Origin of the sequence: Brevundimonas sp., assembly GCF_051858995.1 — a bacterium.
In the GTDB taxonomy this organism is placed as follows: domain Bacteria; phylum Pseudomonadota; class Alphaproteobacteria; order Caulobacterales; family Caulobacteraceae; genus Brevundimonas.
This window is the reverse complement of sequence record NZ_JBHYGN010000014.1, coordinates 54,706-108,492: the sequence shown is the minus strand read 5'-3', so window position 1 is coordinate 108,492 and position 53,787 is coordinate 54,706. Positions and strand designations below refer to the sequence as shown.

Annotated in this window: 58 protein-coding genes and 1 tRNA gene (2 of these 59 cut by a window edge); 28 read left to right on the top strand and 31 right to left on the bottom strand. The window is 68.8% G+C overall.

All coding sequences use genetic code 11. From position 1 onward, the window contains the following. A protein-coding gene (locus ACTIEF_RS16540) for a S24 family peptidase (RefSeq protein ID WP_439473231.1) crosses the window boundary here: on the top strand, positions 1 to 55 show its final stretch. It extends 578 nt beyond the left edge of the window; 55 of the gene's 633 nt are visible here — the last part of the coding sequence; its start codon lies beyond the left edge, outside the window; its stop codon occupies positions 53 to 55. A 135-nt stretch (positions 56 to 190) separates the two neighbouring features. On the opposite strand, the gene ACTIEF_RS16535 is transcribed toward ACTIEF_RS16540, so the two are convergent. From ACTIEF_RS16535 to ACTIEF_RS16510, 6 genes are all read right to left on the bottom strand, one after another. Beyond that, positions 191 to 673, bottom strand: a complete 483-nt coding sequence (locus tag ACTIEF_RS16535) for an SH3 domain-containing protein (RefSeq protein ID WP_439473230.1) — start codon at positions 671 to 673, stop codon at positions 191 to 193. Positions 674 to 751: 78 nt separating this feature from the next. Next, on the bottom strand, positions 752 to 1,135 hold the full coding sequence (locus tag ACTIEF_RS16530) for a hypothetical protein (RefSeq protein WP_439473229.1): 384 nt from the start codon (positions 1,133 to 1,135) through the stop codon (positions 752 to 754). 62 nt (positions 1,136 to 1,197) lie between these two features. After that, the gene (locus ACTIEF_RS16525; protein ID WP_439473228.1) at positions 1,198 to 2,874 is read right to left on the bottom strand and encodes a lysine--tRNA ligase; all 1,677 of its coding nucleotides are present in this window, start codon (positions 2,872 to 2,874) and stop codon (positions 1,198 to 1,200) included. 32 nt (positions 2,875 to 2,906) lie between these two features. Then, positions 2,907 to 3,392, bottom strand: a complete 486-nt coding sequence (locus tag ACTIEF_RS16520) for a hypothetical protein (protein ID WP_439473227.1) — start codon at positions 3,390 to 3,392, stop codon at positions 2,907 to 2,909. A 30-nt stretch (positions 3,393 to 3,422) separates the two neighbouring features. After that, positions 3,423 to 4,379 carry a hypothetical protein gene (locus ACTIEF_RS16515; RefSeq protein WP_439473226.1) on the bottom strand — a complete coding sequence of 319 codons (957 nt, stop codon included), beginning with the start codon at positions 4,377 to 4,379 and terminating at the stop codon, positions 3,423 to 3,425. A gap of 85 nt (positions 4,380 to 4,464) precedes the next feature. Next, on the bottom strand, positions 4,465 to 4,878 hold the full coding sequence (locus ACTIEF_RS16510) for a hypothetical protein (RefSeq protein ID WP_439473225.1): 414 nt from the start codon (positions 4,876 to 4,878) through the stop codon (positions 4,465 to 4,467). Positions 4,879 to 4,993: 115 nt separating this feature from the next. Between ACTIEF_RS16510 and queA the strand changes: the two genes are divergently transcribed. From queA to ACTIEF_RS16490, 4 genes are read left to right on the top strand one after another with little or no spacing between them, the layout of a single operon-like run. Further along, positions 4,994 to 6,103, top strand: coding sequence for a tRNA preQ1(34) S-adenosylmethionine ribosyltransferase-isomerase QueA (gene queA / locus ACTIEF_RS16505; protein ID WP_439473224.1), 1,110 nt, complete (start codon positions 4,994 to 4,996; stop codon positions 6,101 to 6,103). After that, positions 6,100 to 6,573 carry a hypothetical protein gene (locus ACTIEF_RS16500; RefSeq protein ID WP_439473223.1) on the top strand — a complete coding sequence of 158 codons (474 nt, stop codon included), beginning with the start codon at positions 6,100 to 6,102 and terminating at the stop codon, positions 6,571 to 6,573. Before queA ends, ACTIEF_RS16500 begins: the two co-directional genes overlap by 4 nt. Next, on the top strand, positions 6,570 to 7,685 hold the full coding sequence (gene tgt / locus ACTIEF_RS16495; RefSeq protein WP_439473284.1) for a tRNA guanosine(34) transglycosylase Tgt: 1,116 nt from the start codon (positions 6,570 to 6,572) through the stop codon (positions 7,683 to 7,685). Before ACTIEF_RS16500 ends, tgt begins: the two co-directional genes overlap by 4 nt. 4 nt (positions 7,686 to 7,689) lie before the next feature. Beyond that, complete coding sequence (locus tag ACTIEF_RS16490; RefSeq protein WP_439473222.1) at positions 7,690 to 7,986, top strand: hypothetical protein; 297 nt, start codon at positions 7,690 to 7,692, stop codon at positions 7,984 to 7,986. Positions 7,987 to 7,989: 3 nt separating this feature from the next. Here ACTIEF_RS16490 and ACTIEF_RS16485 read toward each other — a convergent pair whose 3' ends face one another. Together ACTIEF_RS16485 and ACTIEF_RS16480 are read right to left on the bottom strand one after the other, a co-directional pair. Continuing rightward, complete coding sequence (locus ACTIEF_RS16485) at positions 7,990 to 8,529, bottom strand: hypothetical protein (protein ID WP_439473221.1); 540 nt, start codon at positions 8,527 to 8,529, stop codon at positions 7,990 to 7,992. Positions 8,530 to 8,586: 57 nt separating this feature from the next. Beyond that, positions 8,587 to 8,663 (bottom strand) — tRNA-Lys (locus ACTIEF_RS16480). Between the two features lie 114 nt (positions 8,664 to 8,777). Here ACTIEF_RS16480 and ACTIEF_RS16475 point away from each other — a divergent pair. Next, positions 8,778 to 9,872, top strand: coding sequence for a CaiB/BaiF CoA transferase family protein (locus tag ACTIEF_RS16475; RefSeq protein ID WP_439473220.1), 1,095 nt, complete (start codon positions 8,778 to 8,780; stop codon positions 9,870 to 9,872). A gap of 4 nt (positions 9,873 to 9,876) precedes the next feature. On the opposite strand, the gene ACTIEF_RS16470 is transcribed toward ACTIEF_RS16475, so the two are convergent. Beyond that, entirely contained in the window at positions 9,877 to 11,613 is a 1,737-nt protein-coding gene (locus tag ACTIEF_RS16470; RefSeq protein WP_439473219.1) for an ATP-binding protein, read from the bottom strand. A 199-nt stretch (positions 11,614 to 11,812) separates the two neighbouring features. Between ACTIEF_RS16470 and ACTIEF_RS16465 the strand changes: the two genes are divergently transcribed. From ACTIEF_RS16465 to ACTIEF_RS16455, 3 genes are all read left to right on the top strand, one after another. Next, a complete protein-coding gene (locus ACTIEF_RS16465) occupies positions 11,813 to 12,070 on the top strand; it encodes a hypothetical protein (protein ID WP_439473218.1) in 258 nt (85 codons plus the stop codon). Positions 12,071 to 12,168: 98 nt separating this feature from the next. After that, a complete protein-coding gene (locus ACTIEF_RS16460; protein WP_439473217.1) occupies positions 12,169 to 13,956 on the top strand; it encodes an autotransporter assembly complex protein TamA in 1,788 nt (595 codons plus the stop codon). Beyond that, positions 13,953 to 18,203 carry a translocation/assembly module TamB domain-containing protein gene (locus ACTIEF_RS16455; RefSeq protein WP_439473216.1) on the top strand — a complete coding sequence of 1,417 codons (4,251 nt, stop codon included), beginning with the start codon at positions 13,953 to 13,955 and terminating at the stop codon, positions 18,201 to 18,203. The genes ACTIEF_RS16460 and ACTIEF_RS16455 overlap by 4 nt, the downstream gene beginning before the upstream one ends. 3 nt (positions 18,204 to 18,206) lie before the next feature. Here the strand turns inward: ACTIEF_RS16455 and ACTIEF_RS16450 are convergent, their stop codons facing one another. Further along, positions 18,207 to 18,737 (bottom strand): hypothetical protein, encoded by a 531-nt coding sequence (locus ACTIEF_RS16450; RefSeq protein WP_439473215.1) that lies wholly within the window; start codon positions 18,735 to 18,737, stop codon positions 18,207 to 18,209. A gap of 103 nt (positions 18,738 to 18,840) precedes the next feature. Here ACTIEF_RS16450 and ACTIEF_RS16445 point away from each other — a divergent pair, with 103 nt between their 5' ends. From ACTIEF_RS16445 to ACTIEF_RS16425, 5 genes are all read left to right on the top strand, one after another. Further along, entirely contained in the window at positions 18,841 to 20,091 is a 1,251-nt protein-coding gene (locus ACTIEF_RS16445; protein WP_439473214.1) for a hydrolase, read from the top strand. 4 nt (positions 20,092 to 20,095) lie between these two features. Then, entirely contained in the window at positions 20,096 to 21,103 is a 1,008-nt protein-coding gene (locus ACTIEF_RS16440; RefSeq protein ID WP_439473213.1) for an arginine N-succinyltransferase, read from the top strand. An 8-nt stretch (positions 21,104 to 21,111) separates the two neighbouring features. Further along, on the top strand, positions 21,112 to 22,527 hold the full coding sequence (gene astD / locus ACTIEF_RS16435) for a succinylglutamate-semialdehyde dehydrogenase (RefSeq protein WP_439473212.1): 1,416 nt from the start codon (positions 21,112 to 21,114) through the stop codon (positions 22,525 to 22,527). A 370-nt stretch (positions 22,528 to 22,897) separates the two neighbouring features. After that, complete coding sequence (gene astB, locus ACTIEF_RS16430; protein ID WP_439473283.1) at positions 22,898 to 24,232, top strand: N-succinylarginine dihydrolase; 1,335 nt, start codon at positions 22,898 to 22,900, stop codon at positions 24,230 to 24,232. After that, on the top strand, positions 24,232 to 24,849 hold the full coding sequence (locus ACTIEF_RS16425; protein ID WP_439473211.1) for a DUF998 domain-containing protein: 618 nt from the start codon (positions 24,232 to 24,234) through the stop codon (positions 24,847 to 24,849). Before astB ends, ACTIEF_RS16425 begins: the two co-directional genes overlap by 1 nt. On the opposite strand, the gene ACTIEF_RS16420 is transcribed toward ACTIEF_RS16425, so the two are convergent. Beyond that, a complete protein-coding gene (locus tag ACTIEF_RS16420; RefSeq protein ID WP_439473210.1) occupies positions 24,850 to 25,794 on the bottom strand; it encodes a LytTR family DNA-binding domain-containing protein in 945 nt (314 codons plus the stop codon). A gap of 10 nt (positions 25,795 to 25,804) precedes the next feature. Between ACTIEF_RS16420 and ACTIEF_RS16415 the strand changes: the two genes are divergently transcribed. Then, positions 25,805 to 27,043: an acyltransferase family protein gene (locus ACTIEF_RS16415; protein ID WP_439473209.1), complete on the top strand. Its 1,239-nt coding sequence runs from the start codon at positions 25,805 to 25,807 to the stop codon at positions 27,041 to 27,043. Here ACTIEF_RS16415 and phhA read toward each other — a convergent pair. Then, entirely contained in the window at positions 26,991 to 27,866 is an 876-nt protein-coding gene (phhA, locus tag ACTIEF_RS16410; RefSeq protein ID WP_439473208.1) for a phenylalanine 4-monooxygenase, read from the bottom strand. The genes ACTIEF_RS16415 and phhA overlap by 53 nt on opposite strands. 79 nt (positions 27,867 to 27,945) lie before the next feature. After that, the gene (hspQ, locus tag ACTIEF_RS16405; protein WP_439473207.1) at positions 27,946 to 28,260 is read right to left on the bottom strand and encodes a heat shock protein HspQ; all 315 of its coding nucleotides are present in this window, start codon (positions 28,258 to 28,260) and stop codon (positions 27,946 to 27,948) included. A gap of 149 nt (positions 28,261 to 28,409) precedes the next feature. Here hspQ and ACTIEF_RS16400 point away from each other — a divergent pair, with 149 nt between their 5' ends. Next, positions 28,410 to 29,564, top strand: a complete 1,155-nt coding sequence (locus ACTIEF_RS16400) for a Ppx/GppA phosphatase family protein (RefSeq protein WP_439473206.1) — start codon at positions 28,410 to 28,412, stop codon at positions 29,562 to 29,564. Positions 29,565 to 29,600: 36 nt separating this feature from the next. Here ACTIEF_RS16400 and ACTIEF_RS16395 read toward each other — a convergent pair whose 3' ends face one another. The 7 genes from ACTIEF_RS16395 to gyrA form a co-directional block, all read right to left on the bottom strand. Beyond that, a complete protein-coding gene (locus ACTIEF_RS16395) occupies positions 29,601 to 30,107 on the bottom strand; it encodes a hypothetical protein (RefSeq protein ID WP_439473205.1) in 507 nt (168 codons plus the stop codon). A gap of 86 nt (positions 30,108 to 30,193) precedes the next feature. Continuing rightward, entirely contained in the window at positions 30,194 to 31,087 is an 894-nt protein-coding gene (locus ACTIEF_RS16390) for a peptidylprolyl isomerase (RefSeq protein ID WP_439473204.1), read from the bottom strand. Positions 31,088 to 31,107: 20 nt separating this feature from the next. Then, complete coding sequence (locus tag ACTIEF_RS16385) at positions 31,108 to 31,980, bottom strand: peptidylprolyl isomerase (RefSeq protein ID WP_439473203.1); 873 nt, start codon at positions 31,978 to 31,980, stop codon at positions 31,108 to 31,110. A gap of 1 nt (position 31,981) precedes the next feature. Continuing rightward, complete coding sequence (coaD, locus tag ACTIEF_RS16380) at positions 31,982 to 32,464, bottom strand: pantetheine-phosphate adenylyltransferase (RefSeq protein WP_439473202.1); 483 nt, start codon at positions 32,462 to 32,464, stop codon at positions 31,982 to 31,984. 51 nt (positions 32,465 to 32,515) lie between these two features. Next, positions 32,516 to 33,316 carry an aminotransferase class IV gene (locus tag ACTIEF_RS16375; RefSeq protein WP_439473201.1) on the bottom strand — a complete coding sequence of 267 codons (801 nt, stop codon included), beginning with the start codon at positions 33,314 to 33,316 and terminating at the stop codon, positions 32,516 to 32,518. After that, positions 33,316 to 34,128 (bottom strand): hypothetical protein, encoded by an 813-nt coding sequence (locus ACTIEF_RS16370; protein WP_439473200.1) that lies wholly within the window; start codon positions 34,126 to 34,128, stop codon positions 33,316 to 33,318. The genes ACTIEF_RS16375 and ACTIEF_RS16370 overlap by 1 nt, the downstream gene beginning before the upstream one ends. Positions 34,129 to 34,185: 57 nt before the next feature. Then, positions 34,186 to 36,957 (bottom strand): DNA gyrase subunit A, encoded by a 2,772-nt coding sequence (gene gyrA / locus ACTIEF_RS16365; RefSeq protein ID WP_439473199.1) that lies wholly within the window; start codon positions 36,955 to 36,957, stop codon positions 34,186 to 34,188. 124 nt (positions 36,958 to 37,081) lie between these two features. Between gyrA and ACTIEF_RS16360 the strand changes: the two genes are divergently transcribed. Further along, the gene (locus tag ACTIEF_RS16360) at positions 37,082 to 37,648 is read left to right on the top strand and encodes a superoxide dismutase family protein (protein ID WP_439473198.1); all 567 of its coding nucleotides are present in this window, start codon (positions 37,082 to 37,084) and stop codon (positions 37,646 to 37,648) included. Between the two features lie 45 nt (positions 37,649 to 37,693). Beyond that, positions 37,694 to 38,737, top strand: a complete 1,044-nt coding sequence (locus ACTIEF_RS16355; protein WP_439473197.1) for a 2OG-Fe(II) oxygenase — start codon at positions 37,694 to 37,696, stop codon at positions 38,735 to 38,737. 361 nt (positions 38,738 to 39,098) lie between these two features. Here the strand turns inward: ACTIEF_RS16355 and ACTIEF_RS16350 are convergent, their stop codons facing one another. After that, on the bottom strand, positions 39,099 to 40,949 hold the full coding sequence (locus tag ACTIEF_RS16350; RefSeq protein WP_439473196.1) for an ABC transporter transmembrane domain-containing protein: 1,851 nt from the start codon (positions 40,947 to 40,949) through the stop codon (positions 39,099 to 39,101). A 134-nt stretch (positions 40,950 to 41,083) separates the two neighbouring features. Here ACTIEF_RS16350 and rpmE point away from each other — a divergent pair, with 134 nt between their 5' ends. Both rpmE and ACTIEF_RS16340 read left to right on the top strand, forming a co-directional pair. Then, positions 41,084 to 41,308, top strand: a complete 225-nt coding sequence (gene rpmE, locus ACTIEF_RS16345; RefSeq protein WP_439473195.1) for a 50S ribosomal protein L31 — start codon at positions 41,084 to 41,086, stop codon at positions 41,306 to 41,308. A 172-nt stretch (positions 41,309 to 41,480) separates the two neighbouring features. Continuing rightward, the gene (locus ACTIEF_RS16340; RefSeq protein ID WP_439473194.1) at positions 41,481 to 43,043 is read left to right on the top strand and encodes a L,D-transpeptidase family protein; all 1,563 of its coding nucleotides are present in this window, start codon (positions 41,481 to 41,483) and stop codon (positions 43,041 to 43,043) included. 3 nt (positions 43,044 to 43,046) lie between these two features. Here ACTIEF_RS16340 and ACTIEF_RS16335 read toward each other — a convergent pair whose 3' ends face one another. The 3 genes from ACTIEF_RS16335 to ACTIEF_RS16325 form a co-directional block, all read right to left on the bottom strand. Then, complete coding sequence (locus ACTIEF_RS16335; RefSeq protein ID WP_439473193.1) at positions 43,047 to 43,418, bottom strand: hypothetical protein; 372 nt, start codon at positions 43,416 to 43,418, stop codon at positions 43,047 to 43,049. Further along, positions 43,415 to 43,933, bottom strand: a complete 519-nt coding sequence (gene rcdA, locus ACTIEF_RS16330) for a protease adaptor protein RcdA (protein ID WP_439473192.1) — start codon at positions 43,931 to 43,933, stop codon at positions 43,415 to 43,417. The genes ACTIEF_RS16335 and rcdA overlap by 4 nt, the downstream gene beginning before the upstream one ends. 112 nt (positions 43,934 to 44,045) lie before the next feature. Then, positions 44,046 to 44,270, bottom strand: coding sequence for a DUF1192 domain-containing protein (locus ACTIEF_RS16325; RefSeq protein ID WP_439473191.1), 225 nt, complete (start codon positions 44,268 to 44,270; stop codon positions 44,046 to 44,048). Positions 44,271 to 44,331: 61 nt separating this feature from the next. Here ACTIEF_RS16325 and ACTIEF_RS16320 point away from each other — a divergent pair, with 61 nt between their 5' ends. Beyond that, the gene (locus ACTIEF_RS16320) at positions 44,332 to 45,303 is read left to right on the top strand and encodes an NAD(P)H-quinone oxidoreductase (protein ID WP_439473190.1); all 972 of its coding nucleotides are present in this window, start codon (positions 44,332 to 44,334) and stop codon (positions 45,301 to 45,303) included. A 7-nt stretch (positions 45,304 to 45,310) separates the two neighbouring features. On the opposite strand, the gene ACTIEF_RS16315 is transcribed toward ACTIEF_RS16320, so the two are convergent. Both ACTIEF_RS16315 and ACTIEF_RS16310 read right to left on the bottom strand, forming a co-directional pair. Continuing rightward, positions 45,311 to 45,667 carry a DUF1428 domain-containing protein gene (locus tag ACTIEF_RS16315; RefSeq protein ID WP_439473189.1) on the bottom strand — a complete coding sequence of 119 codons (357 nt, stop codon included), beginning with the start codon at positions 45,665 to 45,667 and terminating at the stop codon, positions 45,311 to 45,313. 56 nt (positions 45,668 to 45,723) lie between these two features. Continuing rightward, the gene (locus ACTIEF_RS16310) at positions 45,724 to 46,347 is read right to left on the bottom strand and encodes a beta/gamma crystallin-related protein (RefSeq protein ID WP_439473188.1); all 624 of its coding nucleotides are present in this window, start codon (positions 46,345 to 46,347) and stop codon (positions 45,724 to 45,726) included. A gap of 225 nt (positions 46,348 to 46,572) precedes the next feature. Here ACTIEF_RS16310 and ACTIEF_RS16305 point away from each other — a divergent pair, with 225 nt between their 5' ends. Then, positions 46,573 to 47,244: a DUF1013 domain-containing protein gene (locus ACTIEF_RS16305; protein ID WP_439473187.1), complete on the top strand. Its 672-nt coding sequence runs from the start codon at positions 46,573 to 46,575 to the stop codon at positions 47,242 to 47,244. A gap of 84 nt (positions 47,245 to 47,328) precedes the next feature. Here the strand turns inward: ACTIEF_RS16305 and ACTIEF_RS16300 are convergent, their stop codons facing one another. Further along, entirely contained in the window at positions 47,329 to 47,502 is a 174-nt protein-coding gene (locus ACTIEF_RS16300) for a YdcH family protein (RefSeq protein ID WP_439473186.1), read from the bottom strand. A gap of 128 nt (positions 47,503 to 47,630) precedes the next feature. On the opposite strand from ACTIEF_RS16300, the gene ACTIEF_RS16295 reads away from it, so the two are divergent. The 3 genes from ACTIEF_RS16295 to ACTIEF_RS16285 are packed head-to-tail and all read left to right on the top strand — an operon-like array spanning position 47,631 to position 48,961. Beyond that, positions 47,631 to 48,233, top strand: coding sequence for a UbiX family flavin prenyltransferase (locus tag ACTIEF_RS16295; protein ID WP_439473282.1), 603 nt, complete (start codon positions 47,631 to 47,633; stop codon positions 48,231 to 48,233). Beyond that, entirely contained in the window at positions 48,230 to 48,697 is a 468-nt protein-coding gene (locus ACTIEF_RS16290) for a TIGR02444 family protein (RefSeq protein ID WP_439473185.1), read from the top strand. The genes ACTIEF_RS16295 and ACTIEF_RS16290 overlap by 4 nt, the downstream gene beginning before the upstream one ends. 39 nt (positions 48,698 to 48,736) lie before the next feature. Beyond that, positions 48,737 to 48,961 (top strand): YdcH family protein, encoded by a 225-nt coding sequence (locus ACTIEF_RS16285; protein WP_439473184.1) that lies wholly within the window; start codon positions 48,737 to 48,739, stop codon positions 48,959 to 48,961. Between the two features lie 19 nt (positions 48,962 to 48,980). Here ACTIEF_RS16285 and ACTIEF_RS16280 read toward each other — a convergent pair whose 3' ends face one another. Next, a complete protein-coding gene (locus ACTIEF_RS16280; RefSeq protein WP_439473183.1) occupies positions 48,981 to 49,688 on the bottom strand; it encodes a hypothetical protein in 708 nt (235 codons plus the stop codon). A 51-nt stretch (positions 49,689 to 49,739) separates the two neighbouring features. Beyond that, on the bottom strand, positions 49,740 to 50,303 hold the full coding sequence (locus ACTIEF_RS16275) for a GGDEF domain-containing protein (protein WP_439473182.1): 564 nt from the start codon (positions 50,301 to 50,303) through the stop codon (positions 49,740 to 49,742). Positions 50,304 to 50,425: 122 nt separating this feature from the next. On the opposite strand from ACTIEF_RS16275, the gene purE reads away from it, so the two are divergent. Both purE and ACTIEF_RS16265 read left to right on the top strand, forming a co-directional pair. Beyond that, positions 50,426 to 50,917 carry a 5-(carboxyamino)imidazole ribonucleotide mutase gene (gene purE / locus ACTIEF_RS16270; protein WP_439473181.1) on the top strand — a complete coding sequence of 164 codons (492 nt, stop codon included), beginning with the start codon at positions 50,426 to 50,428 and terminating at the stop codon, positions 50,915 to 50,917. Next, complete coding sequence (locus ACTIEF_RS16265; RefSeq protein ID WP_439473180.1) at positions 50,918 to 51,997, top strand: 5-(carboxyamino)imidazole ribonucleotide synthase; 1,080 nt, start codon at positions 50,918 to 50,920, stop codon at positions 51,995 to 51,997. A 34-nt stretch (positions 51,998 to 52,031) separates the two neighbouring features. Here ACTIEF_RS16265 and ACTIEF_RS16260 read toward each other — a convergent pair whose 3' ends face one another. After that, on the bottom strand, positions 52,032 to 52,721 hold the full coding sequence (locus ACTIEF_RS16260) for a COQ9 family protein (RefSeq protein WP_439473179.1): 690 nt from the start codon (positions 52,719 to 52,721) through the stop codon (positions 52,032 to 52,034). Between the two features lie 189 nt (positions 52,722 to 52,910). Here ACTIEF_RS16260 and rpsU point away from each other — a divergent pair, with 189 nt between their 5' ends. Then, positions 52,911 to 53,153 carry a 30S ribosomal protein S21 gene (rpsU, locus tag ACTIEF_RS16255; RefSeq protein WP_439473281.1) on the top strand — a complete coding sequence of 81 codons (243 nt, stop codon included), beginning with the start codon at positions 52,911 to 52,913 and terminating at the stop codon, positions 53,151 to 53,153. A 274-nt stretch (positions 53,154 to 53,427) separates the two neighbouring features. Here the strand turns inward: rpsU and ACTIEF_RS16250 are convergent, their stop codons facing one another. Further along, positions 53,428 to 53,787: the final stretch of an ABC transporter permease gene (locus ACTIEF_RS16250; protein ID WP_439473178.1), read on the bottom strand. Its footprint extends 1,035 nt past the window's final position; 360 of the gene's 1,395 nt are visible here — the last part of the coding sequence; its start codon lies off the right edge, out of view; its stop codon occupies positions 53,428 to 53,430.

The window sequence follows — 53,787 nt, the reverse complement described above, 5'->3', positions numbered from 1 at the left end:
CGTGCCTCGCGGCGACATCGTCTGGATGGGCCGCATCCTCTGGGTCAGCCAGTAGCGCCTTCGCTCAAGCAGCCCCGCGGCGACGGTTGGCGCTAAAAGAGAAAGGAGCCGCCCCTCTCGGGACGACTCCTTCAACCTTCAGGCGCTTAAGCAGCGAGCGACCGCGTCGAGAGCGTTCGCGCCCCCGAGATCAGTAGGCGCTGACGTAGTGGGCGTTCACCCAGCCGCCGCCGGCGATCTGGACCCATTCACCCTGCGAGCCGATGGCCGAGAAGGGCTGGCCCGCCGACAGGCTGCCGACCTGGCGATAGCCGGTGCCGGGGCCCGAACGGATGCGCAGGTTCGACGAGGCGCGATACTGTGCGCCGCTCTGGGCATTGGCGTCAGCACGGGCGCGCTGCTGGTTACAGCCGATGTACGAGCCCGCGGCCGCACCGGCGGCGGCGCCGCCGACGGCGCCGAGGGTGCGCTCATTGCTGGAAATCTGGCTGCCCGCCAGACCACCCACCACCGCGCCGATCAGGGCGCCGGCGCGCTGACGACCACCGGGGGCGTCGCAGTTGGTGATGCCGTTGGCCTGCTGGGCCGCGGCGGCGGTCGGAAGGGCCATCGGGGCCAGGCCGCCCAGCATGGCGGCGGCGGCGATAGCGACGGTGATTTTCTTGTTCGACATGGCTCTGCTCCTGTCATCGAGTTGGTCGATGAAATGCAGAATGCAATTGCGAACCTGAAGGCTCCCGTAGAGCTGTCGTTATATTCGGTTCATCTTCATTAAGGCGCGCGTCTGGCCGATCAGGCGAAAGGCCTCGACCGCGTTCGACACCACCCGGTGCTTGCGGCCCGGAAACTGGAAATCCATCACCCGCGCCCACAGGTGCAGGAAGCGGTCATGCGAGGCCAGAACGGTCACCGCCGACCGCTCCGGGCGGTGGAAGAGGCCCATCAGGCGCTCTATCTGGCCCACCGAGGCGTCTATCGGCACGATCCGGGCCTCGACGATCCAGTCCCAGCTCCACAGGTCCGGCATGGCCCTGAGCAGCGCCATCGCCTGATCCAGCGCCCGCTCGGCGCTGATGCCGTTGTTCAGATCCAGATGCAGGATCCGCTGGGCGTGGTCGACATGGTGGCGCAGCAAGGAACGCTCCCGTTGAACGGGACGCGTAACGCCTTCCCGTTCAGGGAGTTGCCGGCGAGCCGTCAGGCCAGTTCGCCGTTGGCGCCCTTTTCGATCAGCTCGATCGTCCGCGGCAGGCCGTAGATGGCGGCGAACGAGCCGAAGCGCGGCCCCTGAGACGCGCCCAGCAGCACCTCGTACAGCGCCCCGAACCAGGCCCGCAGCGGCTCGAAGGCGTGCGCCTTGCCCACCGCATAGACCTCGTTCTGGATCGTCTCGCCGTCGGTCGTATCGGCCGGAAGCGCCTTCAGCCGTTCGGCCAGGTCCAGCAGCGCCGCCTTCTCCTGCTCGGTCGGCAGGCGGAAGGACTTCGTCGGGCGAACGAAGTCTTCGTAGTAGTTCAGCGCATGACCCATCAGCCGGTCGAGCGTCGGCTCATTTTCCGGCGTCGCGTCCGGCAGATACTTGGCGAAATAGGCCCACAGCTGCTCCTTCGACGAGGCGTTGGCCACGCCGACGAGGTTCAGCAGCAGACTGAACGAGACCGGGCTGGCGACCTTCGGCGGATTGCCCGCGTGGATCGACCACACGGCGTTGTCGATCTGCTTGGCCGGCTCCTGCGTCTGGAACTGGTCGATGAACGACAGATAGTCGTCGATCGCGCGCGGAATGACGTTGAAGTGCAGCGACTTGGCCGACTTCGGCGACTGGAACATGTACCAGCTCAGGCTCTCCGGCGTGCCGTAGCGCAGCCACTCGTCCATCGTCAGGCCATTGCCCTTGGACTTGGAGATCTTCTTGCCTTCGATGTCGAGGAAGAGCTCATAGTTGAAGCCCTCCGGCGGCACGCCGCCCAAGGCGCGACACAGCTTGGAGCTCTCGCGCACGCTCTCGATCAGGTCCTTGCCCGACATCTCGTAATCGACGTCCAGCGCGACCCAGCGCATGGCCCAGTCGGGCTTCCACTGCAGCTTCACATTCCCGCCGGTGACCGGCAGCTCGGTGCGGTTGCCCGGCTCGCCCGCCGGATCCTCGAAGGTGATGGTCCCGGCCTCGACGTTGCGCTCCAGCGTCGGCACCTGCAGCACATGGCCGGTGATCGGGCTGACCGGGAGGAAGGGCGAATAGGTCGCGCGCCGCTCCTCGCCCAGCGTCGGCAGCATGATCGCCATGACGGCGTCAAACCGCTCCAGCAGGCGCAGCAGCACCTCGTCGAACCGGCCCGAGCGATAGGTCTCCGTCGAGCTCATGAACTCGTAATCGAAGCCGAAGCTGTCGAGGAAGGCCTGCAGACGGGCGTTGTTATGCGCGCCGAAGCTGTCGTGCGTCCCGAACGGATCGCGCACGCGGGTCAGCGACAGGTGCAGGTCCTCGCGCAGCATCTCCGGGTTCGGAATGCCCTCGGGCACCTTGCGCAGGCCGTCCATGTCGTCACTGAAGGCGATCAGGCGCGTCGGCCAGTGGTCGCCGGTCAGGGCGCGGAAAGCGTTGCGCACCATGGTCGTGCGCGCCACCTCGCCGAAGGTGCCCATGTGCGGCAGGCCCGACGGACCATAGCCCGTCTCCAGAATCACCGGCCGCTGCAGCGCCGGGAAGGTCGCCAGCGCCTCATCCGCCTTGCCCGCGTCGATCAGCAGTTTCGCCGCATCCCGCTCGGCGTCGCTCAGCCGCTTCTTCAGAACGTGGTTCAGAAGATTGCGGGCCTGTTCAAACGGCCACGACCTGGCGTCGCGCGCGAGGAGTTCGATGTTCTGCAGCATGGGACGGGCTTTGCCGCCTCAGGACGCGTGGGTCAACGCCTGCGTGACGTTCCGCCCTTCCGCACCGTCCCCGCCACCACCGCAGCCCCTGAAGCCACGATCAGCAGGTCCTCGATCAGACCGCTCTTCGTCTGACCGATCCGGCGCATGGCCCGCTTGCGGCCCGCCAGAGTGAGATAGGCCAACGGCACGGCGGTCAGCACGGCGACCAACCCGCCCGCCCGCTCCCGCCCCTTCGGCGCCAGGGCCGAGCCGGCGATGCCCGCGCTCATCACCCGCGCCAGCAGGCCAAGGAAGACCGTCCGGTCCGGCGCCGACTTCATCTTGTCGCCGTAGAGTTCCCCCACCCCCATCGCCAGCGCCCCGGCCGTGAACAGGGGATGGGTCAGCAGGCGCAGCCTTCCCGGTGTCTTGCGTTTCGCCAGATGGGCGGCGGCCAGGGCGGCCATGGGCGTCATCGACCGGGCGCTGGCTACGGCGCCGATCAGAGCGGAGGGAAGTAGGTCGGGGGCTTTCATGCCGAAGCAACCGCCGTGCGGCGCTTCGGTTCACAGCGGCGCTAAATCAGCAGTGGAACGCACATCAGGACCGCGGATCTGGCTGTGCCGGTTGCTGAACCGCGCATCCTTGCCTCGCTCTAGAACGAAGTCGCCGGTCGTCAGGTCGAGCACCTGCGTCCGCAACTCGTAGATCGCGCCGGACGGTGTCTCCAGCCGCGTGGAGCCCATGCCCAGTTCGACACACTCGTCTTCGATGCAAACCGCCGGACGCCATGACACCGGCGCTTCGTGCGTCTCTCCCATTCCACCGATCCGATACAGCCGCCGTAGCAACCCCGGTTCGGCCTCGGACTGGAGCGTGAAGGGCGCCTTCGGGCTCTCCCGCACGAGGATCACCTCCTCGTCTTCCCGGCGGGAGGGATCTCCAGTCAGCCGCTGCGCCCGGACACCGCCAAAGCGGGTGCGCCCACCCCTGCCTTCACGATCCCGACGACCAAACTGCGCCACCGCCGGAAAATGGGCTTCGATATCCGAGGTCAGGCGGCCGCCCACGGCCCGCTTGGTGACGTTGATCGCACTGAACGCCCGGCCCTCGCCCACCAGCGCCCCGGCCTCATAGACATCCAGTTCGGTAGGCGAGCGGGCGTCGTTGAACACATAGATCGTCGCCTTGTGCGGCAGGCCCAGATCGACTTCCGCCCCGCGCCGCGGCTTGTGCCCCGGCGCCCAGCATCGCGGCTGGAGGCCCAGTATGCCCATCCGCCCGCCGGACAGCGGGAACCAGAGAGGCTCGCCGTATTCCTCGATCCAGTCCATCAGCCCGATCACCGAACTTTCGAACCGGTCGGGAATGTCGTGAGTCTCGCAGCGCGTCACGACCGTGCGCCGCAGCGCCCCCCCGTCCCCCTCAAACCGGACTTCAGTCTCGACGTTATAGCGGTGCTCAATGCAGCCGCCGAGCATCGCCGCCGAAAGCAGCAGGGCGGTCGCTGAACGCCAGGACATGACAGGCACCGCCGAACTCCCCACCATCGGTCCGATGGGGCCACTTGTTCACGACCGACCTGAAGCAAGGCTTAAGCGCCCGGGATCACCCCTGCTGTTCGGTCCCTTCGCCCGATCCCGGTCCCGGAATGGCGATGCAGCGCTGGCGCGTGCCGCCGTCGGCGGTCTGTTCGACGCGCGGAGCGATGCTGGCGACGGTCGTGCCGTCGGCCTGATAGGTGGCCAGGAACTGGCAGCCGGTCTGGACGTCGGTCACCACATAGATGCCGGGCTGGTCGGTCGGCATCCGGGTCAGATTGGCGGTCACCACGCCGCGCAGGGCGCCGACGGGATCATTGGCCGCCTGCTGGATCTGGTCGGCGCGGGTGTTGATCTCGGTCGCCGTGGCCGAGGCCTTGGCGGCGGTATCCTCGATTTCCTGCAGGGTGGACACCGCCTCATCACAGGCGGCGACAAGTCCGAACAGGGCGGAGACGGCGAGAACGGGGATCAGTTTCATGCCGCCATTCTGCCCGAGCGCCAGCCCACGGTCAGGCTGACACAAGGTCTCACCGGCTCGCCCCTCTGTTCCCCGCCTTGACCCCGCCGCAGACGCATGGCCTTTGCGCCGCCTGATGAAGACCGCTGATTTCGACTTCCACCTGCCCGACGACCACATCGCGCTGCGCCCCGCCGAGCCGCGCGATTCCGCGCGTCTGCTGGTCGTGCGTCAGGAGGGGCTGGAGGACCGGATCATCCGTGATCTGCCCGACTTCCTGCGTCCCGGCGACGCCCTGGTGTTCAACGACACCCGCGTAATCCCGGCCCGGCTGTCCGGTCTGCGCGAGCGGCCCAATCCCGGGATCGGCGGGGGCGAAGGCGAGACTCTGACCGTCGAGGTCGAGGCCACCCTGCACCACCGCGACGCCCCGGACGTCTGGTCCGCCTTCATGAAGCCGGGCAAGCGCATCAAGGACGGCGACCGGGTCCGGTTCGGCCTGATGACTGACGGCGCCTGCGATCTGGGCCGTCTGGACGCCACCGTCACCGGCAAGGGCGACGACGGCCTAGTCACCCTGAAATTCGACCTGTCCGGCCCGGCGCTGGACGACGCCATCCGCGACGTCGGGGTCATGCCCCTGCCGCCCTATATCGCCGCCAAACGTCCCGAAGACGACCGCGACCGGTCCGACTACCAGACCGTCTTCGCCGAGCATGACGGCTCGGTCGCCGCCCCCACGGCGGGCCTGCACTTCACCCCCGCCCTGCTGGAGGCGATCCGGACGAAGGGCGTCTCGACCCACGCCGTCACCCTGCACGTCGGCGCGGGCACCTTCCTGCCGGTCAAGGCGGACGACACCGCCGACCACAAGATGCACAGCGAGTGGGGCGAGGTCTCGCAGGAGACCGCCGACGCCCTGAACGCCGTCCATGCCGACGGCGGTCGCATCGTCTGCGTCGGCACCACATCGCTGCGGCTGCTGGAAAGCGCGACCGGCGAGGACGGCGTGGTGAAGCCGTTCCACGGCGACACCGCCATCTTCATCACCCCCGGCTACCGCTTCCGCGCCGTGGACGTGCTGATGACCAACTTCCACCTGCCGAAGTCGACCCTGTTCATGTTGGTCAGCGCCTTCGCGGGAATGGATGTGATGAAGGCCGCCTATGCCCACGCGGTCGCGGACGGCTATCGCTTCTATTCCTACGGCGACGGCAGCCTGCTGTTCCGGCGCCCCGCGGCATGAGCACCCTCCCCCGCCCCCTGATCCAGAGTCTCGAGATGCTGGCCGCCACGGCAGAGGCGCTGGAGCTCCGCAATGACTGGATCGTCTTCGGCGGCGCCGCCATGGCCCTGTCCGGCCTGCCCGACTGGCCCGTGCCCGACATCGACGTGCTGGCCTCCGAACACACCGCCAATGAGCTGATCGACGCCTTCGGCGGCCACATCATCACCCCGAAGACGCAGGATCGCTTCCGCTCGCGCCTGCTGGCCCGAATCGACACCACGCCCTTGCCGATCGAGATCATGGTCGGGCTGGAGGTGAAGACTGAAGATGGCTGGGCCCCGGTCAACTTCCGCACCCGCGTTGACCGCCCGGTTCAGGATCGCCACATCCCGACCGCCCGCACCGCCGAACAGGCCGCCATGGCCCGCCGCTTCGGACGCCCCAAGGACCTGCAGCGCGCCGAGGCGCTGGACAAGCTGACCGACTGATGACCTTCCCGTTCGACATCTCCGCCACCGATGGCCGCGCCCGCACCGGGGTGCTGAAGACCAGCCGCGGCGACATCCGCACCCCCGCCTTCATGCCCGTCGGCACCGCCGCCACGGTCAAGGCCCTGACCGTGGATCAGGTGAAGCAGACCGGCGCCGATATCCTGCTGGGCAACACCTATCACCTGATGCTGCGCCCCGGGCCGGAGCGGATGGAGCGCCTCGGCGGCCTCCACAACTTCATGCGCTGGGACAAACCTATCCTGACGGACTCGGGCGGCTTTCAGGTCATGTCCCTGTCGGGCATCTCCAAGCTGACCGAGGAGGCGGTGACCTTCTCCAGCCATATCGACGGCTCCAAGCACGTCCTGACGCCGGAACGCTCCATCGAGATCCAGGCCGACCGTCTGGGCTCCGACATCGTCATGCAGTTGGACGAATGCGTCGCCTGGCCCGCCGAGGAGAAGCGCGCCCGTCAGGGGATGGAGCTCTCCGCCCGCTGGGCCCTCCGCTCGAAGAAAGCCTTCGGCGCCCGGGACACGCAGGCCCTGTTCGGGATCCAGCAGGGCTCGACCTACGAGAACCTGCGCAAGGAGTCGTCCGAGCGCCTGCAGGAGATCGGCTTCGACGGATACGCCATCGGCGGCCTCGCCGTCGGCGAGGGCCATCAGGCCATGTGCGAGGTGCTGGACTATGCGCCCGAGTTCCTGCCCAAGGATCGCCCCCGCTACCTGATGGGCGTCGGCAAGCCGGTTGATCTGGTCGAAGCCGTCTGGCGCGGCGTCGACATGTTCGACTGCGTCCTGCCCACCCGCGCCGGTCGTCACGGCCAGGCCTGGACCTGGAACGGCCCGATCAACCTCAAGAACGCCCGCTTCGCCGAGGATCAGGACCCGCTGGATCCGGAAGTCCCCTGCCCCGCTTCGCAGGACTATTCAAAGGCTTACCTGCACCACCTGATCCGCGCCGACGAGATCCTCGGCAAGGTCCTGCTCAGCTGGCACAACATCGCCTTCTTCCAGGCCCTGACCGCCGCCATGCGCGAAGCGATCTCGGAAGGCCGGTTCGATCAGTTCCGCCGCGACTTCCACGCGCGCCATACGTCGAACTGACGCCATGCGGATCGAGAAGTCCGGCTTCCACGCCTACAACACCTATCTGGAAGAACCGCCCCGGCCCGAGGGCAACCAGACCGCGCTGCATCGCCACGTGATCATCATCGGCGGCGACAAATATTCGTTCTTCGCGCACTGGTCCGGCAAGTTCGCGCACAAGGGCGAGCGGATATCCTTCGATTGGGATTGGGACCGCACCGGCGAGTTCAGGAACATCGACAAGCCGTCGTTCCAGGCCTTCGCCAAGGACGGCAGCGTCCAGATCCGGGGCGACCGCACCGACAAGGCCCGTCGCTGAAGCCTACCGCCGGCTTCCGCCCCGCGGCCGGAACCAGCTCGGCGCCGCCGGCGGCGCGCAGTTCCGCTGCATGCCGACGCCCTTCAGGAAGGCCCGCCGCATCCGTCCGGCCTGCACCGCCGACTGCACCTTCAGCCGATGCCGCTCGGCCCCGCTCAGGCGGCGAATCCACGACCGCCCGGGGATGAAGTCGGTCGTCGTGTCGCGGATCGCGTCCAGCGCCGCCTTCGAGGCCGCATCGGCGGCGCGCTCGCTCAGATAGGGATTGTCCGGCGACGGCGGCTCGTCCGTATCCGGCCCCAGCGCCTCATTCAGCCGCGCGATCTCGGCGCCGATGGTGGTGCACTGGTTCAGATTGCGCAGGTCATAGGGATTGGCCTCGGCCTGCAGCAGCACGGTGGGGATGTACTCCCGCCGCAGGTTGAAATCGTCCAGCGGCGCCGTCGCGGCCGCGCCCAGCCCCGATCCGAAATCGCGCACAGCCTGCCCGCCTCCGCAGGCGGCGAGGACGAGAACGGCGGGGAGGAGGAACAGGGCGCGCATGCGCCTATCAATCACGCCGGGCGGCGTGACGAAAGCACTGCGATGTCAGGAGACCGATGGTACGTCCTCTCGGGCTCGAACCGAGGACCCTCTGATTAAAAGTCAGATGCTCTAACCAACTGAGCTAAGGACGCACATCGTGTCACCGGGTCGCGTCGGCGAATCCGGAGGCGCGGCTTTTCCAACATGTCGTCGCGCGGGTCAAGGTCCGCTCGACAGGTTCCTGACAGACCGGCTACGCAAGGGACATGACAGTCTCCGCCAAGCCCCTCTCCGGTCTCCGCATTCTCGAGTTCGACGGCCTCGGTCCCGTGACCTTCGCGGGCATGGTTCTGGCCGACATGGGAGCGGAGGTCCTGCGCCTGACCCGCAGCGCTTCAGCCGGCGCGGCGGCGTTCAGCGACGTAGGCGGCGAGGTCATGCACCGGGGCCGCGCGGCGGTGGCGGTCAACCTCAAGGACCCGGCCGACCACGCCCGCATCCTCGATCTGGTCGCGGGCGCCGACGCCATCATCGAGGGTTTCCGCCCGGGCGTCATGGAGCGGCTGGGGCTGGGACCGGAGGTGCTGGCCGCCCGCAACCCAGCGCTTGTCTTCGGCCGCGTCACCGGCTGGGGCCAGACCGGGCCGATGGCGGACAAGGTCGGGCACGACATCAACTACATCGGCCTCTCGGGCGCGCTGCACCCGCTGGGCGAGCCGGACCGCCCGCCCCGCGCGCCGCTGAACCTCGTCGGCGACTACGGCGGCGGGGCCATGTTCCTGGTCTCCGGCCTGCTGGCCGCCCTGTTGCAGGCCAAGACCACGGGCAAGGGCTCGGTCGTCGACGCCGCCATGACCGACGGTTCGGCCCTGCTGACCGGTCTGTTCCACGCCTTCCGCCCGCGCGGCCTGTGGAGCGACGCGCGCGGCGCCAATCTGCTGGACGGCGGCGCGCCCTTCTATCGCTGCTTCACCTGCAAGGATGGCCGGTTTGTCGCCGTCGGCGCGCTGGAGCCCCAGTTCTACGCCGCCCTGATCGCCGGCCTGGGCCTGACGCCCGAAGAGGCGCCGCAGTTCGACATGGCCAACTGGCCCGCCCTGCACGCCCGGTTCGAGGCCCTGTTCGCCACGCGCGACCGCGACGACTGGGCCGCCCACTTCGCCGACCTCGACGCCTGCGTCACCCCGGTGCTGACGATGGGCGAGGCCCCGGCCCATCCGCATAACGCCGCCCGCGCCACCTTCGTCGATCAGGGCGTGATCCAGCCCGCCCCTGCTCCGCGCTTCGACGGTCAGGCGACGCCCGAACCAGAACGCCCAGCCCTGTCCCTGGACGACGCCCTGGCGGCTTGGCGGGCCTGAGACCTCAGGCGGCCTCCGTCTCCCCGACCTCGACCGACCGGGCGCAGGCCGAGACCAGCGCGCCGGCCAGCGCCACCGGATCGATCGGCTTGGTCAGGAAGGCGTGGACGCCGACCGCCTCCCACGCCGCGCGGTGCACATCCAGCGCATTGGCGGTCAGGGCCACCACCGGCGTGTCCCCGTTCAGCTGACCCGACTGGCGAATACGGCGCGTGGCCTCCAGCCCGTCCATGACCGGCATCTGCATGTCCATCAGGATGGCGTCGAACCGCTCGACCCCGGCCATCTCCAGCGCCTCGGCGCCGTTCTCGACCAGCGTCAGCCGACAGCCGTGCGGCTCCAGCAGCAGCTTCAGGATGCGCCGGTTCACCTCGTGGTCGTCGGCGGCCAGGATGGAGCGGCCCTCCAGCGTCGTGGTCTCGTCCGTCACGGCCGGCGCGGCCGCCGGACGCGAGGCCGACACCTCCAGCGGCAGGGTCAGGGTGAAGGTCGAGCCCACGCCCGCCTCGCTCTGCACCGTCAGGCTGCCGCCCATGATCTCGGCCAGCTTGCGGCTGATCGACAGCCCAAGGCCGGTGCCGCCGTAGCGACGGGTGGTGCCCGCGTCGGCCTGTTCGAAGCTGTTGAACACCCGCGACAGCCGGTCCGCCGGAATGCCGCAACCGGTATCGGCCACCGCGACCGACAGCCGGGCGCCGTCCCAGTCGGCGGAGACGGTGATCTGCCCCTCGTCCGTGAACTTCACCGCATTGGAGATCAGGTTGAACAGGATCTGCTGGAAGCGTAGCGGGTCGGCCCGCACGCACTCCGGCACGGCGTCCGTCGCCTCGATCACCAACCGCACGCCGCTGGCCGCCGCGCGGGGCTCCCACAGCCGGGCCAGGGAGGCCAGCCGGGCGCGGACCTCCATGTCGTCCAGTTCCAGCTCCATCTTGCCCGCCTCGATCTTCGAGACGTCGAGCACATCGTTCAGCAGGCCCATCAGCACATCGCCGGCGTCGGTCAGCATCGACACATGCTCGGCCTGATCCCGGTCCAGATCGGTCCGGCGCAGCAGGTTGGCGGCCGAGATCACCGCATTCATCGGGGTGCGGATTTCGTGGCTGACCACGGCGAGGAAGTCGGACTTGGCGGCGCTGGCCTCCTCGGCCCGATCCCGCGCCTCCTGCGCCTGCTCCTTGGCGGTCTGGAGCAACTGGGTCGTGGCGCCGCTCTGGCGCACGGCCACGACGAGGTGGCTCATGTAGAGCAGACAGCCGATGCCGATCAGCAGCTCCTGCCACCGGCCCGTCAGGATGGCGGTCACCACCGGCAGGCCGAGGAAATAGGCGCCGTGCGTCGCCACCGCCGAGATCAGGATCGGCCGGACATGGTGCATATGCAGGCTGACGTGCAGCAGGCCGCCGGCGACCTGCACCAGGGCGAAGGTGCGCCCGACCTCCCCGCCCGCGAACCACAGCCAGGCGGCGATGGAGGAATAGATGGCCACCCCCAGCGCGGTCGTGGCGCAGGACAGCAGCACATAGGCCGGGTCCGGAACCCACTCGGGGTTCTCGCGGAAGCGGCGGAACACCGCCCAGTCGATCACCTGGCTCAGCAGGACGGCGACGAACCACGCCACCGGCCACACCCCGGGCGTGACCAGCCAGGCCGTGGCGCCGATGAAGGCCGCCAGCCCGATACGGGTCTTCAATTCCCGGAATCTCACCTGCGAGACGAGCGCGTAGGCGGTGACGGTCATGCGTTTCTCCCAAGCTTCAGGTTGCACTGAAATGTGAAAGGATTGGTTGCCGGGAATGATGACCGTCGTTCGCGGACCGGTTACACGGCGACAAGCGTGGCCGGACGCACCGACAGGTGTGCTTTCGCGCGAAACACTCTAATGGAACGGGCGATACGGCCATGCGTTGGATGGCCGAGCTTCGGGGAAGAATTCGACCATGAAACGCCTTGCCGCCCTTCTGGCCCTGACCGGCGCCCTCGCCGTCGCGGCGTGCGACGACCCGCGCCCGGCGCACGAGGACAGCCTGGCCGACGAGGCCGCCGAACAGGCGCCGCCGCCGGTCGCCGAGGACGCGGGCGTGCCGGCCGAAGCCGTCGCGCCGACCCCGCCGCCGACCGACTCCACCACCCTGCCGCCCGAAAAGCGGACGTCGGAAGAATCCGTCCAGCCGGAAAGCGAAACCCTCTTCTACTGAAGCGGCTCGCCGACCACGCCGCGTTCGCGCGGGACAGACGACGGCGGGAAGCGCCGGCGTGATTCAGGGGCCGTCCGGTCCATATTGAAGGTTCCAGTTTGACGTCACGGCCCGCCCTCTTCCTCTTCAGCCTGGCGGGCCTGGCCTTCGCGTCCGCCGCCGCGGCGGACCCTCGCGTGCAGATTCGGGGCGAACTGGACGGGGCCCTGCGCGAGCAACTGATCCGCGCCGTGGGCGAGGTTGACGGCCCGCCCGCCAACCGGTTCGAGGCCCGCCGCCGGGCGCGCGGCGCCATGGAGGCCGCCGAGGCCCTGCTGCGCTCCGAGGGCTATTACCAGCCGGTTCTGGAAGACATCGTCGAGGGCGAGGACGCCCCCGTGGCGATCATCAGCGTCACCCCCGGCCCGCGCTTCCTTCTGGCTGACCCGACCGTCCGCTGGGTCGCGCCCGAGCCGCAGGGCGAGACCGCCCAGGCCATCACCGGCGACATCGGTCTGAAGCCCGGCGATCCGGGCCGCGCCGTCGACGTCATCGCCGCCGAGGGCCGGATCGTCGCCGGACTGGTCCGCAACGGCTATGCCGACGCCCGCGCCGAGCCGCGCCGGGTGGTCGTTGATCACGCCGCCTTCACCGTCCAGCCCACCTACAACATCGCGGCGGGCGATCTGGTCCGTCTGGACGGCATCCGTCTGGAGACGCGCGGCCCGACCAACCCCGACTGGGTCGCCGGTCTGGCCACCTGGGCCGAGGGCGACGTCTACGATCCGGAGGACGTCGGCGAACTGGAACGCCGCCTGCTGGAAACAGGCGTCTACGACGGCGTCGGCGTGGCCCTGGCCCCGGCCGACCAGACGAACGCGGCGGGCAATCGTCCGATCATCGTCAGCCTGACCGACCGCCCGCGCCGCATCCTCGAGGCGGGCGCCACCTATTCGACCGCCGAAGGCTCCGGCATCGATGCCCGTTGGACCTGGCACAACCGCTTCGGACGCGCCGACACCCTGGTCTGGGACATTCGTATCGCCGACATCGACAGCCGGCTCGGCGTCAATCTCAGCCTGCCCCACTGGCGCCGCCCCGGTCAGACGCTGAAGCTCGACACCGCCCTGGTCAACGAAGACACCGACGCCTACGAGCGCGCCGCCTTCACCGTGGCGGCGGATCTGCAGCAGCGGATCGGCAAGACGTCGTGGTTCAGCTACGGCTTGGGACTGGACGTCGGTCACTACAACCAGACCCGGTTCGACCCGCTGACCCAGCTGCCGATCAATTTCGACCGCGACCTCTACATCCTGACCGGACGCGGCAGCTTCTATCTGGACCGGTCCAACGATCCCTTGGACCCGACGACGGGCTGGCGGCTGACCGCCTCGGCCCAACCGACCGCCGTGGGCGGCGAGGACACCGTCTTCTTCCTGCGCGCCGAGACCCAGGCGACCGCCTACCTGCCGCTGCAGGACAACGCCAAGACCGTTCTGGCGGGCCGTGTCCGCATCGGCTCCATCGTCGGCGGCGAAGAGCTGACCGTCCCGTCAGATCGCCTGTTCTATTCGGGCGGCGGCGGCTCGGTGCGCGGCTATGAATATCAGGGCGTCGGCCCCCGCCTGCCCGACAATACCCCGCGCGGCGGCCTCAGCCTGTTCGAGACCTCGCTGGAGATCCGCCGCGACGTCTGGCGCAGCTTCCAGGCCGTGGCCTTCGTGGACGCCGGCGCCATCGGCTTCCAGGAAACGCCGAACTTCAGCAACATGCGCTACGGTGCCGGTCTGGGGGTCCGCTACAAACTGCCGTTCGGTCCGATCCGCGCAGACGTGGCCTTCCCCCTCGACAAGCGTGAAGGCGACGCCAGCTTCCAGATCTACGTCAGCATCGGACAGGCGTTTTGACCGACGTTCCGCCCCCTGAGCTGACGCCGGAAGAGACACCGGCTGACACGCCCGCGAAGAAGGCGAAGCGCAAGCGCACCCGCCTGCAGGCCCTCGCCTTCTTCGGCGGCATGGCCTTCGCCGTCCTCGCCGCCCTTCTGGTCCTGCTGCTGGTCGGCGGGCGGATGTATCTGGTCAGCGACGCGGGCCGCGAACTGGTCACCAGCTTCGTCGCGGGCAAGAAGATCGGTCGCTACGGCCGGATCAATGTCGAGGGGGTCAAGGGCGACCTGTTCGACGACTTCACCATCGACCGCGTCACCGTCACTGACGCCAAGGGCGTCTGGCTGGAGGCCCGCGCCGTCCATGTCGACTGGAACTGGCTGCCGCTCACCACCCGCCGCTTCCATGCGACCGAGATCGAGGCCGACGTCATCCGCCTGATCCGCCGTCCGGAGGTCGAGCCCCCGACCGGTCCGTCCGGCCCCCAGCCCCTAACCATCGACATCGACCGCTTCGCCGCCAACGTCGAACTGCTGGAAGGCTTCTCGAAAGAGTATGGCCGCTGGAACCTGTCGGGCGAGGCCAACATCCCCCGGCGCGGGGCCAAGCACGTCGTCGTCAACGCCGACAGCCTCAGCCGCCCCGGCGATCACCTGCGCCTGAACGCCACCTTCGGCGGCGCCCTGCCCGAGACCCGTCTGAACCTGCGCGCGGTCGAGGCGCGCGGCGGCCCCATAGCGGGCGCCCTGGGCTATTCCCCTGACCAGCCCTTCCTCGCCTCGGCCCTCGTCAACGGCGAGATCGTGGATGCGGTCGTCCGCACCGGCGACTTCACGCCCCTGACCATCAAGGGCCGCTACGGCAAGGACAACACCCGCATCAGCGGCTATTTCGACTTCTCCGGCTCCGACCTGCTGGCCCCCTTCGTCGAGCGCATCGGGCGGACGGCGCGGTTCGGCTTCGCCACCACCCCGGACACGGACGGCGACGGCCAGCAGGGCGTGGCGTGGCGGCTGATCGCCGAGAACCTGACCTCGGACGCCAGCGGCCAGATCAGCGTCAAGGACCGCCGCAGCCGCGACGGCATCCGGCTGGAGATCGCCACCCCGTCGCTGACCCGGCTCGTCGGCGCACCGTCCGCCGGTCCCTCCGCCTATGTCGGCACCTTCAAGGGCGACGCCTCGAACTGGGCCCTGAACGGCGAGGTCGATCTGGTCGGGGTTCAGGCCTCCAGCTATGGCGCCCGCCGGGTGCGCGGCCCCCTCAACCTTCAGGTCCGCGCCGGGCGCATGGATCTGGACGGCGACATCCGCGCCGACGGCGGCGCCACCGCCGGCATCATCGGCGGTCTGCTGGGTCCCACCCCCCGCATCATCTTCGAGGCCGCCCGCCAGGCCGACGGCGCCATTCTGCTGGAGAAGATCGACGCCAAGGGTCAGGCGCTGGAGCTGAAGGGCTCGGGCGGTCGCAATCTGGCCGGCGGTCTCGGCTTCCGGGGCGAGGCGCGGATCACTGACGCCTCGAAGATTCACAGCGGTGCGCGCGGCGCCTTCGGCGGTCCCATGGCTGCCTCCATGGCCCGCTCGGGCGCGCCGTGGCGACTGACCTTCGACGGACGCGGACGCGGCCTGGCCACCGGTCAGGCCGAACTGGACCGCCTGCTGGGCGTCACGCCCCGCCTGCGACTGACCGGCGCCCTGAACAGCGGCCGCATCGAGGTCGAGCGCGCCGCCCTGACCGGCGCCCAGGGCTCGGCGGGCGCCCGGGGGCTGATCGAGGGCGACGGGCGGCTCCGGCTGGCGCTGAACTGGAACGCCCGGGGTCCCTTCGGCGTCGGCCCGGTCGAGATCGAGGGCGCCATGACCGGCGACGGCGCCCTGACCGGCACCTTGGCCCAGCCCCGCGTGGACCTGCGCGCCGCCTTCGGTCAGGTCAGCGCGGGCGCGCTGAAACTGACCGACGCCAATCTGATCCTCAGCTTCCGCAAGGGCGCCGACGCCTCTGACGGCCGTATCGCCGTCACCGCCGGCTCCAACTACGGTCCGGCGCGGGCCAGCGGGAACTTCTTCCTCGGCGGATCGCGCATCCGCCTGACCGACGTGGACCTCAACGCGGGCGGCGTGACGGCCCAAGGCGCCATCGCCCTGTCCAACCGCATTCCGTCCAGCGCCGACCTGACCTTCACCGCCCGCCCCGGCGCCTTCCTCGTCTCGGGCGAGGCCAACGGCCGGGTTCGCCTGACCGAGGGCGCCAATTCTGCGGGGGGCTCGGACACCGCCATTCTCGACATCAGCGGCCGCAACGTCCGCTTCGCCGGCTCGCCCTACATCATCCGCACCCTCGACCTCGATGGGCGCGGCACGCTGGACCGCCTGCCCTTCACCCTGAAGACCAACGTCATCGGCCCGACCCCGCTGTCGTTCGACGGTTCAGGGGTCTACGCCCGCGACGGCAAGGCCCAGTCCGTGGTGCTGGAGGGCGCGGGCTCCGTGCGCGAGATCGCCTTCACCACCCGCAGCCCCGCCGTGGTCGCCCTGTCCGGCGACGGGCGCGTGGCCCGCGTGGACCTGTCGGTCGGCGGCGGCGTCCTGACCGGGGAGATGCGCCAGGATTCCCGCGCCGCCATCATCGAGGCCAATCTGACCAGCGTGGACCTCGGCTCCATCGCTCCGGACGTGCGCGGTCGGGTCACTGGCCGCCTGTCCCTGCGCGGCTCGAGCGACGACCTGTCCGGCTCGGCCAATGTGAACCTCGAGGACCTGCGCAGCGTGGACGCGCCGCGCGGCCTGTCTGTCGACGGCACGCTGAACGCCACCCTCGTGGACAACACCCTGCGCATCCAGGCCCGCGCCACCGATGAGAACGCGGTGCAGGCCAGCGCGGACCTGAACCTGCCGGTCGAGGCCTCCGCCGCGCCGCTGCGTCTGGCCATCGCCCGCACCCGCCCCATGGAGGGCTCGGTCAATATTCGCGGCCAGATCCAGCCGATCTGGGACCTGTTCCTGGGCGGCGACCGCTCCCTGTCCGGTCAGATGAACGCCAACGCCACCCTCGGCGGCACCCTGAACGAGCCGCGCGTCAATGGCCGTCTGGATCTTCAGGACGGCGCCTTCCGCGACAACGCCACCGGGCTGCGGCTGCAGGGCGTCACCCTGAACAGCCGGTTCGACGACACCACCGCCCTGATCGAGACCTTCAACGCCAACGACGGTTCGGGCGGTCAGGTCAGCGGGGAAGGCCGCATCGGCCTGCGTCAGGGCTCGGGCTCCAGCTTCCAGCTTCTGCTGCGTCGCTTCCGCATTATCGACAACGACATCGCCGAGGCCCGCGCCTCCGGCCCCCTCACCGTCATCCGGGGTCAGGACGGCAACATCCGCCTGGCCGGGGAAATCTCTGTGGACGAGGCCCGCATCGAGGCCAATCCGCCCGGCTCCAACGGCATCGTCCGCATGGATGTGGTCGAGATCAACCGCCCCGGCGGCGACGTGCCCGAAGCCGAGCAGAACCGCACGCGCGGTCCCCAGATCGGAATGGACATCGCCATCCGCTCGCCCGGCGGCGACGTGCGCGTGGTCGGGCGCGGTCTGAACGTCGAGATGGGGGTCAATGCCCGCGTCACCGGCACCATCAGCCGCCCGATCCTGACCGGCACGGCCCGGGTGGTGCGAGGCGACTACGATTTCGCGGGCAAGCGCTTCATCTTCGACGACACCGGCTCGGTCACCCTGTCGACCCGTCCGGACCAGATCCGCCTGAACCTGTCGGCGACGCGCGAGGATCCGGCCCTGACCGCCACCATCCGCGTCACCGGCACGGCGGCGCGGCCCGAGATCGCCCTGACCTCGACCCCCGCCCTGCCGCAGGACGAAATCCTGTCGCAGGTGCTGTTCGGCCGCTCGGCCTCGCAGCTGTCGCCCTTCGAGGCGGCTCAGCTGGCGGCGGGCGTGGCCGCCCTGGCGGGTGGCGGCGGCTTCGATGTGATCGGGAACCTGCGCGAGCTGGCGGGTCTGGACCGCCTGTCCTTCGGCGGTCAGGCGTCCAGCCTGACTGTGGCGGGCGGACGCTACATCACCGACGACGTCTATCTGGAGATCATCGGCGGCGGCGAGGACGGGGCTGAGGTCAACGTCGAATGGCAGATTCGTCGCAACCTGACGGTCAGCTCCAAGTTCGGCGGACAGGGCAACGCGAGCCTGTCGATCCGTTGGCGCCGGCAAAGCCGCCAGCCGGGCGACGGATCCGGAGACCGCCGCCCGAACCGGTAGGCGTTAGTAGTTGTCGTCCTGGTTCGCGGCCTGGAAGCGGATCTTGTCCAGCTTCGAGGCGCCGCGGATGCCCGAGATGTGCAGGACGGTCTGCACCAGGGCGATGATGCCGGTCAGCGCCGTCTGCCACATCGGGATTTCCGGACGCTCCACCGGGCTCGGCATCATCTGGCCGATCATGGCCAGGGCGAAGCCGCCGATGACCAGCACCAGGAACAGGATCGGAATGATGATGTTCGGCTTCGCCCACTGCACGAAGGCGATGATGGCCTGAATGACCACAAAGGCGATGGCGACATAGAGCATCCCCTGCGCCATCGCGCCGGCCATGCTCGCCGCGGCCGGATCGGCGCCGGCGGCAGCCTGAGCGGCGGCCGCGATCTCGTCCTTCTTGACGATCATCTGCACGATGCCGACGATCCCGACGACAACGCCGACGCCGACGCCGATGGCGCTGGCGCGGGCGGCGCCCAGGGCCTCGCCTTCAGTGGTGATGGGGGCCGTCGGATTGATGGCCTTGATCCAGTCGGTCATGAAATCTTCCTCCAGGTTGAAGCCGCAGCCTAACCCGATCCCGTGACGAGTCGTAACCCGGCCTCGCTTCACCTTTGCCGCGCACCCCGTTAGGGTCCCGCCGATGCGGATTCTGCCTTCTGACCAGTCCGTGCTCGATCACGTCGCGGCCCGCGAAGCCGCCATCATCGGACGCGCGGTGGCGTGGGCGAACGTCAATTCCGGCAGCCGTCACGCCGCCGGGCTGAACGCCGTCCTCGCCCTGCTCGAGGCCGAGGCGCGCGCCCTGCCCGCGACCGTCGAGCGCATTCCCACCCGGGGCTCCACCACCGTGGCCGACGACGGCGCGGTGCGTGAGGAGGCGCACGCCGACGCGCTGAAGATCACCTGCCGCCCCGACGCCCCGCTCCAGGTCGTCCTGACCGGCCACTACGACACCGTCTTCCCCGAGACCTCGGGCTTCCAGACGGTCGTCACCCGCGCGGACGGCGCCCTGAACGGTCCCGGCATCGCCGACATGAAGGGCGGCATCTCCGTCCTGCTGGCGGCGCTGGAAGCCTTCGAGACCCATCCCGACCGCGAGCGCGTCGGCTGGACTGTCCTGCTGTCCCCGGACGAGGAGATCGGCTCCCCTGCCTCCGCCCCCCTGCTGGCGGAACTCGGCGCGCGCGGCCATGTCGGCATGACCTATGAACCCGCCCTCGCCGACGGCACCCTGGCCGGCGAACGCAAGGGCAGCGGCAACTACCACCTGATCGTCACCGGCAAGGCCGCCCACGCGGGCCGCGCCTTCCACGAAGGCGCCAACGCCGTCGCCGGCGCCGCCATCATCGCCGCCCGCCTCCACGCCCTGAACTGGGTGCGCGAGGGCGTCACCGTCAATGTGGCCAAGATCTCGGGCGGCGGCCCGCTCAATGTCGTCGCCGACAACGCCGTCGTCCGCTTCAACGTCCGCGTCCCCGACGCCCAGGCCTCGGCCTGGATTTCGGAGACGGTGCAGCAGATCGCCGCCGAGCCCCCCTTCCCCGGCCTGACGCTGGACCTGCACGGCGGCATGACCCGCGCGCCCAAGCCTATGGACGCCAGCCAGACCGCCCTGTTCGAGGCGGTGAAGGAAACCGGCGCCCTGCTGGGCCAGACCATCGCCTGGAAGCCCTCCGGCGGCGTCTGCGAGGGCAACAACCTGCACGCCGCGGGCCTGCCCAACATCGACACCCTCGGCGTCCTCGGCGGCGACATCCATTCGGATCAGGAATTCGCCTGGCCCGCCAGTTTCGTCGAACGGGCGCAACTTTCCGCGCTTATCTTGTGCAAGATCGCCTCGGGCGAGATCGACGCCCTCAAATTGAAGTCCCTGCGTCTGGAGACGATGTAACCCCATGCTCGTCGTCCGCCCCGCAGGCCCCGCCGACCTCGACCACCTGCTCGAACTCGCCATCCTCTCCGGCCCGGGCTTCACCAGCCTGCCGGAAGACCCGGACCAGCTGTCCGAACGTCTCGACCTCAGCCGCGACAGCTTCGCCGGCAAGATGGAGCCGCACGAGCGCTGGTACACCCTGATGCTCGAGGAGAGTGAAACCGGCGACGTCGACGGCATCGGCTCGGTGAAGGCCTCCGTCGGCCTGAAACGCCCCTTCTTCAGCTTCCGGGTCGTCAACAACGCCCAGTCCTCCCCTTCGCTCGGCATCAAGCTGGAACAGAAGACGCTGGTGCTGGTCAATGAATGCACCGGCTGGACCGAGGTCGGGTCGCTCTTCCTCAAGGCCGACCGGCGCAAGGGCGGCGCGGGCCGCTTGCTTAGCCAGTCTCGCTACATGCTGATCGGCGCCGAGCCCGAGCTGTTCAACGAGAACGTCCTGGCCGAGCTGCGCGGGGTCTTCACCCCCGACGGCGCCTGCCCCTTCTGGGATCACGTCGCCCATAAGTTCTTCCCCATGGAGTTCGATGAGGCCGACCGCCTGACCGGCGCCACGGACAAGCAGTTCATCCTCGACCTGGCCCCGCGTCACCCGATCTATCTCGAACTCCTGCCCGAGCCCGCCCGCGCGGTAATCGGCAAGGTCCATCCGCAGGGCGTGCCCGCCATGGCCCTGCTCGAGAGCGAGGGCTTCCGTCCCAACGGCCTGGTCGACATCTTCGACGCCGGTCCGACGGTCTCGTGCCAGCGCGACAACATCCGCACCGTCCGTGACGCCCGCCCCCTGACGGTCGCCGTCGCCGATGAGGTCGAGGCCGAACTGCCAGGCCTGATCTCGACCAACAGCGTGGGCGGCTTCCGCGCCGTCCGCCAGCGGGCCCATATCGAAGGCGACACCGCCACCTTGAACCGCGAGACCGCCGACGCCCTGAAGGTGAAGGCTGGTGACACCGTTCGTGTGAAGACCTGAGTGATCCCATGACCCAGTTCAAATCCATCGATCCCGCCACCGGCGAAACCGTCTGGGAAAGCGCGGCCGCCTCGACCGCCGAGGTGCAGGCCGCGACCGACCGCGCCCGCGCCGCCTTCCCCGATTGGGCCGACCGCCCCCGTCAGGACCGCATCGACGCGGTGAAGCGCTATCAGGCCGTGCTGAAGGAACGCGCGCCCCAGATCGCCGAGGCCATCAGCCGCGAAACCGGCAAGGCGCTGTGGGAAACCCAGACCGAGCTCACGGCCATGCAGGGCAAGGTCGACATCTCGATCCGCGCCTATGACGAGCGCACCGGCGAGCGCACCGCCGCCACCGCCTTCGGTTCGGCCACCCTGCGTCACCGTCCGCACGGCGTCGCCGCCGTCCTCGGGCCTTTCAACTTCCCCGGCCACCTGCCCAACGGCCACATTGTCCCGGCCCTGCTGGCGGGCGACACCGTCGTCTTCAAGCCGTCGGAGGAGACCCCCCTCACCGGTCAGCTGATGGCCGAAGCCTTCGCCGCCGCCGACCTGCCGACCGGCGTGGTCAATGTGGTGCAGGGCGGACGCGACACCGGCGCGGCCCTGCTGGACAGCGGCATCGACGCCCTGATGTTCACCGGCTCCGGCGCGGCGGGCGCCCACTTCCGGCGCAAATTCGCCGACGACCCGCACGTCATCCTCGCGCTCGAACTGGGCGGCAACAATCCGCTGGTCGTCTGGGACGCCGCCGACGCCGAGGCGGTCGCGGGAATCGCCGTCCAGTCCGCCTTCATCACCACCGGCCAGCGCTGCTCCTGCGCCCGCCGCCTGATCGTGCCGGAAGGTCCGCAGGGCGACGCCGTCATCGAGGCCGTCGCCGCCCTCAGCGACCGCCTGCTCTTCGCCCCCTGGAACAGCCCGACCGAGCCCTACGCCGGGCCGCTGATCTCCGAAAAGGCCGCCGCCGCCGCCCTCGCCGCCCTCCAGGAACGCATCGACGCGGGCGCCAAGGTCATCCGCGCCTCCGGTCCCGTCGGCAACCTGCCCGGCGCCTTCGTCAAACCGGCCATCATCGACGTCACCGACGTCAGCGTCCCCGACGAAGAGATGTTCGCCCCCTTCCTGTCGGTGACCCGCGTGTCGTCCTTCGAGGCCGCCATCGCCGAGGCCAACGCGACCCGCTACGGCCTGTCCGCCGGTCTGGTCAGCGACGATCCCGCGAACTGGCAGACATTCATCCGCCGCATCCGCGCGGGCGTGGTCAACTTCAACCGCCCGACCACCGGCGCCGCCGGCGACATGCCCTTCGGTGGCCTCGGCGCCAGCGGCAACCACCGGCCCTCCGCCTATTACGCCGCCGACTACTGCGCCTATCCGGTCGCCAGCTTCGAGGCCGAGGCGGTGAAGAACATCGAGAGCGAGATCAAGGGGTTGTCCTGATGGAGTTGAACCGCTTCTCGAGACCGGAACGGATCAAGTCGGGGGGGCGAGAGCGCGCCCGTCGCCTGCGGGCTGAACCGACGTGGACGGAAGCCAAGCTCTGGGAACGACTGCGCCTCCTTCCCATCAGGATCGACAGCCGTCGCATCCCTGATGATCTGGACGCCGTCGTTGGACAGATCGCTCTGGCGATCAGCCAGAAATCTCCCCTTCCCCTCGAGGGGGAAGGGGTCGGGGGATGGGGTGCGCGCGCGGTGAAGACCGGGTTGGCGCATGAGGCGGGATCGAGCCTCCCGCGCCCGATTGACCAACCGTCTGCCAACACCCCCTCCCAACCCTCCCCCCTCGAGGGGGAGGACTCATGAGCGCCATGACCCACGCCCTCGAAGCCAACGCCGACGGCCTGATCGGGCCGACCCACTCCTACGCCGGGCTCAGCCCCGGCAACTTGGCCTCCAGCCGCAACGAAGGCCAGGCGTCCAACCCGCGCGCCGCCGTCCTGCAGGGCCTCGACAAGATGAAGCGGCTGGCCGACCTCGGCCTGCCCCAGTTCGTCCTGCCGCCGCACGAGCGGCCGAACATCCCCTTCCTGCGCAACCTGGGCTTCGGCGGCACGGACGCCCAGGTCATCGAGCGTGCATGGAAGGACGCCCCGACCTTCGCCGCCGCCGCCTGTTCGGCCTCGCCGATGTGGGCCGCCAACGCCGCGACGGTGACGCCCAGCGCCGACAGCGCCGACGGCCGGGTCCACTTCACCCCCGCCAACCTCGTCACCAACCTGCACCGCTCACTGGAGCATCAGCAGACGAAGCGCGCGCTGGACGCCCTCTTCCCCGACCCCGCGCGCTTCGCCGTCCACGACGCCCTGCCCTCGGTCGCCCATCTGGCCGACGAGGGCGCCGCCAACCACGTCCGCCTGTGCGCGGAACATGGCGCCGAGGGCGTCAACCTGCTGGTCTGGGGCCGCGAGGCGTGGGAGCCGTGGACCGGCCCCTTCCCGGCCCGCCAGACCCGCGAGGCCTCCGAGGCCCTCGCCCGTCGTCACGGCGCGTCGGGCGCGGTGCTGGCCCGCCAGTCGAAGGCCGCCATCGCCGGCGGGACCTTCCACAATGACGTCGTCTGCGTCGGCGCGCTCGACACCCTGTTCCACCACCAGTTGGCCTTCGAGGACACCGCCGCGACCCACGCCGCCATCCGCGCGGCGGCCAAAGGCTTCGAGCCTGTATTCGTCGAGGTCTCCGAGGCCGAGCTCCCCCTCGCCGACGCCATCTCCAGCTATCTGTTCAACTCCATGCTGGTGCAGATCCCGGGCGAGGATCGCCTGACCCTGATCTGCCCGACCGAGACCCGCGACAACGCCCGCGCCCATGCGGTCGCCGAAGCGGTGGCCAGCTCCAACGGCCCCATCGGCCGGGTCGAATACGTCGATGTCCGCCAGTCGATGCGCAACGGCGGCGGCCCCGCCTGCTTGCGTCTGCGCGTGGTCCTGAACGAGGCCGAACTGGCCGCGACCAATCCCGGCATGCGGCTGACCGACGAACTGCACGGCGCGCTCAGCGTCTGGGGCGCCACCTGGTATCGCGACGAACTCACGGTCGCCGATCTCGCCGATCCGGCCCTGCTGGATGAAAGCCGCGGCGCGCTGGACGAGCTGACCTCCATCCTCGGCCTCGGCTCGGGCTTCTACCCGTTCCAGCGGGATTGATGCGCGCGCTCGCCCTCGCCTGCGCGATCCTGAGCCTGCTCATCCTCGCCGCCGTGACCTTGGGCGGCGGCGCCGTCTACCCCGGCTATGATCACGTCCGGCAGTTCATCAGCGAACTGGGCGCGGCCGGCGCCCTGAACGGCCCGTCCGTCAGCCTGGCCTTCATCGTCTCGGGCGCCCTGTTGACGGTGTTCTGGCTGCTGTGCGCGGCCCTGTTCCCGCGCACGCCCCTGTTCCTTATCGGCTTCGGGCTCAGCGCCCTGAACGGTCTGGGCCTGATGTTCGGCGGCGTCTTCCCCTGCGATTTCGAGTGCGCGGCGGATGGGGCCAGCCTCACCGGGGTCCTCCACAACATCCTCGGCGGCATCGGCTATCTGGCAGGCGTGCTCGGCGTCTTCCTGATCGGTCTGGCCACCCGAAAACAGCCCGGCCTGCGGGGCCTGTTCGTCCTCAGCCTGATCTGCGGCGTCCCGGCCGCCAGCGTGGTCTGGCTGATCCATCCCGGCTTCGCCTGGATGGGTCTGGCCCAGCGCATCCTCGAGACCGCCTTCGCCGTCTGGGCCGTAGGCGTCGCCCTCAGCCTCCGCCTTCTGCCGGAGACAACGCGCGCGGACTGATCACACCGGCGACTTCAGCCGCTCAAGCGCCTGCGGATACCGGCGCGACACCGGGGCCTCGATCTGGCCCAGCTCGACGGTCCAGTCGCCCGACCCGTCCGGCCGCAGCCCCGTCACCCGCCCGGCATTGACCAGCCATGACCGGTGCACGCGCACGAAGTCGAACCGCTCAAGCTCCACCTCGATCGCCGCCAGCGTCGCCCGCATCAGGGGACGGCGGCCGTCTGCCAGCCAGAACTCCACATAGTTCCCCGCCGAGGACACGGCCACGATATCCGCCAGCGGCGCGCGGATGATCCGCACCCCGTCGCGGATATCGAAACTGACCGGCCGCACCGGTTCGTCCCGCCGTCGCCGCAGATAGCCGACGGCCCAGAAGACCGCGAGGAAACTCAGGTAGCTGATCGCATCCTTGCGCAGTTCGTAGATGAAGCGGTCGCCGAACTCATACGACCCGCCCATGGCGTCGTAGACCAGCCCGCGCAGCCAGACGAAGACGCCCACGTGCAGGGCGGACAGAGCGACAAGGGCGATCAGGTGCACGACGGCGCACCGCGCCTTGGGCCGCCATCCGGCGCCCAGCGCCTCCTCCGGCGGGGCCGTCGCTGTCGCCAGCCACGGGATCCACAACGCCGCCAGCATGCCCGCCGCGCTGGTGATCTCCCAGCACCACGGCTCCCAGGACTGCAGGTCCGGCGCATCGGCCAGATTGGTCAGCGAATTGACCGCCACCACCAGCGCCGTGACCGGCGCGATGATCAGATAGGCCTGCCGCAGATCGTGCGGATTGGCCCGCCGCAGACGCGCCCACACTCCGCTCGTCCCCCGTGCGTCGCCGTCCGTCCCCGCGCCGCCGGCGACGTCCCCGCCAGCGGTCCGGACAGCCCCCGGCGATTGCCCGCCGACGCCCGGCGCCCCGACCATGGTCTCGTTCTCACTGGCCACGGAGCCCCCCATGTCCGACATCGCCCTGCCGCCCGCGGACCGCCGTCACGATCTCGACTGGATCAGGGTCGGCGCCTTTTTCCTGCTGATCCTCTACCATGTGGGCATGCTCTATGTGTCGTGGGACTTCCACATCAAGAGCCCCCGGATCGTTGAGGCTATCCAGCCGGTGATGATGATCACCAACCCGTGGCGACTGACCCTGCTCTTCCTGGTCTCCGGCGCGGCGACCCGTTTCCTCTTCGACAGCTTCGGCGCGGATCATCCGGCGGGGCGGCTGGCGGGATCACGCGTGCTCCGCCTCCTGCCCGCCCTGCTGTTCGGCATGTTCGTGATCGTCCCGCCGCAGAGCTACTACGAGGTCTTTCAGGCCCTTCAGCAGTTTGGTGTCGCCGACCCCGCCCATTCGCCCTGGCTCCAGAACTTCTGGATCAAATACGCCACCGCCTCGGGGAACTGGTGCGACGCCGACGGCTGCCTGACGACCCCGACCTGGAACCATCTGTGGTTCGTCGCCTACCTGCTGGTCTACGGCCTGATCCTGGCGCTGATCCTCAGCCTCGCCGCTCGCCCCCTGCGCGCCCTCGGCGGCCTGCTGGAGCGCACCCTCAGCGGCTGGGGCCTGCTGGTCTGGCCCATCGTCTGGCTGGCGGTCGTGCGCTTCTTCCTCGCCCCGCGGTTCGAGATCACCCATGCCCTGACCGACGACTGGTACAACCACGCCCTGTCGTTCAGCGTCTATCTGTTCGGCTTCCTGATCGCCCGCTCCGAGGTCCTGAAGGCCGCCTTCGTCCGCCTGCGTCAGCCGGCCCTGCTGTTGGCGGTGCTCAGCTATGCCGCCTGGGCGATCTACGCCTGGGTCTGGCGCGCCGATGACGCCGTCCCGCCCGAGATGCTGCGCCGGGTCATGCGCGTGATCTATGCCGCCGACCAATGGGCCTGGATCGCCGCCATTCTCGGCTACGGCGCCCGTTATCTGAACCGGGGCGGGCCGGTGCTCCGCTACCTCAGCGTCGGCGTCTTTCCCTTCTACATCGTGCACCAGACGGCGATCATCGTCGCCGCCTGGTCTCTGATGCCGCTGGGCCTGCCGCTCGGCGTGGAGGCGAGCCTGATCATCGCCGCGACCTTCGCCGCCTGCTTCCTCGCCTATGAGATCGCGCGCCGACTCGGCGGGTTCGGCCTGTTGCTCGGCGTCAGGCCGCGAACCGCCCGCCCTTGGCGGCGTAGGCCTGCGTCCCCTCGGTGAAGACCTCGTCGGTCGGCAGGATGGTCTCGATGGCGATGGTCTCCGCCCCCTGCAGCCGGTCATAGATCGGGCCGAAGTCCTGCAGCGTCTCGCGCTTCAACTGCTCGATGGAGTCGATCACGAAATAGACCTGCTGGAAGTCATCGATCCGGTAGAGGGTCTTCATCACCCGCTCCAGATCAAAGCCGATCCGGTTGGGCGACGGATCCTCGATCGCGAACACGCTCTCCGTCGCCGACGACACGATCCCCGCGCCATAGATGCGCAGCTGGTCGGCCTCCTTCATCAGGCCGAACTCGACCGTGTACCAGTACAGCCGCGCCAGATTGGGCAGCATGCCCAGCGCCGCCGCCCGCTGACCGCCCTTGCCGTAGGCCTCCATATAGGCGGCGAAGTCGGGGTCGGTCAGCATCGGCACATGGCCGAACACATCGTGGAAGATGTCCGGCTCCTGCAGATAGTCCAGCTGGTCCGGCTTGCGGATGAACTGGCCCGAGGGGAAGCGGCGGTTGGCCAGATGGTCGAAGAACACCTCGTCGGGCACCAGCCCCGGTACGCACACCACCGTCCAGCCGGTCAGGGCCTGCAGCTTGGGGTTCATCAGCGAGAAGTCGGGAATGCCGCCGGTATTCAGGTCCAGCGCCTCCAGCCCCTTGAAGAAGACGTCGGCGGCGCGGCCGGGCAGGATCTTCATCTGCCGGGCGTACAGGGTATCCCAGGTCCTGTGTTCGGTCTCGGTATAGGCGCGCCAGTCCTGCGGGATCGTCCAGTCTTCGGCCGCCCCTTCAGGCGGCTTGTCAAAGACGTGCTCGAAATCGGACATGACGGCTCTCCTGTCGCGCGGGCTCTGACGGCCCATTGGCTCTCAATCTAGAACCGCCCGACCGCACGCGCCACCCAGGTCAGTGAATCGCCTGGCTCAACGGCGCGTGGTGTCCTGACGCATCGATGGTGAAGAACCGCTGCCCGGCGTCCTCCGTCAGGGTCGACAGCTCCGGGTCGTGCTCCAGCGAATCCTCCGGCGCATAGGCCATGAAGCCGCCGTCGCTCCCCAGCGCCAGCACCTGATAGAAGGGCTGGTCCGGCGAGATCGGGCCGGTGTCCCCGGGACGACCGGCGAACACGGGGTCGACGTCGATCACCACGCCGCGAAAGCCCGCGCTGCGATGGCGGACAATCTGGCCGAGACCGAAACGGGCTGAGACAGGACGGGTCATGTCTCAGGGGATACGCCCCCCAACCTGAGCCGGATCATATGATCGCTGTTCATTTTCGCGACAGACACGCTTGGCGCGGATGAAGTTCGCGGTCTAGGCTGTCTGCGACGGGCGCCGTTCCGGACCGCCCACCTTGAAAGATTCGGCCCATGCCGGAGACCGATGGCGCGTCCTCGCGCCGACGGTCCCAGCCCCGGCGGCCTGACGGACAGCGCGCCCGCGGCGGCGCGCCCGGCGGGACGGGGGCGTCAGGTCGTGAAGCGCCCCTCTACGGCGCTCTCGATCTGGGGACCAACAACTGCCGTCTGCTCATCGCCCGTCCGGCGAAGGACGGTTTTCGCGTCGTCGATTCCTTCAGCCGCATCGTCCGCCTGGGCGAAGGCCTGTCGCGCACCGGCCGCCTCGACGACAACGCCATGGAGCGGGCCTATGAGGCCCTGATGCTGTGCGCCGAGCGGGTGGCCAAGCGCGGCATCGAACCGTCCCGCCTGATGGCCGTCGCCACCCAGGCCTGCCGTCAGGCCGACAACGGCGCCGCCTTCATCGAACGGGTCCGTCAGGGCACGGGCCTGAAGCTGAAGATCATCGACCCGGTCGAGGAGGCCCGGCTGGCGGTTCAGGGCTGCCTGAACCTGTTCGATCCCGGGGCCGAAGCCATTCTGGTCGTCGATGTCGGCGGCGGCTCGACCGAGCTCAGCTGGCTGCGTCGCAAGGGCGCCGGGTTCGAGCTGGAGGGCTGGATTTCCGCCCCCATCGGCGTCGTCACCCTGGCCGAGCGCCATCCTGAACCCATCGGCGCGACCGACGCCGCGATGACCGGCTGGTACGAGGCCATGGTCGCCGACATGGGCGCCGCCATCGCCCATGCCCCTGTCGATCCGGCCCTGCGTGAGGTCTTCGTCGGCAACCGCGCCCATATGGTCGGCACCTCGGGCGCCATCACCAGCCTGGCGGGCATCCACCTGGGCCTGCGTCGCTATCAGCGCAATCTGGTCGATGGCCTCTGGATGACCCGCCGCGACTGCGAACGCGCCGCCGACAAGCTTCAGGCCTTGGGCCCGGCGGGCCGGGCGGCGGAATCCTGCATCGGCCCCGACCGCGCCGACCTGGTCCTCGCCGGCGCCGCCATCATGGAAGCCGTCCAGCGCGCCTGGCCGTCAGACCGCGTCCGCGTCGCCGACCGCGGCCTGCGCGAAGGCCTGCTGCTGGAACGCATGCAGGAAGACCGGAAGCCCGCCCGCCGGAAGCGGCGTCGGCGGGGGCGTGGAGGCGGCGGCGGCGGGGCTCAGCCCGCAACCTCTTGAACCAGCCAAGGTCCGCTAGGGGTGGAAAGCGGACATTCAGATTGCCGTGCCGACACCATCGTAGAGGCACCAGTAGTAGCGAGGCGCTGTCCGGATTTCAGGCGCATCCCGCCCTATGTGGGGCAACACGTCCACCACGGTGTCTTTCGTTTGTCCCGGGGGATAGTCGATGAAGTCGATAGCGTTTCCGGTTCCAACCACGACGCTTGTTCCATCGCGGAACTTCACCGTGAAGATCGTATAGCCCATCCCGCTCTCCCCCTCGGCGTAAAGGCGATTGGCAAACAAGGCTGGCAGACGGGATGGGCTGTCCGAGATTGACGCTACGGCCCTGACGTCGAGGGCCTGCTTTCCCCGATCATCTTCAGGCCAAATCCCCCAAATGCGAAACCACGCGTGCGCGTTGGCGAGGTAAACGCAATCGACGGAGGTGCCGTCACGCAAAGTCACCATACAGGGGTGATATAGTCCGTCGGTCGCTTCGATCGATGAAAGCTGGTTCGCCAGTTCTACGGGCAGGACCGGGTATTTCTGGTTCGCCATGGATCACCAATGTGAATGCGAACGGCACGATGGCGATCAGCACGAACGTCCGCAACGGGTCGATATCGGACGCCTACCCCCGCCGCCTACCCCGCCACCTGAACCGGCAGCGTCACGTCACACACCGAGAAGTCCGCTCCCCGCGCGGCCCGCGCCTCACCCACCAGAGCGCGGAAGCGGTCCGAGCCGGTCGACAGCACCTGCACCCTCGGGCGCTCGGCGTCCGGCAGGTCGGCGGCCACCCGCACGCGGGTCATCCGATCCGGCTGGAGCGAGGCCATCATGCCGTTCTCGCCGTCGCCGACCTGCAGCGACCGCACCACGTCCAGCCCCGACACGGTCACGCCCCAGATGGTGTAGCGCTTGTCCAGCGCCGGATAGGCCTGCCGCATGATGAAGAACTGGCTGTTGGCCGTGTCATTGCCCTCGTCGCGGGCCATGCCGACCACGCCGGGGCAATAGACGCCCCAGCCGTGCACCTTGCCGTCGCCGGTCTGGGCGAAGGCGGAATCGGGCTGGGTCTGGATCGGCAGGGCGCCGAGGAAGCCCAGACGCGCACCCTGCGGCTCGGCGACGGACGCGAAGGCCATCGACGGATCGCGGCGGAAGGTGAACTCGGCCTTCAGATCCGGATAGGCGCTCTGGCCCTCGCCGTTGCCCAGCGGATCGCCGGTCTGGGCCATGAACCAGTCGATCACCCGGTGCCATGACAGGCCGTCGAAGAAGCCGTTGCGCGCCAGCAGACGGATGCGCTCGACATGCAGCGGCGCCACCTGCGGCGTCAGCTCGACCAGAATCCGGCCCTTGGTCGTGTCGATGACCAGCAGGTCCTCGGGCGCCACGGCGCGCCAGTCGGTGGGGTTGATCGTCGTCTGGGGCGTGGGCGGCGGCGGGGGCGGCGGACCACCCACATCCTGCGCCATGGCGGTCCCGGCCGACAGGGCCGCCGCGGCGGCCAGAGCGAGCGTCAGTCTCATCATCCCCTCCCCTCGGATCCGTCTCAGCCGCCGGTCACTTCGGCGGGCGGCTGCACTTCACAGACACTGAAGCGCGTGCCCAGACGGGTCCGGGCGGCTTCGATCTGGGCCTGGAAGGCGGGGCTGGAGGCCAGCATGACCCGCACCGACGGACGCTCGCCCGGCGGCAGGGCGGCGGCGGTGCGCACCCGCGTCATCACGTCCGGGTTGGTGACCTGTCCGTTGTTGTTGCGATCACCGGCCTTCAGCGCCTTGACCGCGTCCAGACCCGACACCACCCGTCCGAACGGGGTGTAGACGCCGTTCAGCGAGTCGTTGGTGGCCGTCATCAGATAGAATTGGCTGTTGGCGCTGTCCGGCCCCTGCGCGCGCGCCATGCCCACCACGCCCGAGCAGAACAGGCCCATCGCCGACACCTTGAAGTCGGCGGTGACCATCATCTGGGCGTCCGGCTGGGTCTCGACGGGGATGGAGCCGATCAGGCCCATCTGGGTCACGCCCTCGGGGCTCGGACCGGTCGAGACGAAATTGTCGGCCCGACCGCGGCGGAAGGTGAACTCGCCCGGCACGTCCGGCAGGTCGCTGCCGCCCTCGCCCGTGCCCTGCGGGTCGCCGGTCTGGGCCATGAAGCCCTCCAGGACCCGGTGGAATTTCAGCCCGTCATAGAAGCCACGATCCGCCAGGGTGCGAATCCGCTCCACCGAACGCGGCGCCACGCGCGGGTCCAGCTCGACCAGAATACGGCCCTTGGCGGTGTCTATGATCAGCAGGTTCTCGGGCGAGATCGTCCGCCATTCGGCGGCGGGGGCCGCCGTCTGCGACAGAGCCGCCGGAGCCGTCGCGCCGGCCAGGAGGGTGGCCGCCACGGCCGCCGCGAGGATCGTCTTGATGCGCATTCTAGTCCTTGACCCTGTCCAGCACCGCGGTCGCGACCGCGGGGCTGACGAAACTTCCGATATTGCCGCCCAATCGGGCGATTTCCTTGACCAGCCGCGAGGCGATCGCCTGATGCCGCGGATCGGCCATCAGGAAGACGGTCTCGATGTCGGCATTGAGGCGCTGGTTCATCGCCGTCATCTGGAACTCGTATTCAAAATCGGCCACGGCGCGCAGGCCGCGCACGATCACCGTTGCGTCCAGCTCTTCGGCGAAATGCATCAGCAGGCTCGAGAAGGGCCGAACCTCGACCTTGTCGCCGAATTTCGCCACCTCGGCCGTCACCATCTCGACGCGCTCGGCGGTCGAGAACAGGGGCCCCTTCTCATCATTCTGGGCCACGCCGATGACCAGCCGGTCCACCAGCTTCACCGCCCGGCCGATGATGTCCATGTGCCCGTTGGTGATCGGGTCGAAGGTGCCCGGATAAAGACCGATACGCATCAATGTCATCCCCCGGCTTTGATCCCGTTTAGCAGGTGCGAAACGACGGGCCTAGATCGTCTGGGGCGCGTTCGACGCCCAGGCCGCCTGCAGCCGGTCGATCAGCGCCGGATCAATGTCCAGCGAACGACCATCGATATTGCCGACGGGACAGGCCGGGGTCGCGCTGTTGCAGATGAAGGCCTGTCGCAGGCCCGCCAGCGCCGCCCGGTCGATGACCCGCGTCTCGCTGTCCAGCCCGACCAGATCCAGCCCGTTCTCCAGCAGCCTCTGCCCCACGCCGCGCAGCATCGGCGCGCGCGGCCAGATGACGCGCCCGTCCTCGATGAAGCCGATGTTCCAGATCGAGCCTTCGGACACCACGCCATCCGGTCCCACGAACAGGGCGTCATCGAAGCCGGCCGCCTTCGCCGCCCGCCGCGCTCGCGTCAGGCCGAAGGTGGCGTTGTGCTTCAGCTCCGGCGCCTCCCTCGCATAGTCCTGGGTCTGCAGCCGCAGCGGATCGCACAGGGGGTTGGCCGGCGCCGCTGCCACGGTCAGCACGCTGGGCACGCCCAGCGCGTCCGGCGTCCGGTGGGTGATGGTCTCCAGGAACAGCTGGACCCGCAGGCTGCGCCGTCCCTCCAGCCCCTCGACCGCCGTCCGCATCCGCTCGCGCATCCGCGCCTCCGGCACGGCCCGCCCGAACAGGCTCAGCGCCTCCTGCGCCAGCCGATCCAGATGCATGTCCAGCCCGCGCACCGCCCCGTCCTCGACCTGCATCGAGGTGAAGGCGCCGTAGTTCGACAGGATCACGGGGGCCAGCGCCTCTGCGGTCGCGGGCTCGCCGTCGATGTGCAGGATCGGGGTCATCAGGCGCCCCAGCGGATGTCCGGCCCGTCGGGCGCTTTCGGCTCCGGCTTGCGCTTCGGCGGCTTGGGCCGCCACTTGGCCAGCGCCCAGAACAGGATGGCCGGCAGCGGGATCGCCGCCGACAGGATCCACGGATCCGCCGCCCCCAGCCCCTTCAGGAAGCCCGCGCCCAGCAGGGCGACATGGATCGGCGTGAAGAAGACCGCGCCCGTCGTCCAGTTCAGCGACAGCTGGCATACCCCGAACAGGCAGCCGAACATCCACGCCCAGCGACGGCGAATGCCCGCCACCACCGCCGTGACCACGCACAGCGTCGCCGACAGCACCGCGCCCAGCAGCACCAGATAGTGGACCGGCGACTTGCCGTTCAGCGTGAACTTCGCCGCCTCGATCGAGGCGTCATAGGCCTCGCGGCCCTGCGGGGTGACGCGCATCACATGCATCCCGTCGATCTGCCACGGTCCTTCACCGTTGCGGACCATCAGCACCTTGGCCTGCACCTCGCCTTCCGGGTGGCTGTAGAGCCGCACCACCTCATAGGCGACGTCGGCGTTCACCTGGTTCGACGTCCAGCCGAGGGTGCGCGCGCCGGTCGGCTCGCTCGTCTGCAGATGCATCCGCATCTGCGGCAGACCCGCGTTCAGGTCATTCTGGCGCAGGGCGGGCGTCGCCAGCGCCGACAGGCCCGCCGCGTCGCCCCGGCGCATCATCTGATAGACGTGATCCGTCTGGGCCTCGCGCTCAGGATCGACCTTCGGCAGGGCGCACCCCGCCAGAAGCAGGGTCAGCAGAAACAGCAGGATACGCGGCACGGTCATCTCCCCCCGAAAACAGGGGGGAGCATGCGACGGCGACGCGGCCGGGCGCAATCAGCTTTCGCCGGTTTCGCCCGCGTCCTCGCCCTCGATCGCGCCGTCATCCTCGCCGCCGCCGCTGTCCGGCAGGCGCTCGACCGAGACCACTTTCTCGTCCTTGCCAGTCTTGAAGATGGTGACGCCCTGGCTGGAGCGGCTGACGATGCGGATCTGCTCCATCGGGGTGCGGATCATCTGCCCGCCCGAGGTGACCATCAGCAGGTCGTCGCTGTCCTCGACCGGGAAGGCCGCGGCCAGACGCGTGCCCGCGCGACCGCCCAGACCGTGCGCCGTCAGCCCCTGCCCGCCGCGACCCGTGCGGCGATACTCATAGGCCGACGACCGCTTGCCGAAGCCCGTCTCGGTGACGGTCAGGATGAACTGCTCGGCGGCGCCCAGTTCAGCGATCCGCTCGACCGACAGTACGGCGTCGGCGACGTCATCCTCGGCCTCGACCGGAGCCATGTCCTCTTCCCCGTCCGCGCCCGCCAGCGCCTTGCGCATGGCGTTGGCGTGCTTGACGTAGGCTGCGCGTTCTTCCGGCGTGGCGTCCACGCGGCCCAGCACGGCCATCGAGATGACCTCGTCGCCGTCCTGCAGGCGCACGCCCCGCACGCCGGTCGAATCCCGCCCCTTGAACACGCGCACGTCGTCGGCCTTGAAGCGGATCGCCCGGCCCAGGGCCGTCGTCAGCATCACGTCGTCCTCGGCGGTGCACAGGGCCACGCCGACCATCCGGTCGCCGTCCTCCAGCTTCATCGCGATCTTGCCCGCGCGGTTCACCGTGGCGAAGTCCGACAGCTTGTTGCGGCGCACGTCGCCCGAGCTGGTGGCGAACATGATGTCGTAGTCGCCCCACTCCGCCTCGTTCTCCGGCAGAGGCAGCACATTCATGATGCTGTCGCCCGGCTCGATCGGCAGCAGGTTCACGAAGGCCTTGCCGCGGGACTGCGGATTGCCCAGCGGCAGACGCCAGGTCTTCAGCTTATAGGCCTTGCCGTTGGTGGCGAAGAACAGCACCGGCGTGTGGGTCGAGGCCGAGAAGACGCCCGTGACGGCGTCATCGTCCTTCATCGCCACGCCCGAGCGGCCCTTGCCGCCGCGATGCTGGGTCCGATAGGCATTCAGCGCCACGCGCTTGACATAGCCGCCGTGGGTCACGGTCACGACCATGTCCTCGCGCGGGATCAGGTCCTCGTCCTCCATCTCGCCGTCGCCTTCCCCGATCAGGGTGCGACGCGGAACGGCGAACTCTTCCTTCACCGCCAGCAGGTCCTCGCGGATCACCGCCAGGATGTTGGCGCGGTCCGACAGCAGGGTCAGGTGACCCTGGATGATCCCGGCCAGCTCACGCGCTTCGCCGAAGATGTCGTCACGGCCCAGGCCGGTCAGGCGGCTCAGGGTCAGGGCCAGGATGGCGCGGGCCTGCTCGTCCGTCAGACGCAGCTTGTCGCCGTCCACCAGCGCCGAGCGCGGGTCGGCGATCAGCTCGATCAGGGCCATCATGTCGCCCACCGGCCAGGCCTTGGCCTGCAGACGCTCGCGCGCCTCGGTCGGATCGGCCGACGAGCGGATGATGTGGATCACCTCGTCGATATTGGCCACGGCCACGGCCAGACCGACCAGGACGTGGCCGCGGTCGCGGGCCTTGCCCAGTTCGTATTTGATGCGGCGAACGACCACCTCTTCCCGGAACTCCAGGAAGGCTTCCAGCAGCTGGCGCAGGCCCATCTGCTCGGGGCGGCCGTGGTTCAGGGCCAGCATATTGACGCCGAACGACGACTGCATCGCCGTATAGCGCCACAGCTGGTTCAGGATCACGTCGCCCGAGGCGTCGCGCTTCAGCTCGACCACCATCCGCATGCCGTCGCGGTCCGACTCGTCACGGACGTCGGCGATGCCCTCGATCCGCTTCTCTCGGACCAGTTCGACGATGCGCTCGATCAGGGTCTGCTTGTTCACCTGGAACGGCAGTTCGGTGACGATGATCGCCTCGCGGTCCTTTCGGATCGTCTCGATCGTCGCCTTGCCGCGCACGATCACCGAGCCGCGGCCGTCGCGCAGGGCGTTGCGCGGCGCCGTGCGGCCCATGATCTCGCCGCCGGTCGGGAAGTCCGGGCCCGGCACGATGTCCAGCAGGGCGTCGTCGCCGATGTTCGGATCGTCCAGCAGGGCGACCGAGGCGTCGATCACCTCACCGAGATTATGCGGCGGGATGTTGGTCGCCATGCCGACGGCGATGCCGCCCGCGCCGTTGACCAGCAGGTTCGGGATCCGGGACGGCAGGACGACCGGCTCCAGCTCCTTCTCGTCGTAGTTCGGCTGGAAATCGACCGTGTCCTTGTCGATGTCGGCCAGCAGGGCCACCGCCGCCGGCGCCATCCGGGCCTCGGTGTAACGCATCGAGGCGGGCATATCGCCGTCGACCGAGCCGAAATTGCCCTGGCCGTCGACCAGCATCAGCCCCATCGAGAAGGGCTGGGCCATGCGCACCAGCGCCATATAGACCGAGGCGTCGCCGTGCGGGTGGAAGCGACCCAGCACGTCACCGACCACGCGCGCGCACTTCGAATAGGCGCGCTCGGGCGACATCTTCAGATCGTGCATCGAGTACAGGATGCGGCGGTGCACCGGCTTCAGGCCGTCCCGCGCGTCCGGCAGCGCCCGGCTCACGATCACGCTCATGGCGTAATCGAGGTACGAACGGCGCAGTTCGTCTTCGATGGTGATGGTGGAGATGTCGCCGCCCGCCGGGGCTGCGGCGTTTTCGTAGGTGTCGTCGGTCAAGGAAATCGGGCTTTAAATGGCCGGAATCGGAACGTGATCCGCTATCCGGTTTTCTAGCATCCAGGGCGTCGGTAAGCAAAACGGACGCGCCCTTCTCAGGCTTGATACACAGGGATTTTCAACCATGCGCCAGCGCCTCCTCGCCGCCCTCATCGCCGCCCCCGTCCTGATGGGCGCCGCCGGGGCTCTGGCCCAGGCCGCGGCTCCCGCCCCGGCCCCTCCCCCGCAGACTGTGGTCACCGCCGCGCTCAAGACCGCCGACGGCGCCGACGCGGGCGTGGTCACCGGCTTCGAAGGCCCCATGGGCATGATCTTCCGCGTCGAGGGCAAGGGCTGGACCCCGGGCTGGCACGCCGTCCACCTGCACGCCGTCGGCAGCTGCGAAGCCCCCGGCTTTACCTCGGCGGGCGGTCACGTGAACCACGCGGAGGGCGCTCGTCCCCACGGCCTGCTCAACAAGGACGGCGGTCCGGACCTTGGCGACCTGCAGAACGTCTTCGCCCACGCCGACGGCACGGCGAACGCTGACGTCTATCTGGCCTGGGAGGGTCTGGACGCCCACGAGGATGACTATGTCGACGGCAACGGCCTGTCCTTCGTCGTCCACGCCAACCCCGACGACTACGTCAGCCAGCCCATCGGCGGCGCCGGCCCCCGTGTCGCCTGCGGTGTCTTCCAGCCCGCCGCCTGATCCCCGCACTTGAAATAACGGAGCCATGCCGCGCATCGTAGCGGCATGGCCCTGCTTTTCGGCGACCCCGCCCCGACCTTCTCAACCCAAGGCGTCAGCAATCCGCGCTACGTCTTCGACACCGCGGCGGGCCGCTACCTGCTGCTCGCCGTCGTCCCGGCGGGTCCAGCGGTCGAGCGCGCCATCGCCCTCCTCGAGGCCCGGCGCGCGGCCTTCGACGACATCCACGCCAGCGCGTTCGTCCTGATCGTCGGCAAGGACGGGGCCCGCGAACACCGCCAGGATGGTCTGCCCGGCCTGCGTTTCCTGTTCGACGAGGACGGCGAGATCGCCAGCCTCTACGGCGCACGCGACGCCGAGCGCTGGTTCCTGATCGATCCGGCCCTGCACGTCATGGGCGCCGTGGACGCCGACACGGCCGAGGCGCTCACGGACCGCGTCTCCGCCCTGCCCCCTCCCGCTCGCCACGGCGGCTTCGAGGCCACCGCCCCCGTTCTGGTCACTCCGCGCATCTTCGAACCGGGCTTCTGCGACAAGCTGATCGAGCTGTACCGCCAGATCGGCGGCGAGCCCTCGGGCTTCATGCGCGAGATCGACGGCGTCACCACCCTGATGATGAACGCCCAGCACAAGCGCCGCTCGGACGTCATCGTCGAGGACGAACTCCTGCAGAAACAGGTCGTCGCCCGCCTCAACCGCCGCCTGATCCCGCAGATCGAAAAGGCCTTCAATTTCAAGCCGACGCGGATCGAACGCTATCTGGTCGCCCGCTACGATTCGGAGACCGGCGGCTATTTCCGCCCGCACCGCGACAACACCACCAAGGGCACCGCCCACCGTCGTTTCGCCGTCTCGATCAATCTGAACAGCGACTATGAGGGCGGCGACCTGCGCTTCCCCGAGTTCGGCGACCGCACCTACCGCCCGCCCCCCGGCGGCGCCTGCGTCTTCTCCTGCTCGGTCCTGCACGAGGCGACCTCGGTCACCCGCGGCGAACGCTTCGCCTTCCTGCCCTTCCTCTACGACGAGGCGGGGGCGAAGGTGCGCGAGGAGAACCTGAAATTCCTCGATCCCGCGCTGATGGGGTGAGGCCGATGCTCAAACGCCTGTCCGCCCACTGGGCCGTTCGCCTTGGCCGCCTCCCTGTCCGCCTGGGTCCTGCTGCCTGCCGCAGCCTTGCACGGCTCGCCATCGGTCGATGCGGTCACCCAATCCCTGATGACCGCGCTCGTCATCGCCGGCGGGGTGGGCCTCGGCGCGTTGGGAAGCCGGCGGAAGTTCTGGTCGGCCGACACAGAGTCCCGGACCGAACCCCTCGCCGCTCCTGACGCTCGCTTCCGGTTGAGGCGGCGCTCCACCGCCCCGCCTCAGGCGAAAATGTGCACTTTGTGCAATCCATTTTTTCAATTCGATCCCTGCGGGATCGGGTTCGCTCTGCGAGCGTCCCGGGCTAGCCGCCCTTGAACTGCAGCTCCGCCAGATGGGCATACAACCCACCACGGGCGATCAGGGTCGCGTGCGTGCCCTCCTCGACCACCCGGCCGTCCTCCATCACCACGATGCGGTCGGCGCGCAGGACGGTGGCCAGACGGTGGGCGATGACCAGTGTCGTGCGGGTCTCCATCGCCTGATCCAGCGCCGCCTGCACCAGCCGCTCGCTCTCGGCGTCCAGCGCCGAGGTGGCCTCGTCCAGCAGCAGGATCGGGGCCTCGCGCACCAGCGCCCGCGCGATGGCCAGACGCTGGCGCTGGCCGCCCGACAGGCTCTTGCCGCGCTCGCCCAGCGGGGTGTCGAACTGCTCCGGCAGGGCCTCGATGAAGCCCAGGGCCTGGGCCTCCTCGGCGGCGGCGCGGACCTCTTCTTCGGTCGCGGCTTCCCGGCCGAAGCGGATGTTTTCGCTGGCGGAACCCGAGAACAAGGGCGCCTCCTGCGAGACCCAGGCGAAGCGGTTGCGCACGGCGGTCGGATCGGCGTCGCGCACGTCCACCCCGTCCACCGACACCACGCCCGACTGCGGGTCATAGAAGCGCAGCAGCAGGCGGAAGACGGTCGACTTGCCCGCCCCCGACGGCCCGACCAGCGCCACCGTCTCGCCCGGCCGCACGGTCAGGCTGAAGCCCTTCAGGGCGGGCAGGTCCGGCCGGCCCGGATAGGCGAAGGCGACCGCCGACATCGACACCTCGCCGACCGGCGGCTCCGGCAGGGCGGTCGGCGTCTCCGGCGCGGCGATGGCCGCCTGCGCCCGCATCAGCTCGTCGATTCGCTCCATGGCGCCCGCCGCCTTCTGCACATCGCCCCAGCTCTCGCCCAACGCGCCGACAGCGCCTGCAGCGAACACCGACAGCAGCACGAACTGCAGCAGGGCCCCGGGGCTCATTCGCCCGGCGATCACGTCCTGCGCGCCCAACCAGAGGACCAGGGTCACCCCGCCGAACATCACCACGATGATCAGGGCGGTCATCAGGGCCCGGGCCTTCATCCGCACCAGCGACGAGGCGAAGGCGTCCTCCACCGCCGCGCCGAAGCGGGCGATGGCGCTGCCGGTCCGGCCGAAGGCCTGCACCGTCTCGATGGCGTCCACGCTCTCGCCCGCGAAGCCGACAGCGTTGGCGAACCGGTCCTGCGTGGCCACGGTCAGCTTCCGCACCCGGCGGCCGAACAGGAAGATCGGCCCCAGCAGCAGCGGCACCACCAGCAGCACCAGCCCGGTCAGCTTGGGGCTGACCACGAACAGCAGGATGATCCCGCCGATCAGGGTCAGGAAATTGCGCAGGGCGAACGACACCGAGGTCGTCATCAGGGTCTCGACCAGGGCGATGTCCGTGGTCAGGCGGCTCAGCACCTCCCCCGTCCGGATGCGCGCATAGAAGGCCGGGTCCAGCGTCAGGATGCGGTCGAACAGCCCCTTGCGCAGGTCGGCCACGACCCGCTCGCCGGTCTTGGTTACATAGAAGTAGCGCACCGCCGTCGCGAGGCCCAGGAAGACGGCGTTGGCGCCCAGCACCAGGAACCAGACGTTCAGGCCCGCGCCGCCGTTCTCGAACCCGTGGTCGATGGCGCCCCGCGCCGTCGCCGTCAGCCCCAGCGATGCGGCGGTCGACAGGATCAGCCAGAAGGCCGCCATCGCCAGATGGCCCTTGTGCCTCAGGGCATAGGGCAGCAGCCGGGCCAGCGGGCGGATGTCGCGACGCTTCTCGCGGCGCTCGCCCGCCTCGGACATCTGTTCGGCCAGCACCGCCCCGGCGCCGGGCCGTCCGCGCAGGTCAGCGGCGTCATTGATCGGGGCGAATGTATCGGTCATGGCCGCGCCTCTTGCCCCGGAACGCCCCCCGGTGTAAACGCCGCCGCTCATTCCCGCCGGGCTCTTCGGCGGGTTTCTCATTTTACGCGCATAGACGGTCGGCATCGTCACCGCGCAGAGACCGGACGACGACCATGAAAGCGGACACGCACCCCGACTACCACTTCATCACTGTCGTGATGACCGATGGCACCTCGTATCAGACCCGTTCGACTTACGGGAAAGAGGGCGCGACCCTGAACCTGGACATCGATCCGTCGACCCACCCGGCCTGGACCGGCGGCAACCAGACGATGCTGGACCGCGGCGGCCGCGTTTCGCGCTTCAACAACAAGTTCGCCGGCTTCATCAAGAAGTAAGCCGCTTCCGGTCTGGCTTTCCCGCCACACCGCCAGCGCAAGACGACAAGAAGGCGTCGGTCTCCGGACCGGCGCCTTTCTGTTTTTCCGGAACGCCGATAAGGTTGGCGGCGTTGGCTTTCGGGGCGTGGACGTTGGGTCCGTGCGACGAGACGGACAGTAGAGCGACGTGATGAATCGACGGCAATTGGGTCTGGGCGCAGCGGTTTCGGCGCTGGCCTCCGCGTTTGGCGCCAGTGCGCTGGCGCAGACCCGTGATCCGGGCGCGGTCGCCTTCTACGACAGCTTCAACGACCAGCTGGCCCGCCTGCCCGCCACCCTCCAGCCGGACGTCCGCACCTTCTACGAACTGAACGGCTGGCGCCCGGTCTGGACGCCCGACCGCCTGCGCGCCCTGCAGGCCTCCGCCGCCCGCGCCGAACGCCACGGCCTGTCGCAGGCCGACTTCTTCGATTTCGACGCCCTGGCCGCCGATCGCGCCGGCGGCGAGATGAAGACCACCGCCGCGGCCATGACCTATGCCCGCGTCCTCGCCGAGGGCCGCGTCCGTCCCGAGACGGTCGAGGATCTGTGGGAGATGCAGAAGAATCGCGTCGACCTGCCCGCCGGGCTGAACGACGCCCTGGCCACCAGCCGCCTGCTCGACTGGTTCGAGGGCCTCGCCCCGACCGACATCGGCTACTCCAACCTCTCGGCGGGCTACGTCCGCTATCGCCGCCTGATCAACAGCGGCGGCGGCTGGCCCGCCTTCCGCGTCGGCGCCAACATCGAGCCGGGCGGCAGCGACCCGCGCATTCCGGTCATTGTCCAGCGTCTGGTCGCCGAAGGCGACCTGTCCGCCGCCGACGGCGCCCGCATCACCGCCATGGGCAATGTCTACGGCCCCGACCTGCAGGCGGGCGTGCGCAGCTTCCAGGCCCGTCACGGCCTCGGCGCCGACGGCCGCATCGGCACGGGCACCCAGCGCTCCCTCTCGGCCTCGGCCGAGGATCGCGCCCGCCAGATCGCCCTCAACCTGGAACGCCGCCGCTGGCTCAAGCGCGACCTCCAGCCCGAGCGGATCGAGGTCAACACTGCCGCCGCCATCATGGTCTACTGGAAGGACGGCCGTCCGGTTCACTCGAACCGTGTCGTCGTCGGCTCGCACGACAACCAGACGCCCAGCCTCGAGAAGCCCTTCGCCTCGGTCGTGGCCAATCCGCCCTGGTACGTCCCGGCGGGCATCGCGCGCCGCGAAATCCTGCCGCGCGGCCCGGCCTATCTGGCTAGCCAGAACATGTACGTCCAGAACGGCACAGTCATTCAGCGCGCCGGTCCGACCGCCGCGCTCGGCTATGTGAAGTTCGAGCTGCGCGACAGCTACGCCATCTTCCTGCACGACACCCCGTCCAAGGCGGCCTTCAACCTGTCCATGCGCCAGCGCAGCCACGGCTGCGTCCGCGTCCAGAACGCGGTCGAGTTCGCCCGCCTGCTGCTGTCGCCCGATCCCGCCCTGCTGGGTCAATTCGACACGGCGCAGGACACGCGCGAGACCAAGCGCATCCAGGTCGGCCGCGAGATCGGCGTGCGCCTGCTCTACTGGACCGCCTTCGTCGACGGTCAGGGCCGCGTCGCCTTCCGCGAGGACGTCTATGAGCGTGACGCCAAGCTGGCCGAGGCCCTCGGCATCGGCGTCAGCCTGCCCAAGCCGGTCGATGACGGCCGCGGCCGCGACGCCAACGACGTCGGACCGTAAGCCCTAGGGTAGCCTGTCGGCCTCGATCTGGATCGAGGCGCAGCCCGAGGCCACGGCATCCACACGGTAGGGCCAGCCGGCGGACACATGGCCGCCCGTGCTCCGGTACACGCCGTCGCCGTCCCGGCAGACGGCGCGGATGCTGCCGTCTCCGGTGAACTTGGCGATGCGGTACAGCCGCTGGCCGGGCTTCAGGTCGCCGGCCCAGCGGAAGTCGCCCACCGGGACTGTCTCGACCTCAAGGGTCAGGGGTGTCTCACCGCGATTGTCGATGATCACCAGCGAGCGGCCGCTCCAGACGACGCCCCCCGCCAGCAGGCCGAGGAACGCCACCGCGCCGACCAGCGCGATCAGAAACCGCCTGCCGCCCTTCACTGGCGGAACGCGGCCGCCAGTCGGTCCAGTTGGCTCTGCACCGGATTGATCGCCTCTTCCTCGGGGGCGTCGAGGTACATCTTGCGGTCCAGGTGCAGGACGCGGTCGTACAGCCGCTCCGAACGGACCAGATATTCGATCAGAGCGATGGGCAGTTCGGCATGGGTCGGCTCGGCCTCCGGCTTGCGCTCGGCCAGGCGATAGCGCGCCTCGCAGGCGGCCAGGGCGCTCATGTCCCCTTCCCGCACGGCCCGCTGGACCAGCAGCCACGAGGCGATCTGCATCAGCCGGGTCGTCAGCTTCATGCTCTCGCCCGCATAGGCCAAGGCCGCCGCGCGCGACAGCAGCTTGGACTCGCGACGCCCGTCGCCGTCCAGATAGGCGGCGGTCTCCTCGACCAGTTCCATCCCTTCACGGAAGGTCCGGTCGAACAGCTCCGAGCGCGCGAAATCGTCCACCACCGCTTCGCGGCTGCGGCCCGAAGGCGTCAGAAGGGTGGTGTCATTGGTGGACATGAAGCTAGCCAAACTCATGGGGTACAGGCATCCGTATCACGACGCGCACCGTTGCGCGCGGTCGGACAGCCGACTGCAACGCCTGTGCCATACCCGTGACGGGGGAAAACTGTCAGCTGCGGAAATTGAACAATGCATCCGCGGCGTTACGCTGGGACGACTTGCCGTCGATGGCCGTTCGGGATCGGGCGATCTCGGCCTCAAGGGTTTCGATCCGCTCCTTCAGATCCTCGACGGAATAGCCGTCCAGATCCTCGCGTGTCAGGGCGATCAGCGGGGCGCCGCGCGCCGGGCGCGGCTCAAGATCCTCGAACATCACCGCCTCCTTCTTGGCCATCGGGGACGTAAACCCCTATCTCACGCCCGGACACGGACGATTGCAAGGACAGGACGAACGCATGCGGGTGATCGAGATCACGGATGGAGCCGGTCCCGCCGACGCCCTGACCCTGTCGGAGCGTCCCGATCCGGTCGCCGGAACGGGACAGATCCGCATCCGGGTGCGCGCCGCGGGCGTGAACCGTCCCGATTTGCTCCAACGCAACGGCCTCTATCCCCCGCCGCCGGGCGCATCCGACATCCTCGGCCTCGAGGTCGCGGGCGAAATTGATCAGGTCGGCGACGGCGTCACCCGATGGCGGGTCGGCGACCGGGTCTGCGCCCTGCTGGGCGGCGGCGGCTATGCCGATCAGGTGGTAGTCGATGCCCGCCACGCCCTGCCCCTCCCCGACAACCTCGACTTCGTTCAGGCCGCCGCCCTGCCCGAGACGGTCTCCACCGTCTTCGCCAATGTGTTCGAGGGCGGGGCGCTAAAGGCAGGCGAGACCCTGCTGATCCACGGCGCGACCAGCGGCATCGGCGTGACCGCCATCCAGATGGCCAAGGCGGCGGGCGCCCGCGTCATCGCCACCTCGCGCGGAGCGGCGAAAACCGAGGCCGCCCGGCAACTGGGCGCGGACCTCAGCCTCGACGCCTCGGCCGGTGACATGACCGCCGCCATCCGCGACTTCGGCGGGGTCGATGTGGTGCTGGACATGCTCGGCGCCGACTACGCCGAGCTCAATCAGGCGGTGCTGAAGCCGTTCGGACGCTGGGTGATCATCGCCACCCTGACCGGCGCCCTTGCGCAGATCGACCTGCTCAAGTTGATGATGAAGCGGATCGTCCTGACCGGCTCCACCCTGCGCGCCCGTCCGGCGGACGAGAAGGCCCGGCTGATCGCAGCGGTCGAGGCCACGGCCTGGCCCTGGGTCGCCTCCGGCGCGCTCAAGCCGCCCATCGACGCCGTCTTCCCGCTGGAACAGGCCGCTAAAGCGCACCAGCGGCTCGAGGACGGCGCCCACGTCGGCAAGATCGTGCTGACCGCCTGACGGGGCCCTACAGCTCCAGCAGGGTGGTGAACCCGCCGTAGATCATCCGCTTGCCGTCAAACGGCGCCTGCTCCATTCCCTGCCCCTTCAGGCGAGGATCCTCCATGACCTTGCTGTTCACCTCGTCACGGTGCTCGCGAGAGTCATAGGTGATCCACGAGAAGACGACCGTCTCGTCGTCCTGCGCCTGCACCGCGCGCGGGAAAGAGGTCAGCTCGCCATAGGGCACGTCGTCGCCCACGCATTCGACATAGGTCCGGGCGCCGTATTCCTTCCAGACCTCCCCCGCCCGGCGGGAGAACTCGCGGTACTCATCGATCCGGTCCTTGGGCACGGCGACCACGAAACCATCGACATAGGCCATGGGAGGCTCCTCTCCGTTTCGGGAAAGAAGCCTCCGCGGCCGTCAGAGGTTCCGGCCTACCAGCGTCCGCCGCCGCCGCGACGCACGGGGCGCAGCGAGGAGATGCGGTCGTTGAAATTGTGGTTTCCCAGGTTACGCACATCATCGCGGAAGGTCCGGCACTCGCCGCGATAGTTGGCGTCGGTGCAGGCTTCCCACTCGCCCTCGGTGACGCGCATCGAACTGATCTCGTCGTTCATGCCCGAGCGGGCCAGGTTCGGGATGCCTTCGCGGAAGGTGTACTGCGAACCGCGATAGTCGGCGTCGCGATAGACGGTGATCGAGGCGCGACCGCCGTTCCAGCCACCGCCGCCGTTGCCGCCGCCCCAGCCGCCACCGCCGCCTCCACCGGGACGACCTTCTTCATAGTCGCCGCGGATCGGGCCGCAGACCAGCAGGCCGTCGTTGTTGCGGATCTCATAGTTGCCGCAGCGGTTCAGCTCGATCGAGGTGCCGCGGATGTCGCCCCTACGGGTGCGACAGTCGGCGTAGAGCCGACCCCGGTTCACATATTCGCCGCTGCAAGAGTCGCGGTAGTCGCCGCGCGGCGCCACCCGTTCCTGAGCGCCACCCCGGGCCGGAGCACGCTCTTGGGCGTCCCCAGTCATCAACGCCACCGCCGCAAGAGTCTCGATAAACATGGGGTCCTCCCAGTGCCAAGCTGGCGCATCAACGCGCCGATGAGGCCAATGTTCAACAGCTCAGATGAACCTTGGCTGTATGCAGTTGTTCGGGATCGTTTCTTTTTTTGACGAATAGGCCTATATCCTGAGCATCAGCGCCCGGCCGAAAGGTCGGGCGCCGTCGTATCCGGAACCCGGCGAACCCTGTTCGGACGGGCCTGCAAACAAGAAACGAAGACGCTCATGTCCGATATCCTGATGCCCAAGGCCACCGCCGTCTGGATGGTCGACAACACCTCGCTGACGTTCGAGCAGATCGCCGACTTCTGCGGCCTGCACCCGCTGGAAGTGCGCGGCATCGCCGACGGCGACGTGGCCCGCGACATCCGCGGCGTCGATCCCATCACCGGCGGCCAACTGACCCGCGAAGAGCTCGACAAGGCCCAGGACGATTCGAACTACCGCATGAAGGCCGTGGTCAGCCGCCACGCCGAACTGCTGAAGTCGAACAAGCCCGCGCCGAAATACACCCCGGTCTCGCGCCGTCAGGACCGTCCGGACGCCATCGCCTGGTTCGTCCGCAACCACCCTGAAGTGACCGACGCCCAGATCTCCAAGCTGCTCGGCACCACCAAGGCCACCATCGAGACCGTGCGCAACCGCACGCACTGGAACTCGGCCAACATCAAGCCGGTCGATCCGGTGACCCTCGGCCTCGTCGGCCAGCTGGCGCTGGACGAACTGGTCAAGAAGGCCGCCGACAAGAAGGCCAAGGACGACGCCAAGCGCGGCGGCGCCACCCTGCAGGCCGTGGACGCTCCGGTCGAGGACGCCGAACCGGAGTTCGTGCCGGAAGAGCGCGAGCGCCGCGGCGCCGAGCCGACCGCCGAGTCGGTCTTCGGATCGCGGGACTGAGTTCCTCCCCCAATCGGGTGAGGCATGAAAAACGGCCCCGGAGAGCGATCTCCGGGGCCGTCGTCATTTCGGAAGGTGTGTCCCCTAGTGGGTCCGCGCCTCCAGACTGGTGATCTCTTCCTTGAGCCGGAGCTTCTGCTGCTTGAGCTCCCTTACGCGAAGCGAGTCCGTTGCCGGGTTCCGGGTCTCGCGCTGGATGGCCTCATCCAGGTTGCGGTGACGGTTTCCCAGTTCGCGGATACGAGCTTCGATGGTCATGGCTTGCGCCTCCATGTCTAAGGGACCACTAGAGTGAGCGCCCGGCTTGACCGCCTGTAGAATCACATTCCGGTGAGGCTGGCGGCCTTCCGGACCCGCCGACCCTGGAGCCCGAATTGGCCGAAGATGTGAACGGAGCCGTACGGAACCCGCCCCGTCGTCTCATCGTCGGAATTTCCGGCGCATCCGGAATAACTTATGGCGTCCGCGCCCTTGAGGCCCTGCGGGAACTTGGGGTCGAAAGCCACCTCGTTGTGACCCGCGCCGCCCTGCTCACTTTGTCGCAGGAGACGGACCTCTCGGCGGACGACCTCACCAGCCGCGCGGACGTGGTTCACAAGCTGAACGACGTCGGCGCCACCATCGCTTCGGGCTCGTTCCGCACCATGGGCATGCTGGTCGCCCCCTGTTCGGTCCGTACCATGGGCGAGATCGCCACCGGCGTGACCTCCACCCTGCTGACCCGCGCCGCCGATGTGGCGCTGAAGGAGCGCCGCCCGCTGGTGTTGATGGTGCGCGAGACGCCCTTCCACCTCGGGCACCTGCGCACCATGACCGCTCTGGCCGAGATGGGCGCGACCATCGCCCCGCCCCTGCCCGCCTTCTATGCGAAACCGACCTCCATTCAGGAGATGGTCGATCAGTCGGTCGGACGGGCGCTGGATGTCTTCGGCCTCGACTGGTCGGCGGTGAAGCGCTGGGACGGGCTGAAGGGCCCGGTGTCGGAATGAGCGGGCTGTGGGACTGGTCGCTCCGGGTCTGGGCGGCGGACGGGGTCCAGAATGCAGGCCTCGACCTGCAGGACGCCCAGGGCCAGAACCTGCCCCTGCTGCTGTGGGCGGCCTGGTGCGCGCAGACGGGCCGAACGCCGGACGCCGACGACATCGAGGCCGCCTGCGACACCGCCCGCGTCTGGCAGGAGACCACCGTCGCCCCCCTGCGCGCCATCCGCCGTCAGCTGAAGGTCCGCATCCCCGACTACGCCGATGACGACCGCGAGGCCCTGCGTGCGCAGGTCAAGGCCATCGAGCTGGACGCCGAGCGTCGCCTGCTGGCCGCGCTGGAGGCCCTCGCCCCCGCCCCCTCCGGCGCCGCCAAGCCCGTGCTGCCCGCCCTGATCGCCGTGGCGCGCGAGTGGTCGCCGATCACGCCGCGCCGCTCTCTCGAACTTCTCGCCGACCGCCTTCCGGCCTGACCGGCGGCGCGCTATAACCGCCCGGTCCGGGACCCCAGTATGAACGACGACGAACCGTTTCTCTCCGAGGAAGAGCTGGCGCTGCACGCACGGCTCAAGGAACTCCAGCAGGAGCACGCCGACCTCGACGCCTCCATCGAAGCGCTCTGCCACATGCCGATTCCGGATCAGCTCATGATCGCGCGCCTGAAACGCAAGAAGCTGACCCTGCGCGACGAGATCGTGAAGATCGAAGCCCGGATATTGCCGGATATTATCGCCTAGGCGGGAACTGACGAAACGCTTATCGAGTTGCCGGATTGAAGTTTCGGATCACTCTATACTCGATATATTCGTTGGTCGCCTTGATGATCTCGACCTGAGCCCCCATGTAGCCAATCATTGGAGACTCGTTCAAATCGTATTCAACGTCATTGTTGAATGCTGGACGAGCGACACTTGCTGAAAATTCTCGATATCCAATGTTGATTTTCCCGCCCACGCGGCCGCTATAAATTAGCGTCTGCTGGAACGAGTTATCACTTTGGATGGGAATTCTCTCGGTGGTCGCACTTGGCACCGCGCGGCAAACTTTGAGGTTCAAGACCGTCACACCGCAAATCTGCTTCGTCACGGCATTGAACTCAATGACCTGGAACGGATCGGCGAGGGCGTTCGCCTGCACTCTACCGCTGCCGGGAACATGGCTTTCGGCGTAGAACCCGACGCCGTCACGCTCCCCGACTTTCACATAGTGACCGGGAGAAAAAGTGTAGGCCCCTAGAGCCCCAACCCGAACCTCTTCCACAAGACGCAGAACGTCACGCTCCTCGAAGCGTCCCTGGACCAGCATTTGCTCGCCCACCCCCACCCGCGAGACCACATTTAGTGGCGGTCGGCTGATCTCTTGGACCTGCGGCACATAGCTGTAGTTCGGCGTAGCGCAAGCGCTGACGCTGCTCAGAACCGCCGCAGAAAAAAGAACGCCAAAAGAACGTTTCGATCCGAACACCACACCCTCCCCAGGTTGTCTCGATCTTGACGTTATACCTCAAAGGCGAAGCTATCGACCCTTCTTCCTCACCCACATGGCGGCGTCGGCTTCAGCCAGCCAGATTTCCGGATCAGCCTGTCCCGCATAGGCGCGGACACCGAACGAGCCGCCCAGACCGGTGGCCTGGCCCTCGTATTCGAACGGCTCGGCCTCCAGCGTCGCCGCCAAGCGCCGCGCCTTCTCGCGCCCCTCGTCCAGTCCGGCGTTCAGCATAAGCAGGCCGAACTCGTCGCCGCCGAGCCGTCCGACCGCGTCCGACTCGCGCAGATTGGCCTTCAGCATGGCGGCGACATGCACCAGGGCCGCGTCTCCGGCGGCATGGCCCAGCCGGTCGTTGACGCCCTTGAAGCCGTCCAGATCCAGATACAGCAGCACCGCCGGGGTCTCGTGACGCTGGCAATAGGCCATGGCGCTCTTCATCTGCGCCACGAAACCGCGCCGGTTCAGGGCGGGGGTCAGCACATCATGGTCGGCGGCGGCCTCGGCCGCCTCGGCGCGCTGGCGCAGGGTCTCAAGCTCGGCGCGTAGGCGCTCGATCTCGGCGTAGGGGTCGATGACGGCCGCGTCGGTCACGAGGGAAAAGCGCTCTCCGACCGGCGACTCACCACGTCCGGTCCTTGCGAAGCCTAACGCGGTCGGTTGCGGGCGCAACGCGAGTCCTGTATCGCGCCGCTTTCCGCGAGAAAGGTGCGTCCATGGCGACCCAAACCCCGCCCGTGGCGATCATCATGGGCAGTCGCTCGGACTGGCCGACCATGAAGCACGCCGCCGACGCCCTCGACGCGCTCGGCGTGGCCTGGGACGCCAAGGTCGTCAGCGCCCACCGCACGCCCCAACGCCTCGTCGAGTTTTCGACCGGCGCGCGCGCCGCGGGCTTCAAGGTCATCATCGCCGGCGCCGGCGGCGCGGCCCACCTGCCCGGCATGGCCGCCTCCATGACCGAATTGCCGGTCCTCGGCGTGCCGGTCCAGTCCAAGGCGCTCAAGGGTCTCGATAGCCTCCTCTCCATCGTCCAGATGCCGGGCGGCGTCCCCGTCGCCACCCTGGCCATCGGCGAGGCGGGCGCGAAGAACGCGGGCCTGCTGGCGGCGCAAATTCTGGCCCTGAACGATGCAGCCCTGATGGATCGCCTCACCGCCTACCGCGACGCCCAGACCGCCTCCGTGCTCGAAACGGTCGAGGACTGAGTGGCCGAACTGCCCCTCCCCCCCGGCTCGACCCTCGGCATCCTCGGCGGCGGCCAGTTGGGCCGCATGCTCAGCCAGGCCGCCTCGCGCCTCGGCTTCAACGTCGTCATCCTTGATCCGGAAGAGAACAGCCCGGCGGGCCGCGTCTCCCAGGGTCAGGTGATCGCCGCCTATGACGACCCCACCGCCCTGAACGTGCTGGGCCGCGTCGCCCAGGCCGTGACCTTCGAATTCGAGAACGTCCCCGCCGCCTCGGTCCAGACCCTGGTCGACAGCGGCGCCCAGGTCGCGCCGGGTGCCCGCGCCCTCGCCGTCGCGCAGGACCGGGTCGACGAGAAGACCTTCCTCAACAGCGTCGGCGCCACCACTGTCGACTTCGCCGCCGTGGACAGCGTGGACGATCTGGTCGCCGCTCTGGAGCGCCTCGGCGTCCCGGCCCTGCTCAAGACCCGCCGCGAGGGCTATGACGGCAAGGGTCAGGTCTGGGTCCGCGCGGTCTCCGAGGCCGCCGACGCCTGGAACGCCATCGGCGGCAAGCCCGCCGTGCTCGAGGCCCGGGCCGACTTCACCCGCGAGCTGTCCATCATCGCCGCGCGCGGCCGCGATGGTCAGGTGGCCGTCTATCCGCTGGGCGAGAACATCCACGAGGGCGGCGTTCTGCGCACCACCCTCGCCCCGGCCAAGGTGGACAAGAAGACCGACGCCCGCGCCCGCGAGATCGCCGCCGCCATCCTGAACGGCCTCGACTATGTCGGCGTGCTGGGGGTCGAGCTGTTCGACCTCGGCAAGGGCAAGCTGCTGGTCAACGAGATCGCGCCCCGCGTCCACAACACCGGCCACTGGACCCAGGACGGCTGCGTCTGCGACCAATTCGAACAGCATATCCGCGCCCTCGCCGGCTGGCCTCTGGGCCCCACCGAGCCCCACGCCCGCGTCGAGATGACCAACCTGCTGGGCGACGAGGTGGAGCAGTGGACGACTCTGGCCGCAGAGCCTGACGTGCGCCTGCACCTCTACGGCAAGGCGGAAGCCCGCCCGGGCCGGAAGATGGCGCATGTGAACCGGGTGTCGAAGCTGTGACAGCCTCCCTCTCCCATTGGGAGAGGGATCAATCTTAGACCTTCGCCCCGTACCGCATCCGGCTCAGCGCATCGGCCACCTTCCGCAGCGGCGCGTCGAAATCCTTGCCGGCCTTCCACTTCTCGAAGCTCATGACGTTCTCGATGCGGGCGGCGACGAAGGCTTCGGCGCGGTCCTGACCGTCGAACAGGCGCATCGTCAGCGCCGGGACCAAAATGCCCGACAGGATCGCCCGCTTGGAATAGTGGTTCCAGTCCGTGGCCGTGTCCCCGGCCCAGTTCCACAGCAGGTCGGCGCTCTCCCAGGCCAGCTTCAGCCCCAGATCGGCGTTGACCGGCAGGGCCAGGAAGGCGGCGCATTTCCTCGACGCTTCCAGATCGGCGGCCCCGGCCTCGAGTCGCGCGGACAGGGCGCGGGCGATTCGCTCGCGAATCTTCAGCGACGTCGCCTCGACCTCTCCCAGCGCCGCCATGGCCTGATCATCGTGACGGCGCGACAGCAGGGCCGCCAGATCGCGCGCGCCGTTGGGCAGCAGCAATTCCTCGTCCCCGAGCGACAGGCCGTTGTCGGCGCAGGCGGCTCGCACCAGCCGGGCGTTCCAGCCCAGGGCGGGCGCGCGGGCGATGGCGGCGTCCAGCACGGACTGCTCCATCCGGTCCGCCCAGTCGCCCCCGGAGGCCGATCCGGCGGGGTCTTCGTTCGACAGGTGTGGCGCGTCGGTCATGGGCGCATCATAAGCCCGTCGCGCGGGCGTTTCGAGCCTTCACAATGTACCGCGACGATCTGGACAGACCGGGTGGGCTCGTGTATCTGCCCGCCTTCCCTCGCGAACCCCTCGGTTCGGGAGCAAGAATTTTATTTGTCTGCCCGTCTCCCTCACAGGACGCGGCGGGCGGCCAAAGGAGAGTTTCACCTGGTTCAGATTTTCGTCCGCGACAACAACGTCGATCAGGCCCTCAAGGCCCTGAAGAAGAAGATGCAGCGCGAAGGCAGCTTCCGCGAAATGAAGCGTCACGTGCATTACGAAAAGCCGTCGGAAAAGCGCGCTCGCCAGAAGGCTGAAGCCGTCCGTCGCGCCCGCAAGCTCGCCCGCAAGCGCGCCCAGCGCGAAGGCCTGCTGCCGGCTCCGAAGCCCCGCACGCCGGGCGGTCGTTAAGACCCTGCCGCAAGGCTGAAAGATCAAAGGGCCGCTCCACTGGAGCGGCCCTTTTTCAATTCACCCCCTATCGCCCCAAGGCGATGGGGAGGACAGATCGGAGCGCGAGCGACGATCAGGAGGGGGCGGCGCAGGCGGTGGCCGTCGGCCCGCCGTCACCGGTGTTCGAGGTTCCTTCTGCCAGGGACCGAGCCGCCCTCACCTGACCGTCGCTGACGCGCCGGTCTGTCCTCTCCATTCGCTTGAGGGCGAATGGAGAGGTGACCGTGGGACGCTAGTTCCCCCCGCCCCGGATCGCGCCGGCGAAGCTCTTCCAGCTCAGCTTCACGTCCGACAGGGCGCCGGCGCGGAAGGCGCGGCCCGAGACCCAGACCATCAGCAGAGCGAAGGCGAACATCCCGGCCATGGCCCCGACCAGTTCGATCACGGGCACATCGGAATGCAGCCGCGCCATCATCAGGAAGGGCGTGAAGAAGGGCACCCAGGACAGGATCTGGATCAGCGGCGCGTCCGGCGACTTCAGGGTCATCGTCATGATCATGATCGGCACCACCAGCACCATCATGATCGGCCCCATCAGGGTCTGGGCGTCACGCGGCGTCTCGCAGAAGGCGCCGATGGCCGCGAACAGCAC

Bases quoted from the DNA above. Each gene is read 5' to 3' on its own strand.
- ACTIEF_RS16515 (WP_439473226.1), bottom strand. From the start codon at position 4,379: ATGTCCTGGCGTTCAGCGACCGCCCTGCTGCTTTCGGCGGCGATGCTC.
- ACTIEF_RS16425 (WP_439473211.1), top strand. From the start codon at position 24,232: ATGCGCGCGCTCGCCCTCGCCTGCGCGATCCTGAGCCTGCTCATCCTC.
- hspQ (WP_439473207.1), bottom strand. From the start codon at position 28,260: ATGACCCGTCCTGTCTCAGCCCGTTTCGGTCTCGGCCAGATTGTCCGC.
- ACTIEF_RS16305 (WP_439473187.1), top strand. From the start codon at position 46,573: ATGTCCGATATCCTGATGCCCAAGGCCACCGCCGTCTGGATGGTCGAC.
- ACTIEF_RS16445 (WP_439473214.1), top strand. From the start codon at position 18,841: ATGCGGATTCTGCCTTCTGACCAGTCCGTGCTCGATCACGTCGCGGCC.
- ACTIEF_RS16510 (WP_439473225.1), bottom strand. From the start codon at position 4,878: ATGAAACTGATCCCCGTTCTCGCCGTCTCCGCCCTGTTCGGACTTGTC.
- ACTIEF_RS16465 (WP_439473218.1), top strand. From the start codon at position 11,813: ATGAAACGCCTTGCCGCCCTTCTGGCCCTGACCGGCGCCCTCGCCGTC.
- ACTIEF_RS16315 (WP_439473189.1), bottom strand. From the start codon at position 45,667: ATGGCCTATGTCGATGGTTTCGTGGTCGCCGTGCCCAAGGACCGGATC.
- ACTIEF_RS16340 (WP_439473194.1), top strand. From the start codon at position 41,481: ATGAATCGACGGCAATTGGGTCTGGGCGCAGCGGTTTCGGCGCTGGCC.
- ACTIEF_RS16350 (WP_439473196.1), bottom strand. From the start codon at position 40,949: ATGACCGATACATTCGCCCCGATCAATGACGCCGCTGACCTGCGCGGA.
- rcdA (WP_439473192.1), bottom strand. From the start codon at position 43,933: ATGTCCACCAATGACACCACCCTTCTGACGCCTTCGGGCCGCAGCCGC.
- ACTIEF_RS16285 (WP_439473184.1), top strand. From the start codon at position 48,737: ATGAACGACGACGAACCGTTTCTCTCCGAGGAAGAGCTGGCGCTGCAC.
- ACTIEF_RS16450 (WP_439473215.1), bottom strand. From the start codon at position 18,737: ATGACCGACTGGATCAAGGCCATCAATCCGACGGCCCCCATCACCACT.
- ACTIEF_RS16320 (WP_439473190.1), top strand. From the start codon at position 44,332: ATGCGGGTGATCGAGATCACGGATGGAGCCGGTCCCGCCGACGCCCTG.
- ACTIEF_RS16400 (WP_439473206.1), top strand. From the start codon at position 28,410: ATGCCGGAGACCGATGGCGCGTCCTCGCGCCGACGGTCCCAGCCCCGG.
- ACTIEF_RS16325 (WP_439473191.1), bottom strand. From the start codon at position 44,270: ATGGCCAAGAAGGAGGCGGTGATGTTCGAGGATCTTGAGCCGCGCCCG.
- ACTIEF_RS16290 (WP_439473185.1), top strand. From the start codon at position 48,230: ATGAGCGGGCTGTGGGACTGGTCGCTCCGGGTCTGGGCGGCGGACGGG.
- ACTIEF_RS16440 (WP_439473213.1), top strand. From the start codon at position 20,096: ATGCTCGTCGTCCGCCCCGCAGGCCCCGCCGACCTCGACCACCTGCTC.
- ACTIEF_RS16395 (WP_439473205.1), bottom strand. From the start codon at position 30,107: ATGGCGAACCAGAAATACCCGGTCCTGCCCGTAGAACTGGCGAACCAG.
- astD (WP_439473212.1), top strand. From the start codon at position 21,112: ATGACCCAGTTCAAATCCATCGATCCCGCCACCGGCGAAACCGTCTGG.
- ACTIEF_RS16260 (WP_439473179.1), bottom strand. From the start codon at position 52,721: ATGACCGACGCGCCACACCTGTCGAACGAAGACCCCGCCGGATCGGCC.
- ACTIEF_RS16485 (WP_439473221.1), bottom strand. From the start codon at position 8,529: ATGCGCGCCCTGTTCCTCCTCCCCGCCGTTCTCGTCCTCGCCGCCTGC.
- ACTIEF_RS16535 (WP_439473230.1), bottom strand. From the start codon at position 673: ATGTCGAACAAGAAAATCACCGTCGCTATCGCCGCCGCCGCCATGCTG.
- coaD (WP_439473202.1), bottom strand. From the start codon at position 32,464: ATGCGTATCGGTCTTTATCCGGGCACCTTCGACCCGATCACCAACGGG.
- ACTIEF_RS16500 (WP_439473223.1), top strand. From the start codon at position 6,100: ATGAGCACCCTCCCCCGCCCCCTGATCCAGAGTCTCGAGATGCTGGCC.
- ACTIEF_RS16300 (WP_439473186.1), bottom strand. From the start codon at position 47,502: ATGACCATCGAAGCTCGTATCCGCGAACTGGGAAACCGTCACCGCAAC.
- ACTIEF_RS16415 (WP_439473209.1), top strand. From the start codon at position 25,805: ATGTCCGACATCGCCCTGCCGCCCGCGGACCGCCGTCACGATCTCGAC.
- ACTIEF_RS16470 (WP_439473219.1), bottom strand. From the start codon at position 11,613: ATGACCGTCACCGCCTACGCGCTCGTCTCGCAGGTGAGATTCCGGGAA.
- ACTIEF_RS16525 (WP_439473228.1), bottom strand. From the start codon at position 2,874: ATGCTGCAGAACATCGAACTCCTCGCGCGCGACGCCAGGTCGTGGCCG.
- purE (WP_439473181.1), top strand. From the start codon at position 50,426: ATGGCGACCCAAACCCCGCCCGTGGCGATCATCATGGGCAGTCGCTCG.
- queA (WP_439473224.1), top strand. From the start codon at position 4,994: ATGAAGACCGCTGATTTCGACTTCCACCTGCCCGACGACCACATCGCG.
- ACTIEF_RS16520 (WP_439473227.1), bottom strand. From the start codon at position 3,392: ATGAAAGCCCCCGACCTACTTCCCTCCGCTCTGATCGGCGCCGTAGCC.
- ACTIEF_RS16385 (WP_439473203.1), bottom strand. From the start codon at position 31,980: ATGCGCATCAAGACGATCCTCGCGGCGGCCGTGGCGGCCACCCTCCTG.
- astB (WP_439473283.1), top strand. From the start codon at position 22,898: ATGACCCACGCCCTCGAAGCCAACGCCGACGGCCTGATCGGGCCGACC.
- ACTIEF_RS16360 (WP_439473198.1), top strand. From the start codon at position 37,082: ATGCGCCAGCGCCTCCTCGCCGCCCTCATCGCCGCCCCCGTCCTGATG.
- phhA (WP_439473208.1), bottom strand. From the start codon at position 27,866: ATGTCCGATTTCGAGCACGTCTTTGACAAGCCGCCTGAAGGGGCGGCC.
- rpmE (WP_439473195.1), top strand. From the start codon at position 41,084: ATGAAAGCGGACACGCACCCCGACTACCACTTCATCACTGTCGTGATG.
- ACTIEF_RS16375 (WP_439473201.1), bottom strand. From the start codon at position 33,316: ATGACCCCGATCCTGCACATCGACGGCGAGCCCGCGACCGCAGAGGCG.
- ACTIEF_RS16390 (WP_439473204.1), bottom strand. From the start codon at position 31,087: ATGATGAGACTGACGCTCGCTCTGGCCGCCGCGGCGGCCCTGTCGGCC.
- ACTIEF_RS16355 (WP_439473197.1), top strand. From the start codon at position 37,694: ATGGCCCTGCTTTTCGGCGACCCCGCCCCGACCTTCTCAACCCAAGGC.
- ACTIEF_RS16490 (WP_439473222.1), top strand. From the start codon at position 7,690: ATGCGGATCGAGAAGTCCGGCTTCCACGCCTACAACACCTATCTGGAA.
- ACTIEF_RS16310 (WP_439473188.1), bottom strand. From the start codon at position 46,347: ATGTTTATCGAGACTCTTGCGGCGGTGGCGTTGATGACTGGGGACGCC.
- ACTIEF_RS16475 (WP_439473220.1), top strand. From the start codon at position 8,778: ATGACAGTCTCCGCCAAGCCCCTCTCCGGTCTCCGCATTCTCGAGTTC.